Genomic DNA, 57,671 nt, shown 5'->3' on the forward strand with positions numbered 1-57,671 from the left:
ACCATTCTTTGGTTTCGCTAAAGCTGGTGCTTTCTTTGGTTCATACGAAGATAAGTATGATGCAAATATCTATGAGTACAAAGATACTTCATTTATGTGGGGTGTAGGTGCAGGTGTTTTACTAGGTAAAACTTTCGAAATCCGTATGGAATGGGAAGCACTTAACTCAAGTAAGGAAAACAAAATCTCAACTTTATCTCTAGGTACTGCAATTCACTTAGGTGGTGGTAAAAACAAAGAGTCATAGAAATAAGATTTTATATATATATATGAAAAACCGTCTCAATTCATTGGGACGGTTTTTTTTATTTTCTTTAATAGTATAAAGCTATCCTTTAAATAAAAAAATTCAGTTTAAATGTACTATAAACACTTTTTGAATAAATGATTTAATAGTCTGAACAAATAATGTAACATTGCATAAAACGTCATTCTACCTTTGAAACATGTTGATCAACTAGCTATTATAATTTAATTAACGTAACGAAAAATGAAATGAAACTTTTAAAATACTTCAACTGGCTTTTTATTTTTTCATTAGTCACAACTACACTATTACAAGAATCATTTGCAACAACAAATTTTAAAAACAACAAATCTCTATATGATAATACAACTACACTTCTTTCTTTAAATACATCTACTCCAGGATTAATTCAGGTAGAAGATTATACATCTGTAACCGGTGAGGTTCAAGTAGAACCTTCTTCAGATAGTGATGGAACGACTACTGTGGGCTACTTTGATGAAGGTGACATCCTTCATTTTAATACCTCTGTTTCATCTGCATTTGCAGCTAAAATAAGAGTAAGAGTAGCTTCTTTTCCTGGAGGTAATTTAATCTTTACAACAAACAATGGAACGTTAGCAACTGTTCAGATACCTCCAACGGGGGGGTGGACAGAATGGTCAACACAAGAAATTGTCTTGGATTTTCCAGTTAGCAATGAATTAAATTTAACAACTTCTACAGGTGGCGTAAATGTCAATTGGATTGAGATTATTGAAAATGATTGTCCAAATCCAGTCTTGACAGATCTGTCTGTTACAGCTGAAACTTTAACTATACTTCCAGAACAATCATTACAATTGTTCGCAAATGGTACAGATGGCTGTGGTAATACCATGTCTGTAAATCCTACTTGGTCCTCAAATGCTCCGAATGGTTTCTTTGTGGCAGGGTCAGCCGTGGGCACAGCCATAGTATCTGTATCTCAAAATGGTATTACAACAAGTGTAACTATTAATATTGAACGTCCTTCTAAAAAATATAATTTTGTGGTTAATGATATTGGTCGTCTTCAAGTAAGTGGAAATCAAATTGTAGGTGATGATGGGCAAAATGTAAGTCTTGCAGGTAACAGTTTATTTTGGAGTAGTGCTGCACCGTCTTGGTACAGTAAAGAAACAGTAAATTGGTTGGCAGAAGATTGGGAGACCCAAGTGATCAGAGCAGCCATGTCCGTAAATCCTTTGGATGGAGCAGGTCAACCGTGGAATCAAAGTGATTATGTACAAGCGCCAGATTATCAAATGGGATTAATGACTGAAGTGATTAATGCTGCAATTGAAAATGATATCTATGTGATGGTCGATTTCCATGAGCATTATTCTAATAATTACACAGCGGAAGCAGTACAGTTTTTTGGTGATATTGCTAGACAATATAATGGTTACGATAACATCATTTATGAATTATGGAATGAACCTATCAATGATTCATGGTCTACTGTTAAGGCACATGCTGAAGTTGTTATTGCTGAAATTAGAAAGTATGATCCTGATAATTTGATCGTCGTTGGAACGCCTTTTTACTCACAAAGAGTTGACGATGCGGGCAATAATCCAATCAATGATAATAATGTAGCTTATGCTTTACATGGTTATGCAACAGAGCCTGCTCATGGAGCATTGAGGAGAAGATACAATGCACCAACCGTAGGAACAGAATGGGGTATTAGTGTAAATGACAATGGTGGTGGAGAAACGGGTGCATGGGTAGACTATTGGAGAAACCAAGATGGTGGTAGAATTCATGTGATGTGGGCCGTAAATAATAAACAAGTGGATGGAGATGAAAATTGGTCTATTTTAAACTCAAATGTTACCGCAACTTCAGGATGGTCAGACAGTGATTTATCAGCTTCAGGACGTTTCCAGAAGAATGTGATCAAAGGGTGGACAGATCATGTTAGAACACCTATTTGTTTAGATAATTCTTTAGCTTCTATTCAATTGAATGTTTCAGAAACTACAGTACCAATGGGTAGTCAAGTAAATTTAACCGCTTCTGGTGTTAGTGTTTGTGGAGAAAATGTTGCCTTAAATGGGGAATGGTCTTCTAATGCACCAAATGGAATTTTTACTGCCGTAAATGAAGGTATTTCAACAATAAGTTATACAGCCGAAGGAATTACTGAAGAAATACAAATTACGGTATTACCTAATCAAGCACCAATTGTAAATGCAGGACAAGATATTATTTTGGTTCAACCAAACAGTGAAGTTACTTTACAAGGACAAGTATCTGATCCTGAAAATGATAATATAGTCTCGACTTGGAATCAAATCAGTGGCCCATCAACTTCCGTCATTACATCACCAAATAACGCTGAAACTTTAGTACAAAATTTAACCGAGTTAGGAACTTATGTATTTGAATTGACGGCAAGTGATCAGGAAAATTCTACTTCGGATATAGTAAATATTAATGTGGTTGCGAATACTCCTCCAACTGCTTCTGCAGGTGTCGATCAAGTGGTTGGTTTAGGAGTCGCAGTACTGTTAAACGGTACAGGAACTGATAATGAAGGTGATGCTTTAAGTTATTCGTGGTCACAAATACAAGGCCCTTCAGCAGCAATTATTAATGATGTTAATAGTCAAAATATAGCCATCACTGGTTTAGAAATTGGTAGTTATATCTTTGAAGTTGCAGTGCATGATGGAACATCAACGGTGACGGATCAAGTGAATATTGAAGTGATTCCTGAAGTTGAATTATTAACCAATGGAGATTTTAGTCTTGGTGCGGAAGGTTGGACAAGCTTTGTTTATGAGTCTGCAACAGCTAATAATAATATTGTAAATGGACAATTAGAAAGTGTTCAAAGCTATGCTGGATGGGAATCGTGGCATGTACAGTTTTACCAAGGAAATCTTACGATAGAAAATGGTCAAACCTATACTTTGAAATTTCGTGCTAGATCTGATAATTTCAGAAACATAGTAGTTGGTGTAGAGAAAAATGGGGCACCTTATACTGGTTATTTATCAGAAACAGTTGCTTTATCAACGACGATGCAATCTTTTGAATATGAATTTACAATGACCGAAGCAACAGAGAACAATGGTCGTGTAGCATTTAATTTAGGAAATGATTATGGAAATGTATTTATCGATGATGTGAGTTTAGTCAGTACTAACAACGAAGTTACAAATAGCCTTCCAACATCTTTTGCTGGAGAGAATCAAATATTAGTTGCAGGAACGACATCAACTTCTTTAAACGGGTCAGGAACAGATACTGACGGGCCTTCCAACTTATCGTTTAATTGGATACAAACAAATGGACCTTCTGTTACACTTTCTAATGAGACTTCTGAAAATCCTACGATTACAGGTTTGACAGATGGATCTGAATATTCTTTTGAATTGACAACATTTGATGGATTGGATTACAGTAGCCCTTCAAGTGTAACAATTTCAGTTGAAAGTAATCAACCTGAATTTGTATTAAGAATTGAAGCAGAAGATTATTCGGGGATGAGTGGAATTCAGACGGAGAATTCATCAGAAGGGGGATTAAATGTTGGATATATTGATGCAAATGATTGGTTGGCCTACGATAATATTGATATTCCTCAATCAGGTACTTACCGAATTTCTTATCGCGTAGCAAGTGCTTCAGGTGGTGGTAGATTAAAGTTTGAAAAAGCAGGAGGAAGTATAAATTATGGTGAAATAGATATTCCTTCAACAGGAGGTTGGCAAAATTGGATCACTGTTTCTCATGATGTTAATCTAGAAGGAGGAAATCAAAACTTGGCTATTGCAGCTATCAATGGAGGTTTTAATATCAATTGGTTAGAAATAACTTTACTTGAGTCAAGTAATACAAGAAGAAGAGTTGCTTCAATTGGATTAGAAGAAGAATTGACATTATATCCTAATCCTGCAACGAATATAATTTCTATTAAAGGATTGTCTACAACAGTTCAAAAAGTGGATTTATATAATATTCAAGGAAGTTTAATTCTATCAAAAAATATACAGCAAGAAACAAAATTAACAATGAATATTTCAGAATTGAAAACAGGTGTTTATTTAATGTATATAGCTGATGATAAGGGCGTTTCAGTGAAGAGATTCATTAAAAAATAAAAACAGAGTACTTTAAATAAATTGTAAAAGTGAATAAAAAAGGGTGTAGACGCTAAGAGGATAATAACATGTCTACATTAAATTAAGTATTTTATATGAAGTAACTACAGATTGTGGTTACTTCTTTTTTTTTCCCAAAAATAGAACTTTGAATCTTCAATTAATCTTTTAACTTGCTTAATGTTCTTAGTTAACAATGAAAGAAATGGGGAATAAGCAATATACATTAAAACATGATGAACATGGTATTGAAAGAAATATAACCATCAATGAAATGTTGGCAAAATACCCTTCTTTAAATAAGTATAATCTTAGACGTGTTGCTAGAGGTGTCAAAGGTTATAAATCCCATAATGGTTGGGTAAAATGGGAAGAACAAGATCATATTGATTATGAGGAGACAACGAAGGGCCCTGAGATTACTGGCAAGAGTGATAAAATGAAAGAAAAAGAAGATCGCCTCAAACGAAAAAGAAAGGAGATTGAAGCGTTTCTAAATCAAGGAAAAAAACTATAAGCATGCTAAACTTGACATACAATCTCAAACTTTTTTTATCTGTTATTTCAGGTGTTCTTTTTTATTTTTTGCAAAAAATAATTTCTGTAGTACTTGTTTTTATTTTTCATGGATCAGGTACAAAGGCTAGTAACTTTATGATATACTATGAATCAGTTTTCATGATAGTATTACTTACTTTATCCTATTTTCTATGCAAGAAAATCTTTATTCATTATAAAAAGGATTGGGTATTAATAAATTTAATTACACTTTCCATCATTTACTTATTAACCTTCTTTCAAATAGTTCCACCCTTTGGTCTATATTAATACTGATCTCAATCGGATGCATATCAAAAAAGGTAGAAATTATAAACTTCTACCTTTCGTCTGAATTGTGTTATTTTGCTTTCAAACAATAATTATCATCATTAGTGCTCACCGGTAAAAACGAACAGAATGTCTTTCGTATTTAAGTAAGTATGCTAATCATCCTTTTTATTTCTCGCTTATCATTTCTTGAATTGCTTTAAGAGGAGACACCCTAAAGTGCCCCCAATTATTTATTTTAGTTTATGGCTATTGGTATTTGAAATCTATTTTCTTCTGATATTTCAAAGATGAGCTATTACCAATTAGTCTATTTTTACATTTAACTTTCGTTTACTTAAATCCTGTAAACAAATCCTAAGCAAGTTTTGGAGGTCTTTTGTCTAGCCTTTTAAAACTATGACGTATTTCTTCTTTACGAAGAACTCCGTACTTCCTACAAACTTCATCCAACTGCTCTATAGAAATATTTAATGATTTAGCAATGTCTGAGGAAGATAAAATTAGGACGCGATCTTCGTTGATTACATAACGGATATAATCCATCGCTTTTTGTTCGATGTCATTGTTAATTTTAGTCATTTGAAATAGAGTTTAGTATAGAAATAGTGATAAATCAGGACTATTAATTTTTTAGTCTATCATTTTTATATAAATCAAGGATTTCTAAATCAAATGCGGTTTCAACATTATCCGCATACAGTGCAACTGTTACAAATAAAGAAGTAAGTAAAATAAGGATTGATAAAATGAAGTGTTTCATGGTAGAATAGATTTTGTTAGATAAATAAAATTAGAGAATTCAATGTGTTATGATTGATTCCTTTAAAATATGTAATACGTATAAAGTATTCTTTTGTGAGAAAGGTAGTAGCATTTCATATTCGTATAGATTAAAGTAGTAATTCAAAGCATTGATTCATTCTTTTAGATTGAAAGTCAGTGCCTTTATATTTTTTGTACAACTAAGTTTGGTGGTTCCCTACTTACTTCTGAATAATGAAAGTTAATTGTAGGATTTGTAGAAAAAAAAGTGGGGTAAACAATTTCAAGGGTCAATCTGTTTCTAATTTGTACCATTAAAATTATAAGATGATTGTTGAAACTACTTTTGGAACACCAAAAGGCTACAGAAAAAAGAAGAAATCAATAGTAGGGAAACCTCTATCACTGTATGATATTTTAAAATTAAAAGGGGTAACTTCGAACTGTTTTTATATCAACGAATCGAACTTATCTATTAATTTTTTAACGACTGAGAAAACTGTCCTCGACAATGCAAATATTGAAATAAGGAAAGAAGGTATTATCGTTTATATTAATGTAAAGTTGCAAATATATCAATGGCTAATACCTTATTATCAACTTTCTATCTATCAAAATAGTGACACATTTAGTATACATGCACAGGGCAGATATATTCAGTTCTCAAATGAAAATTTCACTAATACTCATTATGAATTTATAAAAAAACTCATTCATCAAAAAGCTAACTACGGAAGTAGTTTCACTTTTATCGACGACTACTATTAGTACCATTCTAACTTAGAATCTTCTCTAATTCTAACATAATTTCACAAAAAAAATAGTAAACTCTGATTTTTGTTATTGTTCTTGAACGTTGTTGATGGTTATATTTGAAAGTTAATTTTTATAACCTAAACGAAAAATTTTAATGAATTTAACTTTAGAGAAAACTGACAAAATTCGTTTAATTCAAGAAGGAAGTAAATTACCCTATGACCTTCTGTTATTGGCCGACGAAACTGTCGAGGCAATAGACAAGTACATTCACGATTCAGAGATTTACATTTACCAAAGAGAAAACGAAACACTGGGTGTATATGCACTACAAATGTTTGATGAAGAATCTATCGAAATTAAAAATATCGCTGTTTCCAAAAAGTGTCAAGGAGAAGGGATAGGACAAAGAATGTTATTAAACGCAATAGATCAGGCCACGAGACGTGGATTTAAATATATTTTGATTGGCACATCTAATGCTGCATTTAGGCAACTTTATATCTATCAGAAAGTTGGCTTTGAAATATTTGAAGTCAAAAGAGATTTTTATACTAAAAACTATAGTGAGAAAATGGTTGAAAATGGTATACCATTAAATCACATGCTAGTACTGAGAAAATTATTAAATAGCTAACTAGAAAAGTAACGCTCAAATTAGGTTTCTGCTTCACAAAAGTAGAAACCTTTTTTTTACAAAAAATTATCTTCTAGTCATATAACATTGAGTATTCTTAAGTCTTAAATTCAAACGTTTTGATACACCTCAGAATATTAAGTATATTGATTAAAAAAATACCCATGAAATACACTATTTATACTCTTCTTTTTATATGCTGTTTGATGGCATGTTCTCCTTCATCAGAAAAAGCAAATACTGAACAATTTCAGGCTATTGAAATTATAAATTCGAATACACATAAAAGAGATACTTTATATGAAATTAAAATTGAGGAGGTAGAGCAAAGAGGCTGGAAATTATTACCAAGAGATAAAGTAATCGTCTTTAAAGTAGATCAAGTACCTTATGAAAAGGCAAAAGAAATCATTCAAAACTTAGAATTGTATGGTGTTACATTTCCCTATCATGATGTTTTCAAAAGAGAAGCTTATTTAAATGCTGTAGGTAAAAAGCACAAAACTAATTTTGAACCTTCTAAAGGAATTAGAGTGGTGAAAATTAATTATTAATAAAAAATAAGAATCAGAAAACCAATAAGATAGAGAGGGAACATTTATAAACCGTCTATAAAAAATGCAATATAATCTACAAAAGGTTTAATTCTTGTATTTTATGTTATATGAAATTACTACCTTTTTTATTATTATTTGCTTCGACTTCATTAGCACAAGTACACATAGGTGATACAGTGCAAGTTTTTAAAACGAAGGGTCAATTTGTGATTCAACATATTGCGATGACCAAAAACAACAAAGAGATTTATCAATTGATGAATCTTAAAAACAACAAAACTATCTGGGCACTTGATGAAAAACTCATTTATCAAAGAGAAATTGAAACTCAGAAAGTCATTAAAAAAGAAGAAGAAGATCCGGAAGCTGAACTTTATAAGTTCATTGAATCGAAGTAAAGAGATTTACTTCTAGATAAAATGATATCACTATTATTCTAAATTTTTCCCCAATTATAAATAGAATAAATAGTGGTATCATTTTTTTAATTTATATAAAACACGTTGATTAGTGTTAACATTAAAAATTAGAAACCTTAATGAGTTTCTACTTTCTTTGAACTTTATTAATCGATTCTATTATCTAATGTTTATTATAATCATTTCTTGTACGTGTACAATACTTTTTTGAATTCTGTGTGATATTATAATAGTAGAATCATTATCGTTAAATCTAAATAAATAAAGCAAATTTACTTACAATGAAAAACTTATTTCTGTTAACCCTAATCTCTTTATTTACTTTGAGTGTAAATGCTCAAGACACTATGACAAAACCAAATAAAAGCAAACTGAGCACGGTAACAGTTGGTTATACTACATTGGGTAATGTATATAATGGTGTTGAATTTACAGTTGGTTTGAAGAACTTCATGATCGATGTAAGTTATGGTGGTCAAAAGTATGATGACTATAATGATAAATGTATTGGATTTCACCTTGGTTATGCTATCATTTTGAATAAGAATAACCCTAATAGTCACTGGTACATTGCTCCAAAAGCGGGTTTTCTAACTGAAGAATTCCATTCAGGTTATTATGATGAAACGTATAGCGATGTATACTTCGATATTGGAGCGGATGTATATTTCACAAAAGGCAACTTTGCTCTTAAAATGGGTTCATCGTATTATAACCTATTTAATATTGGTCTAGGTTTTTCTTTTTAGTGCTTAAAGCAAAAAAAAGAACCAAAATCATAACGACAATCTGAAAAGGTTGTCGTTATTTTTTTTAAATGTAAATTGTCGTTAGCAATAAATTATAAAATACTTTAACAATTTTATAAAATGTATTTCATTTGTTATTCTACTTAAATTAAACTATTAATTTGACAACAATGCTAAAGTTTTTATTCTTAATTCCTTTAATCTATTTTTTGTCTTTCATTTCTGTTCATGCACAAGACACACCTTTTAAAATCGAATTGGGGGGAGGGATTATGATTCCACAAGAGATATCTTTAAAATCAGGGCCAAATATTCGGACTTCCATAGATTTGAGAGTACATAAGGACTTTTATTGTTTTTTTGAAGGTTCATATTGGTTTAGTAACTCTACGCTCTCTAATTTAGGGAATTATGGTGTAAATGATATTGAAGCATACATAAATAATTTTGCGATAGGGACAGGTGTAAAGTATGATAAACCTAACAGTTTTATTTTTCAAGCAGGAATCTTTTATAATAATTCATTATCACCTTAAAGGTGAATAATGATAAAGAGTCAATTTCAGAAGGAAATCTATCATTAATGTATGGAATTGGATATAAGTTTAACCAACGTTTGTCAATAATAGGTAGGTACGAACCACTGTATTATAGTAATGCTGATGGTAGTGATACATTAAATAATTTCTCTATAGGAGCATCTTATAATTTGATGTAAATCATTTTATGAAGAAAGAAAACAATCTTTTATGGTTGTTTTCTTCTTTTGTTTAAGAAGATGAAAACTGACAATAATCCAACACATTAAAAACAAAAAAGGACTCCGTAATATACGTGTCCTTTTCATTCTATAAACTAAACTAACAAACAAACTTCCAACTAAATATCTTGTAATCAACGCTGTGGTTGATGTTTTTTCTTTGTTGATACTCAAATGTGCATGTTCAAAATTTTAGAAACAAAAAATTAAAAGGCAAAATGACACTTTATTAAAATAGTTATATTATAAAGTTCAAATTGTTATAAACGTACAAGAAATAGGTCTTAAAAAATAAAAATTCCCCAATCTGTTAGCAACAGAAAGGGGACTCATTATTAATTGGGGGATACGGTTAATATCCCAAGTAAATTACGATTCTATAGTGCCAACCACATTTTGCTGTGTTTGACTTTTTCTAAAAGTTTCTGACGTTTTCTTCCCTTTGTTAGGTCAAATATTGAAAATGACAACAAAAACTTACATGAGCAATATACTATTTATTCTATGAAAATGAATATAATTATCTGAAAAAGAATAAGCTAAAGAGTTGTGTGTATTACTTCGAAAATTACTTTGATCAAATTAGCTTAAACGAATACATAATGTTATAAGAATATTTATTTTAATCTTATTGATTGATAATGAATTCTTAAGGTTTTCACTTCTTTATCCTTAAGTTTAGTATGTTTGATGTTATAGGATGTGATTTATTCTTCTAAATTTTATTCAAATTTTTAAGTGTATCAAAATATATGATTCAAAAAAAATAGCTAACACTCCAAAAAAAATCTTTCAAAATCGTATTTATTCCCTAATTAAAATTAATTTGCGTAAAAAATACATATAAACACATCTAATACTAAACTATGTCACATAAGTATCACCCCGAGTCATTAATGATGACACATGGATACAAACCGGAACTATCAGAAGGTGCAGTAAAGACACCAATTTTTCAAACGTCTACTTTCGTATTTCAGACTGCAGAAGAAGGAAAGGCATTTTTTGAGGTAGCCTATGGATTAAGAGAAAAAGGACAGGATGAAAACCTTGGGCTTATTTACAGTAGAATTAATAATCCCAATCTAGAAATTTTGGAAGATCGTCTTTGTCTTTGGGATAAAGCGGAAGATTGTGCCGTTTTTGAAAGTGGAATGAGTGCTATAAGTTCCGTTTTATTGGAATTTTTAAAGCCAGGAGATCTTTTGCTATACAGTACGCCAACGTATGGAGGAACAGATCACTTTATTCATGACCTATTGAAAAAAATTGGGGTAGAAAGTATAGCTATTCGACCTGAACATAAGAAAGAGGATCTTATGAAAATGATTGAAGATTCGGGAATGAGTGACCGATTAGCTTTGATCTACTTAGAAACTCCTGCAAACCCTACAAATGATCTTTTTGACATTACATTATGTTCTGAAATAGCTGCTCATTATAATAAAGGAAAAGAGGAACAAAAGGTATTTGTGGCAGTAGACAATACGTATATGGGGCCAATTTGGTCACAACCATTGACGCTTGGTGCTGATATTGTTATGTATTCTGCGACAAAATATATTGGTGGACATAGTGACCTCATTGCAGGTGCAGTTTTAGGAAATCAACAAGTAATGCAACGTGTTAAAACCCTTAGAACATTTTTGGGGAATATGGTATCTCCACATACAGCTTGGCTGATGCTACGTTCTTTGGAAACACTAAAGATCCGTATGGAAGCACAAATGCGTAATGCTATTCAAGTAGCTAACTTTTTAAAAGACCACCCAAAAGTAGCGAAAGTACATTATCTGGGATGCATTCCTGAGGGTACAGATGAATATAATCTCTATAAAAAACAATATAGTTCACCAGGAGCTATGGTCTCGTTTGATATTAAAGGAGGAGAAAAAGAAGCTTTCCGTTTTTTAAATCACCTTAAGTTAATTAAGTTGGCAGTTAGTTTAGGTAGTACAGAAAGCCTTGCACAACATCCAGCTTCTATGACGCATATTGGTATTGATGAACAAGAGAAAGTAGAATTCGGAATCTTAGAAAGCCTTGTGCGATTATCTATAGGTGTAGAAAATCATGATGATATCATTTGGGATATCAAACAAGCTTTAGAAGCTGTATAAACTAAAGTAAAAAACAAAAAAGAGCTTCAACGAATCGTAAATTCATTGAAGCTCTTTTTTTATTCTTCGTCTCTTTTGATTTTTATATCCTGATAATTGGTGGATTTGTTCTCTTTTGAACTTTTAGCCTTTTTCTCTTTCTTCTTTTCCTTGAATAATTCAAGAGGTGTTTTCCCTTGTTGAGATGCAATACTAGCCTGGATATTCAATCCTTGTGCATTAGCAGAAGCGTAAAGAAATACGAAAAATAAAGTGATGAATAATGATTTCATAGGTAAAATTAAGTTTATTAAATTAGTTAGTACAACTAATAGTTAGATATAATACAAATGTAATTAAGAAATATTACGTAATACAAGAATCATACAACTTAAGTTTAATATTTAACATTTCACCTAACACTGATGATACTTAAAAACGAGGGTAAAATAAAAGTTTAGACATGAATTCACCTTCATCGAATTTAACGGTTATCTTATATACTCCTTTCTCCCATTGAGAAAAGTTTATTTTATGATCTCCGATTAAATTTTGATTCAAGACTATTTCACCACAATTTTTTCTAATAATTATTGAATACTCAGAATTTTTAGTAGGTGCATTTATGTTCACACTATCGTAAACTAAAGTAGGATATACCTTCCAATCTTTTTCTGGATTGACATTTTGTTTGATGTAATTTAAAGCTTTGGTAAAGAGCATTGGGTAAAAATTTATAAGATGGATACACCGCAATTAATGATTATCTATCTAAAAATAAAAGTTCTTCAAGTTTTTTTTAAATGAAAATTGAAAAAAAACAAAGAAATACCCAATTCTAGGTATTTACAATTCGTAACAATTTACATTGTTTAAATTGAAACAAAAATAATTTAATAGAGTATAATATGTTAGAAGTTAGATGAATGCGCTTAGTTATTTAAGTGAAAAAAAATTGAGAGAGTTAAGTTCATGAGGCACCTCGTTGATATTATCAGCGAGGTGTTTTTTTGTGTTAATATTAAGTTGTCACGTCTATTTTAGAATAATCTATTGTTCAAAGATGATTTTTGCTTTATTTTAAAAATAATATGAATGAAATCTCATAAAAAGTAGACTAAAATTTTGTTTTGCTAATGCGGAAATTTTGCAGAATGAAATGTTAGCAAAGAAATGGTTTTATAAAATTTTCTTTTACAATTCCTGAGTTGTCTTTATTTGATAAAAAGAATCACTAATTATATTTTATAAATTAATTAATCTTAATGGTTGAGAATCATTTAGTTTATCAGCGGAAAAATGATAATTTTGAAACCGAAATGAAAAGAATATTTTATTTCAATAAAAGCATATAAATACATACTACCATAAATATTTTTAAGATATAAACAATGAAAGCACTTGTAAAGTCTAAAGCTGAAAAAGGCTTATGGATGGAAGATGTTGCCATTCCTGAAGTAGGACCCAATGATGTCCTTATCAAAGTATCAAAATCATCAATCTGTGGTACCGATTTACATATTTACTTATGGGATGCATGGGCCCAACAAACTGTTCGCGTAGGACAAACTATTGGACATGAATATGTAGGTCATGTTGCCGCTTATGGTAGTGAAGTGAAAGCCTTCAAAGAAGGTGATAGAGTAACTGGAGAAGGTCATATCGCTTGTAATCGTTGTCGTAACTGTAGAAGAGGTAGACAACATATTTGTGAAAAAACAATTGGCATCGGAGTGAATACAGATGGTTCTTTTGCCGAATATGTAAAAGTACCAGCATCCAATGTGATGAAAATCAATGAGAAAATTCCTGATGAGATTGTATCTATCATGGATCCTCTAGGTAATGCTACCCATACTGCTTTATCATTTCCATTAATCGCTGAAGATGTATTGATTACAGGTTCAGGACTAATTGGTAGTATGGCAATTCAAGTGGCTAAATTTGCAGGAGCTCGTCATATTGTAGCTACTGAGATGAATGAATATCGTGCAGAATTAGCAAAGAAAATGGGGGCAACAAGAGTTGTGAACCCTGCAAAAGAAGACCTTAAAGAGGTAATGCATGAGTTAGGAATGAGTGGTTTTGATATTGGTTTAGAATGTTCGGGTTCGCCTATCGCATTTAATCAATTGATCGATAATATGTATAATTCTGGTAAAGTTTCTTTACTAGGTATTTTACCACAATCTGCTCAAGTAGACTGGAATAAAATTATCTTCCGAGGACTTACTCTAAAAGGTATTTACGGTCGTGAAATGTATGAAACATGGTACCAAATGGAACAGATGTTACTTTCTGGGTTAGATATCGCACCAATTATCACTCACCGATTTGGAATTGATGATTTCCAAAAAGGTTTTGATATCATGGAAACTGGAAATTGTGGTAAAGTGATATTGAATTGGGACTAATCCCCATAAACGATCTATTAATCTTATAAAAAAGAAATAATGAGCAAAAAAATATATGAAAGTCTGAAAGAAGACTTAAAACAAATTGAAGCAGATGGTCTTTATAAAAACGAAAGAATCATCACTTCTCCTCAAGATGCTGAAATTACATTGAATACAGGACAAACTGTATTGAACTTTTGTGCAAACAACTACTTAGGATTATCAAACCATCCTAGATTGATCAAAGCGGCTAAAGATTCAATGGATTCACATGGTTTTGGAATGTCTTCCGTTCGTTTTATTTGTGGTGCTACTGACTTACACAAAAAATTAGAACAAAAGATTGCAGACTTCTTTGGAACAGAAGATACTATCTTATACGCGGCATGTTTTGATGCTAATGGAGGTGTTTTCGAACCATTATTGACAGCTGAAGATGCTATTATTTCAGATACATTAAACCATGCCTCAATCATCGATGGTGTTCGTTTATGTAAAGCAAAACGTTTCCGTTATGCTACTGCTGATATGGCTGATTTAGAACAACAATTAATTGCAGCGCAAGAGCAACGTTATCGTATTATTGTGACTGACGGTGTATTCTCTATGGATGGTCACGTGGCACCGATGGATAAGATCGTTGAATTAGCAGAAAAGTATGATGCTTTAGTCATGGTAGACGAATGTCACTCAGCAGGTGTTGTAGGTAAGACGGGTCGTGGTGTTACAGAACATTTCGATATCAGAGGTAAAGTTGACATCATTACGGGTACATTGGGTAAAGCCTTTGGTGGTGCTATCGGTGGTTTCACAACGGGTAAAAAAGAAGTTATTGAAATGCTACGTCAACGTTCAAGACCTTATTTATTCTCGAACTCAATTCCTCCATCGATTGCAGCAGCAGGTGTAGAAATGTTTGAGATGATGGATACAACAGATGAATTGTCTGTACGTCTTCACGAAAACACAGCTTACTTCAAAAAAGAAATGTTGGCTGCAGGATTTGATATCAAACCAACAGAATCTGCAATCTGTGCTGTAATGCTTTACAATGCTGAATTATCTCAACGTTTTGCTGAGAAATTATTAGAAAGAGGTATCTATGTAATTGGTTTCTTCTTCCCAGTAGTTCCAAAAGAACAAGCAAGAATTAGAGTTCAACTTTCTGCAGCACATACTCGTGCTCACTTAGAAAAAGCAGTAAAAGCCTTTACTGAAGTAGGAAAAGAACTAGGAGTGATTTAAACACTTTCTTATTCATATAAAAAATCCTCATTACCATTTAGTTGATAATGAGGATTTTTTTATTCTTATTTTAAGGCTATTTTTTCAAACTTCATTCTATTAATAAAGCCAACAGCCATTAACTCATTTCGGAAAGATTTTATTACTTGGTTATTTTCATAAACAAACACCTTCCCATTTTCATGTTTAATTTCTAATGCCGATTGATTTTGTTTTTTTGATTTCATGAATCATTAAAATTAGGTCAAAACTAAAATACAATTGCTCTTCTAAGATGACACTAAATTAGAATGAAAAGTTCCAATATTTAGTTTTTAACTGTTAATGATTCTTGTTTGAAAATGAAATCAAAAACGGAATTTATATGTACGAAATCAATTATTTATTCTTGACTTTCTGAAATTCTTTCTAAATAGATTGTTCCAGCTTCTTCTGTATCTTCTGTACCTTGTTGTAACTGATAAAACGTTTTGTTTGAGTTTTCTTCTAAACGTAAACTGTTAGCAACATCAATATAAATTACATATTTATCTCCTTCTTCAATTTCAGTTTCTGATGTTTCATCAAGAATAAAATCAAATGAAGTCTGTCCTACAAATAATGGTTTTTCTGTCCCATCAGCTTCAATAACTTTATTAGAAGCTGAGTTTTGACTTAAAATAACTTGACCTTCATCTTCTAGATTACCTATAGGTAAGGTTTCGTTAGTCCAAATTAAAGTGTCTTTTGAGGTAAATGATAATAAATCAACTTGACTCCCACTTGTGGCTCTAAAAATGACCTCTTGACCATTTACAGTTAAAATTAATTTGTCAATCCCAACAATTACTTCTTTTACACCGTTATGGAATTTATTTTCAGGGTCTAAGCTGTTTTCTTTTTCCATAGAAATATTGGAAGCCTGAAATAAAATGTCTGTTGATGATTGCTTGGCTAATAACTTGTCTTTCTTATCATTTACTGAAAATGAAGAGAGTAGCACACTTATTATAGCAAATCCTAATATATATTTTTTCATGAGATTAATCTTCAATCTTTTATAGTATTAGGTTTTACGTTTAAGGTGAAGTGCAAAACTTAGAAAGTATGACTTATTACTTATAAAATGTGGTTAAAAAAAAGCCATTCCCTATCAGAGAATGACTTTCTGTATATAAAATTCCTATTGTATAATCGAATTGAAATTAGAATTTGTAATTGATCGAAAGGTTGAATAATCTACCCAATTGGCTAAAGTGATATCCATCATACGTCATTTGTGAATAACGTTGGTTGAAAGTAATCAAGTTAGATTGATGTTGGATAGGAGTTAAACCATTTGTAAGTTCTGTACTATTGATCATTTCTTGACCAGCAGCATTTTCAGCTACAAATTCCCATTCTGGTAGAATGTTGAATAAGTTATTGATATTACCTGCAATCGTCAACTTGTCGTTTACATGATAAGTAATTGCTAAGTCAGTAACGATTTTAGGGATAAACTCAGTTCTTAAATCAGTAGACATACCTTGTTGTTTGAAAGTAGTTTTACCGAAATAAGTATTGTTTAATGCAAAATTGAACTTCTTGATATTATAATCCATGCCTAAGATCCATTTTGTTCTTGGTCTTGAAGTAAAGAATAATGCTTCTTGAGTTGCGTTGACTACTGATTGACCAGCTTCCTCTACTGTTTCTGGATTTTTTACAGCTCCTTCACGTTCGTTTTGGATAGTGTAGTTACCCGATAAATTGAAACCTAAGAAACCGCCACATAGAGCAATGTTTCTATAACTTGCTACGAAATCAATACCCGAAGTTCTTGTGTCAATTGCATTTACAAAGAAAGAAACATCAGACATATTGTTTTCTGTTAAGATCTGATCCAATGGAGTATTTCCTGCTTCAGTTGGTCCAATCTCAGTAGAAAGAACAATTCTATCTTCCACAGCAATGTTATAGTAACCTAAAGTAATGCTAAAGTTTCTGTTTGGTTTAAATCCAAAACCAGCTGTTAAGTTGGTCGATTTTTCAGGAGTTAATTGCGGTACACCTAAGAAACCTGCCTGTGGAGATACATTGTTCACTAAACCACCTACTTGAATACCTGCTCTAGGTACAAATGAATATTGTGCTTTTTGTGTATAAATTTGGTGAAGAGTTGGGGCTCTGAAATCTGTAGAAGCAGAAGCACGAACGGTCATTTTATCGTCTAATAGTTTATATCTAGTACTTGCTTTCCAAACAAAAGCACTACCAAAATCACTATAGTTTTCTGCACGGATTGTACCATTTACTAACCAATCTTTATTGATATCATATGCTAAGTCAAAGTAAGCACCCATATTATAACGGTTGAACGTACCTGAGTTTTCTGGAGTATTACCAGCAAATGAATCAGCACCACCACCATCATAAGAAGCTAAGCTACCTTCGTTGATGATAAATGTTTCACTTCAGAATTCAGCACCAAAACCAACACTTAAATTGTGTCTTACTTGTTTGTTGATATCAATGTTACCTACAATATGGTGGAACTCTGTACCTCCTACATCAAATGTTTTTGGAGGATTCTCTCTATATAATTGAGATCCTTCTGTCATTTCACCTGCATCAACAACACCATTATTGTTAGTATCAATCCATGTAGAAGGACTGTAAACATAATTTCTATTGTGTGAATTATTTACATAGTAACCTTGTGTGTTTCCACATACTGTAGCACTAACATCAGTATTCCATCCATTTTTACTCATTTGGAATCCTAAAGTAGCGTTATAATCATTCATTTCACCTTCAAAAGTTGGCACATAACCATCATAACCACCTGCGTTATTAGGATTTTCGCCAGGGAAGAAGTTTGCTAAATATGGGAAGTCTTCAACTGTTCTCCAGTAAGGTGTTCTATAGTTTGCATATGAGTTTACTTTCTTATAAACATAAGCAGCATTGAAATACATATTTACTTCATCAGATAAATCACGAGAACCATTGATCAAGAATTTTGCAGCAGTAGTTTCTGGGCTACCGTTAATATTTCCAGCATCTGGTCTACGGGATAAAAATTTCTCTACATCTGCGATATCAGCTCTAAAATCTAGAGATTCACCAATTGCATTTACTGTACCAGGACGATTTGCTAATGCCACTAGAGAGAAGTCAATTGTATAATTTAAGAATCCTTTTTTACCTAATGAAAGACCGTTATTTAAAGAGATACCGTACATTTCACCATCACCTTCTGAGGTGATACCAGTTCTCAAAGTAACTGATCCAGAATTTACATCATCTTTTAATACAATATTCATTACACCAGCAATGGCATCAGAACCATATTGTGCAGAAGCACCGTCACGAAGGATCTCAACTCTCTTGATAGCGTCTTGTGGAATGGCTGAGATATCAGAAGCTGTTTCACCACGACCTGGCGAAGTTTGTGTATAAAGTAATGAACTTAAGTTCTTTCTTTTACCGTTAATTAGGATCAAAGTTCTTGAAGAACCCATGTTTCTAATTTCATAGGGATCAAGAAGTGAAGTCGCATCATTTACAGGTGTTTGAACCGTATTGAATGATGGAATTTTATATTGTAATGCTTTATCAAATGATACTTTACCCGTGCTTACAAGATCTTCTGATGACACAATATCAACAGGAACCGGAGTGTCTGCATTACTTCTAGGAGCGCCACGTGTACCCACGATAACTACTTCATCTAATTCTTCTGCTTTTAATGTAAAATTAAATTCAGTTTTGTCACCTACTTGAGTTTCAATAGACTCGAATCCAACGAAACTAATAATAATTGTTGATTGTGTACTTGCATTTAATAGGAAGTAACCGTCCTTGTCTGTTACAACACCATTACTTGTTCCTTTTTCAAATACAACTGCACCTTGAAGGGGTAGACCTTCTTCATCAGCGATTTTTCCGGAAATTTATTTAGTTTGGGCCAAAGTAGTCCCGTAGCATAGCAATACACTAAGCGTAAAAAAAGTTAGAAGTTTTTTCATAATAAAATTTGAAAATTAATGAGCATTTCAGACGAATGCTCTGACTTTGTTTAAAGTTATGTTTAAAATAAATAGATTTCAGAATGAAATATAGAGACTAGTCGTACACTCAGAGAATACGATTAATAGTCAATATAATTTGAATTACATTTTTAATTGTTGTTGAAAGTGATTCTTTTTTTAATAGAAAGTTGAATTAAGAATTATTTATTTTTGAATTGGTAGAACATATATTTAGTTTCAAAGAGCTTGTGAGTTTGTAAATATTGCTTAATTAACAAAAATATTTAGTTGAAAAATAGAAAAATATTTTGATAATTATTGTATTTGCATAATATCCTAAGGTGTTCTTTTGATGTTTAATGTTTTAAGTGTTTTAATTCAACACAAAACTTTCTAAATAAGAATTTGAAATTCATAAAAGGTTTATTAGATTCATGTAATACAATGATAAATACTTCATTGTTATATGCTAAGATACCGACCATTATATACCTCTGACAAATGAAATCACTAATGAATAAACTCTTTGCTATTGGTGTTACCTTTATAATACTATTGCCTTCTTGCCAAGAAAATTTAAAAGAAAATCAACCAGAACATTCAGCAAAAATAATCTTCCATCCATTTACTGTCACAGAAGGACAAACTGCTGATACAAAATTTAAAGATTACGATGTAGATTACCAAGACACTTTAGGAATTGGATACGTTCAGGTTTTCGAAAATAAAGTAGGTATTACACTCAATCTAAATTGTGATAAACCAAGTTCTTCAAGTTCATTACATATTCATGAAGGAACAATGGATCGACCTTTGATGCATTGGAATCAAAAGGATACTTTATTGTTTTGTAGTTATAACAACTTAGGAACCACTTGGGATAAAAAATATGCGGGTGATCTTGGGAACATACATTTTGATGAAAATGGAGACGGTACATTCTATATTGAGTCTGACCTTTGGACTTTAGGAACCGATCAAAATGATGATATTTTAGACAAAGTGATTGTCATCCATTATTTCTATGAAGATTTCGCATTAGCATGTAGAAAAAATACACACAACAATAATCATGTCCACCATAATCCTAAAATAGGAGCAGGTGTTATCCAAAAAATAAACTAAATCCTAAATCTATAATGAAAATTCAATTATTCTTACTTGTCCTACTTTCTTTACTAATTTTTTCATGTTCTGAAGATAACAGATCTAATGAAGAAGAAATATTTGATATAAAACCACAATTTGAAATGGTAAGTCAATTGGATCTACCAGGAAGAGTCAATGATATTTGGGGTTTTGAAAAAAATGGAATCGAATATGTTTTGATATGTAGTTTCAGTTCTTCAACGGAAGCAGGTCAAGTCAATATTATAAACATTAATGATCCATCAAATCCTGAAATTGAATCAACCATAGAAAGTAGAGGTTTTGATATGAAAGTTTGGGGAGATTATCTCTACGTTGTCAATGGATCAAATGCTTATGGACCAAAGGGAAATATTTATAACATCTCAGATCCTAAAAACCCGGTATTTGTTTCTGAAATGAGCGATTATCACAATATTTTTATTGATGATGAAGGCTATCTTTATGTTACAGGATATTTTGATATTAATGTTGAAGGTTCAAACGGTTCGGATGTTAGTATTTTTAATTTAAATGAAAACCCAATCAATCTAAAGGAAATTTCTTCAGTACCCTATTGGGATGAGTTTGAAATCCCTGCACATGATATCTCAGTAATAGATGACCGTTTATATATTTTTAGTATTAGTATGTCCTATTTTAAAATTGTAGATGTTTCTGATAAACTTAATCCTGTGACTTTAGGAATTTATGAATTTGATAATAATGAAAATGTGCATAGCGGATGGGTAACAACAAACCATGATTATGTTTACATATGTCTAGAACAAGCACGAGAAGAGGAGGAAGATATCGTGATTTTAGATATTTCTAATCCAAATAATATAGAAAGAGTTGGTCTCATTCATGATACAGAAGACATTGTTCATAATACTTATATAATTGATGATCTTGCTTACACCTCATTTTATAATGGAGGCTTTAGAATTTATCAATTAGAAGATCCAACTAATCCAGAACTTATTTATGAATATAACACTGATCCAGAAAAAAATGGATATGGTGCATTTGGTGTTTATCCTTTCTTTAAAAGTGGAATAATTGGGGTGAGTGATGGTTATAATGGGTTGTTTTTATTTAGGGAAGTACAACAAGATGAATAAATTATAAAGATCATCAATTAGTCTTTTAACCTTATCAAATAATTATATTAAGAAGTATTTGATAAGGTTTTTTTATCTTCTTTTTGAAATGAAATGAAATAGAGTTCATTATGATGATAAATGATATATAAATAGCACTTTATCATGAATTATCTAAGGGTTTGAACCTTTCAAAAAATAAAATAGTCGAAGGGGTGTATTGAAAATAATAGCCTATTTAGAGCAGGTTATTTTACTACAATTGGTTAATGTGAAAATGTATACTGAATGAGGACTAAGTTCAGTTTGCTAATAATTTATACTTAATGTTACTTCTTTAAGATTAGATGTATACCCAAAATTGATTCTTTACTATGAGAGTAAAAGTGAAAGATTGGGGTTCAGATCAAGAATTAGAGCTTAATTAAGTGATAGTGGAGGTTGCCAATTATGTGACCTCCAATTTTTCTCCATTAATAAATGTTTCTTGAAATTTTAATTTTTGATAAAAATATCCTGAAAATGTTCTTAAATCTTAAGTTAACTTACTGATTATTGAGAAATTAGCAGATATAAATTCTATAATCAGAAATATTTGAAAATTAATGCGTATTTTTGCAGTGAAAATAGACCATGGGATTTTGTCAAAAAGATTAAAAGAAGAATTTTTACTTTATTTTCAACTCAAAATAGAAACAAACTCTTTCAACACCCTTTTTGACGTAATTAACAATTTTTTATGAGCAGATATAGCGAATACCTGAACGAAATAGAAGAAAGAAAAGGTCAAGGACTTCATCCTAAGCCGATTGATGACGCAGAATTATTAGGTGAAGTAATTGCACAAATTAAGGATTCAGGTAATGAACACCGTAACGATTCTCTTAACTTTTTCATTTACAACACTCTTCCTGGTACGACAAGTGCTGCGGGTGTGAAAGCGAAATTTTTAAAAGAGATTATCTTAGGTGAGGAAGTTGTAGAAGAAATTACTCCTTCTTCTGCATTTGAACAATTATCTCACATGAAAGGTGGACCTTCTATCGAGGTTCTTCTTGATTTAGCATTAAATGCACAAGCTGCTATCGCTGAAGAAGCTGCAAAAGTATTGAAAACACAGGTTTTCTTATATGATGCAGATATGGAGCGTTTAGAAGGAGCTTATAAAGCAGGAAATGCTATCGCTAAAGATATCTTAGAAAGCTATGCTCAAGCAGAATTCTTTACAAAACTTCCTGAAGTAGAGGAAGAAATTAAAATCGTTACTTTCATCGCTGGTACAGGTGATATCTCTACGGATTTATTATCTCCAGGTGCTGATGCTCACTCAAGATCAGACCGTGAACTTCATGGACAATGTATCTTTGAGCATAATAAAGAACAACAAGCAGCTCTTACAGCTTTAAAAGAGCAACATCCTGATAAGAAAGTAATGCTTATCGCTGAAAAAGGTACAATGGGTGTAGGTTCATCAAGAATGTCAGGTGTAAACAATGTTGCACTTTGGACAGGTGTTCCTGGTTCACCTTATGTTCCTTTCGTTAACATTGCTCCAATCATTGCAGGTACTAACGGTATCTCACCAATTTTCCTTACAACTGTAGGTGTAACAGGTGGTATTGGTATCGACCTTAAAAACTGGGTGAAGCAAAAAGATGCTGATGGAAACGTAGTTGTAGATGCTGATGGCGAGCCTGTATTAGAGCAAGCTTATTCAGTAGAAACAGGTACTGTTTTAACAATCAATACAAAAGAGAAGAAATTATACAACGGTGATAAAGAATTAATCGATATCTCTGCTTCATTAACTCCACAAAAAGTTGAGTTCATCAAAGCGGGTGGTTCTTATGCAGTTGTATTCGGTAAGAAATTACAATCTTTTGCTGCTAGAGTATTAGACGTAACTGCTCCTGTAGTTTTCGCTCCTTCAAAAGAAATTTCTGTAGAAGGTCAAGGTCTTACAGCAGTTGAGAAAATTTTCAATAAAAATGCAGTAGGTACAGACTTAGAAGGTCGTGTACTTCACGCAGGTTCTGATGTTCGTGTAGAAGTAAACATCGTAGGTTCTCAAGATACTACAGGTTTAATGACTTCTCAAGAGTTAGAATCAATGGCAGCTACGGTAATCTCACCTATCGTGGACGGTGCTTACCAATCAGGTTGTCACACAGCATCAGTTTGGGATAAAAAAGCACAAGCAAACATTCCTAAGTTGATGAAGTTTATGAACGACTTTGGTCTAATCACAGCACGTGATCCTAAAGGCGTTTATCATTCAATGACTGACGTAATTCACAAAGTATTGAATGACATTACTGTGAGTGATTGGGATATCATTATCGGTGGTGACTCACATACAAGAATGTCAAAAGGTGTTGCATTTGGTGCTGATTCAGGTACTGTAGCATTAGCGTTAGCAACTGGTGAAGCTTCTATGCCAATTCCAGAGTCAGTAAAAGTGACTTTCAAAGGAAACATGAAGCCTTACATGGACTTCCGTGATGTGGTTCACGCAACACAACAACAAATGTTGAAGCAATTCAGCGGTGACAACGTATTCCAAGGTAGAGTAATTGAGGTACACATCGGTACTTTAACTGCTGACCAAGCGTTTACATTCACTGACTGGACTGCAGAAATGAAAGCAAAAGCTTCAATCTGTATCTCTGAAGACGAGACATTAATCGAGTCATTAGAGATTGCTAAAGCAAGAATTGAAATCATGATCGAAAAAGGAATGGACAATGAAAAAGCCGTTCTTAAAGGTCTTGTAAATAAAGCGAACAAGCGTATTGAGGAAGTGAAGTCAGGTAGCAAACCTCCATTGACTCCAGATGCTGACGCGAAATACTTTGCAGAGGTAGTAGTTGACCTTGATCAAATCGAGGAGCCAATGATTGCCGATCCAGATGTAAACAATGAAGATGTATCTAAGCGTTATACGCACGATACAATTCGTCCACTTTCATTCTACGGTGGTGACAGACAAGTAGACCTTGGTTTCGTAGGTTCTTGTATGGTTCACAAAGGTGATATGAAAATTTTAGCTCAAATGTTGAAAAACGTTGAAGAGTTACACGGTAAAGTTGAGTTTAAAGCTCCACTAGTAGTAGCTCCTCCAACTTACAACATTGTTGATGAGTTAAAAGCGGAAGGCGATTGGGAAGTATTACAAAAGTACTCAGGATTTGAATTCGACGATAACGATCCAAAAGGAGCGGCACGTACGAAATACCAAAACATGCTTTACTTAGAGCGTCCTGGCTGTAACTTATGTATGGGTAACCAAGAAAAAGCAGAGCCAGGTGATACTGTAATGGCAACATCAACACGTTTATTCCAAGGTAGAGTTGTAAAAGATTCTGCTGAGAAGAAAGGTGAGTCATTATTATCATCTACTCCTGTAGTGGTTCTTTCAACTATCTTAGGTCGTACTCCTACTTTAGAAGAGTACCAAGCAGCAGTGAAAGGAATCCACTTAACGAAGTTCAAACCTTCATCTAAGTTGTTAACTACACAAGCTTAGTCTGATTTTATTTACTCTTAGAGTATTAGACATATTTAGCCTCCTGAGCAATCGGGAGGCTTTTTTTATCATTACTTTTTTGTACTTGACTAGGTTTCTTGTGATACTACTTATGAATTTAATATATTTATTATTCAAAGGAATAAATGAAATAATTCCATTAAAATTAGAACAAGAGGAAGGAGGTGAATATGATTGTTTGATATACAAAGGGAGTTTTCTAGGAAATGCTCAGAATGTCTTATTTTCATCTGTATTCGATGATACAGTAAAAGTGAGTTATACTAACAACATATCAAATCTAAATATTGATGCATTAGTAAAAAATTACAAATATCTAAAGGTGAATGACTCTCTGATGGATCGATTTAAAATAGGTGATACATTAAATATTTACATCTCATATAATAGTTGTTTTAGTTCGGATGTGGAAAAAATAAGATTAGTATATAAATCAAAAAGAGAATTATACCTATCAAAAAAGAATAGTATAGATATACAAGTCTCTACTAATTTAATTAAGAAATTAAAATATATAGAAACTAAAGTAAGTAAAGAAGATTGTGGAAGCACTACAAATGAATTAATTTTTTTAGAATTAAATGGAGAAATAAAACAAATTAATAAAGCGTATTGTAATGATAAATTCGATAAGTATCTAGCTAAAATACTAAATTAAAAAAATATGAAGATCATTAGGCTAGGACCAAATGGAAAATTAAGCCAAAAAGAAGCCTTTATCATTGGTGGGACTTTCAATCTCTTTGAAAGAATAAAATTAGGTGGTAATGGTTCTCCAAAAATGATTTATCTATCGGGTATTAATAGTTTTGATGAAGTAAGTAATCAATCAAATGATATTGACTATATCTCTATCGAACTTCATCGAAATGGTATCGTATTACGTTTTAAAAAGAAAAGCAAATATATGGGAGCTTTAATACATTTTGATGAGATTAAATCAATTAAAATAGAAGTTCAAAAAACAGAATATATTGTAAGAGGTCAGTTGCATTCTTACTTTTCATCGAATGTTATTATGAATTTAAATGATGCATTAATTTACCTAGAGATACAGCCTACTCACCATAAAGCGGGAATTAATTTCTTTTCAAAATCACCTTTTGACAAAGTTTTAGAAATTATTACATTACCTATTATTAAAGCAGAACAACATATCTAGCAAACAGAATGTATCACATCACTCGAAAAACAAGTAAAGAACTAGTCGTAGAATTAGATAAAAAAAGCATAGTATTAAATTTAGTACTGTCATTATTTCTGAGTTTGATCATTGGGTATTTAATGATGTCTGAAAGTTTTTTATCCTCTCCATTTTTAAAATATATAATAGTATTCACACTTGCTTCACTGGTTTATCAGGCTGTGAAATTCATGAAAGGTGACCAATTGTATTTTGATAAATCGTCTAATGTATTGAAAAGAAATGGTAAGGTAATTCAAAAATTAGAGAAATTGTCTCGAGTGAATTTTGAAACAATAAAAAGAGAAGAATCAAAAAGTGATTACAATATCATTATTGAGTATATAGAGGAGGAATGGCTTACCGTAACCATATCTAGTCATATCGAAAGAAATAGAATGTTAGCAAAAGAAATTGCAGCATTTTTGGAAGTCCCTTTTCGTAATGTTGATGAGAAAGAATTTGCAGGTAATGAAAAAGGTGCTGCACAAATAGCAATGTTCTATTCCTTCTTTGCTACCGCAAAAATGCATGACATTGAACCTTATCAATGGTTGAAAAATACGCTTGAGGTTATTGATGATTATCCAATCAATAAACTAGAGGAACTACTGCCTGTTAAATAGTTGGTGTAGACAAGTGCGGGTTGGCCGACTGCTTACTCAACAAGCATAAAATATTACTATCGAAAACATTTAAGGTCAGCAGATTCTGTTGACGTTTTCTTTTTTATACGTTATTGATGATCTAATTCTCTACTCTTTATAATAGTTGAATAGAGTAAAAGTTAGTTACTAAAAATAGATCATAGAGCAGTAGCGTTGGATTGATAATGATAACAGTAAAAAATAATATCAACAGATTTATCATATTGTTAGAGAAAACAATTAGTCAAAATTACAGGGGTGAAAACTCTAGTAATAATGTTGTATTACTTGATTCAAATGTTGTGGATTGAAATTTTACAACATATGTGCTATATAAATGATAATTTTTTACATATGTTAATGTTACACTAATATAGATTTGAATGACCAAAAACAAATTGCCATAACTTCTTGACCCACTTATAGTAAAATACTATGAGATGAGATTATTACTTTAAATTAACCTTACATGAAACGAATTTATCTCTCTTTTCACTACACTTTAATTTTCATGTGTTTATGTTTGATAAACACTCTAGATGCCCAAACGCTTTCTCAAAATGGTATTGGAAGCTTCGAAAATGCCACAGACTTTTCTTCTGATTGGTGGGTTGCTGATGAAGGAATTGCTAATTTTTCAGTAACAAATGTAGGAACTTATTATGGTGACCGTCATTTAAAAGTAGATATTACATCAGGTGTCCCTGAAAATGTAAGAATGCACAACCGTGCTGACAGCTATTTTAATTTAATAGCAGGACAGGAGTATACCGTATCTTTTTATGCAAAAGGGAATATTGGTAATACATTGTCTGTCAATTTCGCCAATCAAAATGCTGCTATTGGTATTGACACTGTTACATTGAGCTTGGATGAATGGTCATTTTATACTGTAAAGTTTACTTCTAATGTAACTTCTAATAACGGAAGAGTCAGACTTAAATTTATGAACCAAGGTATCTATGAAATTGATGAATTGACAGTTAGAGAAGGAGGTTTTTCTTTATGGCATGTTAGCCCTGAGGGAGTAGATTCTCAAAGTGATGAACAAGGATTATCCCCTGAAAAGCCTTTAAAAAGCATTTCTTATGCCATAAATAATGCTTGGCAACCCGGTGATATCATTTACGTGATGGACGGAACTTACCGTAACAACAATTTTGGAACTGGAGAATTAAATAGTGGTTCAGTAGTTTATATTGGAAAAGCAGGAACTCTAAACGGTCCTTTAGTTATAAGAAATTACCCAGGTCATCAACCAAAAATTGAATTTGATGGTGCAGGAGGTTTTATAATAGGTGTTGGGGAGTATCTAGAGATATCAGGCTTTGAAATCCAAGGACCAAATCAGAAAATCACAAAAGAAGAAGCAGAAGAATTTCGATTTGATCAATACAATTATTATCAAGGGAGAGGTATCGCTGTTTGGGCTTCTAATGGAGGAGGTCATCATATTTTATTCCACTCCAACAAAGTCTATGATTGTCCTTCTTCAGGTATTAGAATCAATAACTCTGACTACTGTATACTGACGAATAATGAAGTATTTAATACTACGACTTGGTCTTCAACAGGATCGAGTGCTATTGTTTTAGCACAATCAAAAAGTTATGATCAAGATCAGAAGATCAAAATGAGAATCACTAGAAATAGATCATATAACAACGTCAATAATATCCATTATTATAACCGTAATTATAATTGCCCTGATCCAAAAGCTTATGGTTGCCCAGATTACCCCAAAATTATAGATGGCTCGGGTTGTTATATCACTAGAAATAATGATAGAGGAACAGGAGAGGTGGATGAAAATCCTAATGGTCAATATACAGGCATGTTTTTATTTGCCAATAATGTAGCTTTCGGTAATGGAATTAACGGTGTAGTAGTTCATAAATCTGATAATTCTATTGTAGTCAATAACACAACATACCATAATGGGCAAGTACCATTATCGGAAGGAAGACAAGAAGCGGCAGGAATTACTGTAAACGAAAGTAATAATGTAAGGTTCTACAATAACATTGCTATCACAGAATTTGAAACGGATTATGGTTTTAAAAAATACAATGGAACGAATAACATTTCGGGAGCGAATAATATTCTTATTAATGGCAAATCAGATATTCCAAATATGACAAACTTCTTAGCTGTTGATGATCCACATTTTACAAATATTGAAGATATGGAGTTTGATATCAGGGCTACAAGTGAAGCAATCAATGTGGGCGTTAATACGAACCAAGTAAATCCTATTTCGGGAACAGAAATATCAGAGTATTTCTTATACAATGACAATCAAGGGAATCCAAGAATTTATGGAAATAGTGTAGATATTGGTGCTTATGAATATCAAGGAAGTGGTAGTAGTTCATTACCTTTTGTATCAAGTATTGATAATTTAGATGGAGTACTTTCTGTTAATTCAGGAGAAACAATTACTGTAACGGTTGATTTTGATGCTCCCGCAGCAAGAGATGTTGTCATTTTATTTCAAAGAGATAATAATCCTTTCACCACGTACAAATCATATCGAGAGACTGTAAGTGCAGGAAGCGGAACAGTTACTGCTTCTATTCAATTACCTTCAGATATTCCTATTGCTACTAACGATTATCAATACAAAGCCTTTATTGCTCCTGTAGGTGGGTCGAATAATGATGCTTATGCAAGTATGAGTGTAAAGAACATTAGTGTTGTCAGCCCAAGTAATGCAAGAGTAAATTCTAAGAATGATTATGTAGCTAATGAATTTCAGGTATATCCTAATCCAACGAAAGGAGAGTTTAATTTTATGTGTCATTTAGAAAGTCAAAGTACAGTATCATTAAAAATATATGATCTTACCTCTCAAGTAGTTGCAGAGTATAATGATCTTCAGCGAAATGTGGGAGCACATGAATTACAATTTAATGTAGAACAATCGCTTTCGAATGGATTATATACTTATTTACTAATCATCAATGGAAATGAACGAAAAGTACACTCAGGAAAAGTAATAGTCAACAGATAATTTTGACTAGTCCTAAAATAATATTGACACTCTTTCACTAAGTGTGTAAGTACTACAAGGAAGGATTGGGTTTAAAACCTGATCCTTTCTTTGTATAATACTTGAAATTGATTCAAAATTACTCCCCAGTTTCTGATTGGCATTGTCCATTTTTTTGTTGCTTCTTGTAAGGCTAAGAAAACAGATTTTTTTACTGCATCATCTGTTGGGAAGGATAATTTGTTCTTTGTGTATTTTCGAATTTTACCATTCAGATTTTCTATCAGATTGGTAGTGTATATAATTTTACGAATTTCAAGAGGGAATTCAAAAAATACAGTTAATTCATCCCAGTTATTCCGCCAGCTTTGGATAGCATATCCATACTTTTCACCCCACTTCTTTTCCAGAAAATCAAGAGCCTCTTTAGCTGCATCCATATGTGGAGCTCCGTAGATATCTTTCATATCTTTAGTAAAGGCTTTCTTATCTTTCCAGACTACATATTTGCAGGCATTCCTAATTTGATGGACGATACATATTTGAGTAGAAGCATTAGGAAATACTGCTTTGATTGTTTCTGTAAAACCATTGAGGTTATCAGTGGATGTGATTAAAATATCTTCAACTCCTCGCGACTGAATATCAGTTAGTACAGTCATCCAAAATGCAGAAGATTCATTTTTACCAAGCCACATACCTAATACTTCTTTTTTACCATCAGTACATAAACCAACAGCTAAATAGATGGTTTTATTGATCACTTTGGAGTTTTCTCTCACCTTAAAAACGATCCCATCCATCCAAACGATAAGGTAAACAGGCTCCAAAGGGCGCTTGTGCCAGGCTTCAATATCTTCAACTACTGAAGCTGTAATTCTTGAAATAGTAGCCGTTGAGACATCAAAATCATAAAGTTCTTTGATCTGATTTTCAATGTCCGAAACGCTCATCCCTTTTGCATAAAGTGAGATAACTAAACTCTCGATACCTTGAGCAATATTCTTTCTTTTTGGTACAATTTCAGGTTCAAAAGTCCCTTTACGATCTCTTGGTATTTTGATATCTTGTTCTCCAAATTCATTTTTTATGGTCTTACTGGTATAGCCATTTCGGTAATTGGAATTCTCTGACTTCTCATGTTTTTGATAGCCTAGATGGGCATCAATTTCACCTTCAAGCATTTTCTCTAAAGCTCTTTTTTGGAGTTGCTTCATAAAGGAATTTAAATCTTCTGCTGACTTGAATTGTTTTAAAAAATCGTCGTTTAATAAATCTTCTTTGTTCATCGTGTATCAGTTTTATATTCTAAATAAAATAAACTATACACTTAATTGAAAGAGATAAAGCAGATCTTGAACAGTGACTAAGTCAATATTCTCTTTTAAAGGAGATAATTGACTTACTCACAATTCAAGATTTCAGAGTTTACACAGTTTGTGTTATACTCCCAGGCAGGGAAATCTTACGTTATTTTGGTAAACATCAAAATGGGAGCTTGGAAAGCTCAAGTCGGATTAGAGCCTCAAAATGTGAATAATCCTGATCAAAGCGAAGAACTTCAAAGAGCTATTGAATTGATCAAAAAGAAGGATCCTGTAGTGACACCTCAATCTTTAATTGATAAAACAACAAAAAAATTAAATGACAAAGGCTTTGTTGAAAACATCATACAACGTTATGAAAATGATTGGAAGAACAACAGCAATATTGTCAAAGAAATTACGCCAGATATGTTTGTTCCTGATGAAATGATGAAATAGATTTCTTTAAGAATACACAAAGTTTATGCATGGGTTAGATATTTGGGTTATCTCAATTATCATACCCATGCATTTTTTTTTGGCCTTCAACTAATTGGAAAAATTATCATTCAATTTTGTAAATTAGAGTTCAATCAATTGTACTATGAAATTTTATAATAGTGAAATTAAACGTCTAAAGGATGATATTTACTCCAATCAATGGCAAAAAGATACGGTTATTGGTCTCAAAAACTATATAGATCTACATTTTATGAAAATCTAAACCTCGAGCTATTTTCTAGAATTTGATATGTATCGAAATTTCATTTACTAAGAGTTTTTAAAAAATATTATGGTCTCACACCCAATCAATATTTGATGAATACAAGGATCAAGAAAGCAAAGCAGTTTATTAAAGAAGGGAAATCTATTTCAGAGGCTTGTCATGAGGTGGGTTTCGAAAGTTTGAGTTCGTTTAGCACATTATTTAAGCGAAAAACGGGATCAACCCCTAAAGAATTTCAAAGGAGCAATTTTCGATAAATGATTTTGTTTACCTATTCCAATCTTTGCATTATTAAACTTTAAAAGACAAAAAAAATGAAAATTAAACTTGTAAGTGTTCCTGTAATGGATCAAGAAAATGCACTTGAATTTTATACAAGTAAACTCAACTTTGTAAAGAAAATTGATACACCTGTTGGAGATGGTAACCGTTGGTTGACTTTAGTTGCTCAAGAAGAACAAGATGGTCCTGAATTACTTTTAGAACCTGCTCCAGAAAGCTTTGCACCTGCTAAGCAATATCAAACGGCTTTATTTGAAGCAGGAATTCCTTACACACAGTTTTATGTAACGAGTGTTCAGGAAGAGTATGAAAGGTTAATAAAATTAGATGTTGAGTTTAGTGTAAAACCAACTGAAATGGGAACAGTTAAAATTGCTGTTCTGAATGATACTTGTGGAAATTATATTCAAATAATAGAAATGCTCTAAAAGTATTTTCATAATCAAAACACCCTTATTGAATAAAGACGATAAGGGTGTTTTATTTTATAACTATTTTTTACTTTGAAAGTATGAAAATATCTTTTACGGACTTTAAGCTTTTAAAAATTGAATAATTTCATCAAAAGCTTCCTTAATTTTTTTGTTTTCGAATCCTCCTTCAAATTTATCAAACATATGACTTGATCCATTCATTGGGATGAGTTTGAGTTCCAATTTTTGTTCTTCTAATGCATCTGCAAAGTTCTGTGATTCAGAAAAAGGAACATCGTTATCCATTGTTCCATGAACTAATAGGATTGGAGGATAATTAGGTTGGATATTTTTTAAAGGACTTAATGCTTCGTATTGAGCTTCAGGAGTGTCTAATGCATATCCTGTAATAAATTCTCTCCACCTTCCTGTTTGTCGCGTATATATGTAAAACTCGAATCGATCTTTGAAAGAAACATTGGCCACAATATCTTTTCTTAACTTCTTCATTGCTTCATCCTCAGAGATTCTTTTCATTGCACTATACGTGGAACTTGAGGCGTAAGTCCATTCAGAGGTGATATCAGCATAACCATATATAGAAACTACTTTTTTAATCGGTAAACGTGGATTATTTGCGGCAAAAATAGATAAATAACCCCCTGCGGAATGTCCAACTAGGTTGATATTATTCTTATCAATAGCAATCAAACGATTATTTTCTATCGTCCACGTAATTGCATCTTTTATATCCTTATGAATTTCATCAATCTTAGAAGAAGGAGCCAATTGATAATCAAAACACAGTACCTTGAAACCATTTTCTAGATACAATGCTAATTGTTCTTGCTCAATATCATGACGTCCGCCACTGACTAATCCTCCGCCATGTAACCAAATGATAACAGGCCTAAATTCATTAATATCACCTTTGTAAAATAAATCTACTTCAATAGCAGTCGTAAAAACTGTTTTATATGTGAGTGTCTTTTTGTTCATGTAAATACTTATATTTTTCACAAAATACTATTCCGTACATTAAAATTTCAATAACAATTTATTAAATTTCTAAAGCAGTTTCTATTGCTTTATTTTTTTAAAATAAATGTATTGTAAGCCTCTCTTAATTCTGTGAAGAATTTTTCTTTTACATCATTTTTAGCATAAATATCATGTTTCTCAACAGCATGTTGTAAAGCTCTTGAAAAGCCAGTAAGCCAATCTGGACGTTCACCTAAGTGCCCAGACCAAACTGTGATATTACCAACCACTTCTCGGATTGAATTTAAATCTTCTTCTTCTAAAGCATTTTTAATAACCTCTATTGAACCTTTAAAGCTATTATCTAAAGCATCTTCTGCTAGCTGTTCTTCTTTTGTAAGCATATGGGTGAAGGGTTTATAGTATTTATAGTCTAAAAATTAGCATTTTAAATGAATAATAAAAAAAGAACAGAAGAAAAATTGAAAGTCTACTTTTTGTAGAGGCACGATTTATCATGTCTCCAAACCATAAGCAAATAATGAAAAGTGAATAATGAATAATAAAAAACGTCAGTTTACTTAGTCCCAAACATAAATCCATGGGCAATAGAGTGGCTATCCTACCAAAAACGATCCGAAGAAAAATTGAAAGCTTACTTCTTGTAGAGGCACGATTTATCGTATCTCCAAACCAAGAGTTAATAATGAAAAGTGAATAATGAATAATAAAAAACGTCAGTTTATGTAGTCCCATGCATAAATTCATGGGCATTAGAGTAGCTATCCTACCAAAAACGATTCGAAGAAAAATTGAAAGCCTACCTTATGTAGAGGCACGATTTATCGCGTCTCCAAACCAAGAGTTAATAATGAAAAGTGAATAATGAATAATAAAAAACGTCAGTTTACTTAGTCCCAAACATAAATCCATGGGCAATAGAGTGGCTATCCTTCCGAAAACGATCCGAAGAAAAATTGAAAGCCTACCTCTTGTAGAGGCACGATTTATCGTGTCTCCAAACCACAAGCAAAAACTTTAATTGTCATTATTATCATCTACCAGAAGAAAATTCCATATTGTTGTACAACCCAAAGATTGAACTTATGAAATTGTTTTTAGGAAGTGTGTGTATCGTAATCTCACCATCTTCAAGCCTAGGTAGATGAATAGAATGGTTATGCACCACATTCAGTACTGATGATGATGACATCTAATGAATATTATAAATTACAAAATGTAGCTTAAAAGCAGTCTAGTTTTAGACCAGATGAAGCAGATAAATATGATAATCTTTGTGAACTACTTTAAAATATGTATTACAAAAATTTGTTTTCAAGTTTTAAACTTAATGAAATTGGTCCTTCTATATGGGACTATTACTTAACACATGGAAAATTTTGGACAAAAAATAAGCCAACCTAGTTTTTGTAGGTTGGCTTATTATTTACAAAATATCGTAAGTATCTATGATTACTATAGAGCCACAATGCATTGTGGCTCTACAATTTATTTAGAAGTCTTTCTTGAATGATTTCGTTTTTTGAAAGAAGTATTTTTTCTAGACTTTTTGGGAGCATTTGATCGATTACTCTCTTTTTTTACACCCTCTCTATTTGTTTTCTTCTTTTTCTTATTCGCAAAAAACTCCCTTTTTCTATTCTGTTTCTCTTTTTCTAAAGATTTTTTCTGAGCCGCAGTGAGTGGTTTATCTGTTTGAGGATTTGGGTGTTCTTCAACTACCACTAACTCTTTTTTAGTCAGCTTCTCAATATCTCTTATGTATTTGTTTTCTTCCGTTTCACTAATAGAAATTGAGACCCCTTTTTCACCTGCACGTCCGCATCTACCAATTCGGTGTACATAGGTTTCTGGTTCATTCGGAATATCATAATTAAATACATATTGTAGTTTATCTATATCTATACCACGTGCCGCAATATCAGTGGCAATTAAGAGACGAAGACTATTTTCTTTGAAGGCTGAAAGTGCTTTTTGCCTTTGATTTTGAGATTTATTCCCATGAATAGCAGCACACTTTATTCCCTTTTTAGTCAGCTTTTTTACAATATTATCAGCACCATGTTTTGTTCTAGTAAATACCAATGCATGGTTTATATTTTTATTCTCTAAGATATATTGAAGAAGGTCTATTTTCTCCTTCTTATTGGTATAATAAACATACTGTTGTATCGTCTCTGCCGTAGATGATACGGGTGCAACAGTGACGCTCTTAGGATTGTTTAAAATCTGTTGTGAAAGCGTAATGATATTTTTAGGTAACGTGGCAGAGAAAAAGAGCGATTGTCTTTTCTTAGGTAAAAGTTTTAAAACCTTCTTGATATCATGGATAAATCCCATATCAAGCATACGGTCTGCTTCATCCAATACAAAGTACTTGATATCGGATAAAGAGATAAAACCTTGATTTATTAGATCTAATAATCTACCCGGAGTGGCAATTAGTAAGTCAACTCCTTTTTTTAGAACACGTACCTGAGACTCTTGCTTAACCCCACCAAAAATTACGGTATTTTCTACATCAGTATACTTTCCATACTTCTTGCAGTTTTCTTCAATTTGAATGGCAAGTTCTCTGGTAGGTGTAAGAATCAGTGCCTGTATCTTTTTTCTACTTCCTTTTTCCTTTTTCTCTTCCTGCATCAATTGGATAATAGGAATGGCAAAAGCAGCAGTTTTTCCTGTACCTGTTTGTGCACATCCTAATACATCTTCCCTTTTTAAGATTAAAGGTATTGACTGTGCTTGTATAGGAGTAGGTTTATGGTAATTTTCTTCCTTAAGTACTTTAAGTATTAAGTCGCTAATTTTAAGCTCTTTAAATGTCATGTTATATGCTTTATATGTAAGCACAACCATTTTAAATTGGAGAGCTCATAATAAATTTCATCAAAGATAAGTGATCATTCTTGTGAAAAAGTAATTTTACCAAACTCATTTAATGAAGATTGGAATTATTATATTTTACTTACAAATAAAGCTATACAGAGACCAAAGTGTGTAATTATTTATTTCAATTGTATAAGTCTTTATATAGCTTCTTATTTTACAATCCAATACACTATTACCATAGTTTTACTTTTTCATTATTCCACTACTACCCAACTTTCATCCAGCATCCATTCATAAAACCTTTCAATCCAACGATCAGAAGCCAAGCCTTTCTTACGCATTCCAAAACCATGACCGCCCTTGCTATACATATGCATTGCTGCTTGATGACCATTATTGACCCATGAGTTATACAAATTGACAGAACCTGGGGCAAGATGCAAAGGGTCATTTTCAGCACAAACAACTAACATAGGAGGTGCATCTTTTCTTGGAAAACGAATAGGCATTACTTCCGTCCATGGATAAACATTGACGACAAAGTCTGGTCTGTTGTTTTGTTCTTTGACATAATAATAGCTGGTACCCATGGAGATGGCTCCACCTGCAGAGAAGCCTACGATCCCTAATTTGTCAGTGAAAATATGATATTTTTCTGCATTTTTTCTAACATATTTGAGTGCCTCAAATGCATCTCGAATAGCATACGGCAATACTTCATTGAGCATTTGAGAAAAAAGAACAGGGTCTTTATGTCGGTATTGATTGACCTCTTCTACGCCTTCTTTGGTTGTTGGTACTAATCGATATTTTAATACAAATGCTGTAATTCCTTTTTTCGTAAGCCAATCCGCCACTTCTCTTCCTTCAGAAGTAATACTGTTTGCCATTAGTCCACCTCCGGGAACAACAATGACCGCCGTACCATTTGGTTTTTCGGGTTGATATACTTCCAATGTTGGTACTGAGATATTGGTAATCACATCTGTACCCCATGCTTTGTAATAAAAGGCTCTTTCTTTCCCTTTCCAATCGATATGTTTGGGGTTTTCATAAGGTAAATGTATTAGTTCTTGTGCTAAAGTTGTTGAAGTAGTCCAGACTGTGATCAACAGGGTGAAAAGGAGTTTTATGATATTTGATTTCATTTTGAATATCTTAAAAAAGTGAATGTTTGCGGTGGTAAAAATAAATGTTTTTTGGAGGAAATGGGTGAGGAGGACGTAAATTTTGTATTCTTTTATTTTTATAGTGTATTAAGAGCCATGATTTTGTTTATGTGTTTCGTGAGACGCGATAAATCGAGTCTCTACAAGGGAAATCCTTTCAATTTTTCTTCTGCCTTTTTTGAGAGGATAGCCAACCTTAAGACCATGAATTTATGCATGGGATTACGGGTATTGGCGTTTTTAATTATTCATTATGCACTTTTCATTATTTGCTTGTGGTTTGGAGACGCGATAAATCGAGTCTCTACAAGGGAAATCCTTTCAATTGTTCTTCTGTTCTTATTGGAAGGATAACCACTTTCAAGCCCAAGATTTCATTTATGAGGATACGTGTAATGATATTTTTCACTTTTCATTCAAAAAAAAATACCCCCAAACAATTTTCATGTTTGAGGGCGGTAGGACACTTTACTTTCACTAAATAAGTCTTTAAGCTACGACACTTTTGACTCTATTACTATCATCACTTTTATTTAAAGTCAATCTTACAATACTGTCTTGATCTGCTTTTAGGTCGTGGTAAATGTTGGCATCAAGAGCAATAATGCTTCCGGCAGTCATTTCTACTACTTCCTCATTGACACCAAACTGAATTTTTCCTTTTACAATCTCTACCACGATAGGTAAGGGAGCTTTATGCTCTTTCATTACTGTACCTTCCTGCATTACAATTCTGATTTCTTTTGTAAATTCTGTTTCAAAAAGAACAGTAATTATAGGTCTTTCAGCATTGTAAACGACATCGTTGTTGATATTTGTAAGCTTCATTTCTTTATTGTTTTGGTGATCAATATTTTGATGATACAAAAGTACTAGGGCATCGTCCTTTATTTTCTGATAAATATCAATTTATAAGCTGAGTTTTTTATTTCTTGATGATAAAAAAATCCCAGCTTCAGTAGTTTTTGCTACTGTATGCTGGGATACAATTTGATCTATTTGAAAAGGATGGTTTAATGCATTTGAACTTCTTTGGAAGCACCTTTAGGGTAGCGAATACTTTCTACCATTTCTACTACTTCATCAGGTGTTTTTGGTGTAAACTGAACGACAATCAAAGCGGTAACGACATTGATCAACATCGCTATTGTTCCGAAGCCTTCAGGGGAAATACCAAACCACCAATCTGCGGAAGTAGTGGTGCCAAATAAATGGAATTTATATGTTAAAATATAAAGAATCATACTGCCAAGACCTGTGATCATACCTGCGATTGCTCCTTCTTTATTCATTTTTTTGTAGAAGATCCCAAGAATAATGGCTGGGAAGAAGGAAGCTGCTGCTAAACCAAATGCTAATGCGACGACTGCAGCAACAAATCCTGGAGGGTTGATACCGAAGTATCCTGCGACAATTACAGCAAAAGCAGAGGCAATACGAGCAGCCATTAATTCACCTTTTTCACTAATATTTGGCATCCATTGCTTTTTCAGTAAGTCATGCGATACAGAAGCAGAGATTACTAATAATAGGCCCGCTGCTGTTGAAAGAGCGGCAGCCAAAGCACCAGCAGCGACTAGTGCAATAACCCAATTGGGTAACTGGGCTATTTCTGGATTGGCAAGTACAATAATGTCTCTATCTATATGTAGTTCGTTGGCATTAGCATCTGCTAAATACTGAATTTTTCCATCTTGGTTTTTATCATCAAAAGCAATTAACCCTGTCGTTTCCCATTTTTGAAACCACTCGGGCATACTTGAGTATTCTTGATTACTTACAGTTTCTATCAAGTTGACACGAGCAAAAGCTGATATTGCAGGAGCAGTTGTATAAAGTATAGCGATAAAAGCTAAAGCATATCCAGCAGAAGACCTTGCGTCTTTTACTCTTGGTACTGTAAAGAATCGGACGATGACATGGGGCAAGCCAGCAGTTCCTAACATTAGTGCTGCTGTAATACAAAATACATCAATCATTGACTTTTGACCTTCCGTATATTGATTAAATCCCAGTTCCATAGACAATTGATCAAGCTTGTCTAATAGGTAAGTATCGCTTCCAGTCAAAGTATCTCCAAAACCTAACTGAGGAATTGGGTTATTCGTCAATTGGATTGAAATAAAGATTGCAGGAACCATAAAGGCAAAAATCAAAATACAGTATTGTGCAACTTGTGTGTAAGTAATACCTTTCATTCCACCCATTACAGCATAGATAAATACCAATGCCATACCGATGATGACGCCAGTGTTGATGTCTACTTCTAAAAATCTAGAAAATACAACTCCAACACCTCTCATTTGTCCAGCGACATAGGTAAAAGAAACAATCAAAGCCGCAAATACAGCAATTGTTCTTGCTTTTTGAGAATAATAGCGATCACCTATGAAATCAGGAACGGTAAATTTTCCAAATTTTCTAAGGTAAGGCGCGAGTAATAAAGCCAGTAAAACATAGCCTCCTGTCCATCCCATGAGATAAACACCTCCGTCATAGCCCATAAATGAAATAAGACCTGCCATGGAAATAAAAGAAGCGGCAGACATCCAATCGGCCGCCGTAGCCATTCCATTGGCCAAAGGAGAAACGCCTCCACCTGCGACATAAAATTCTTTTGTCGAACCGGCTCTCGACCAAACGGCGATACCGATATATATTAAAAAAGTGAAGCCTACGATGATGTAGGTCCAAGTTTGTACGTTCATTATTGTAGTAGTTAGATAGATTAAAAAATGAGATTAGTCTTCAAGATCATGTTTCTTATCCAAGCGATTCATCAGTAGGATATAAGCAACAATCAGTAAGCAAAACATGAAAATACTTCCTTGTTGTGCAAACCAAAAACCTACTTTAAAACCACCAACAGTGACTTCATTCAATACATCTTTAAATAAAATTCCTGCCCCAAAAGAGCATAAAAACCAAATGCTAAGAAGAATACCAAGGTACTTTATGTTTGTTTTCCAATATTGTTTCTTGTCTTCAGAGGCATCTTTTGTCTCCGGGGTTGATGGAGCGACTTGCTCAAGTTGTTCCGACATAGTAATAGTTGTAAAAAAGTTTGAGATTAAAAAGATGTTATAAGATAAGATATTTAAATAAAAAAATGAAGAGTAAACAGCATGCTCTTATATCAAAATAACAAGTAAACAGTGTTAAAAGAATTGAAATATATTCTATGAAAATTGAAATATTTTATGTTAAAAATGTGAATATTTCAATTTCTTATAGTATTATTGTAAACAAGATTTAATTAACTTCCCAAGTAACTACTGAATTAACTCTTTAAACGTTTAACTTTTTTATAATATGATACACAACTTAATAAGAGACAAACTTTTACTTTTTGTAAGAAGAAATTAGCAATATATAGACTTTATTTATTCGTTTTTTATCTGACTACATATACTTTTTAGCCTTATTGGTTACAACCTAAATGTGTTAATCCACAATGATTCAATCGATGTAACTAATGGTAACTGTCTATAAATATGATTACTAAGATTAACAAATGCATTTTTATTACCATCACAGTAATAATTTCCTACATTGTAGGGAGTAGTACGTATGCTGCTGATCCGTTACAGATGTCTTTTGATTTTTATAATCTCAAAAACGCTGATGGTTTGTCACATAGTTCAGTAACCTGTATTACGCAAGATCAACATAAATTACTTTGGATAGGAACTGAAAAAGGACTGAACAGATATGACGGAAACAAGATTGAAAGTTATTACAGTGATAACACTCCTTTGTCTCTTCCGCACAATAAAATCAACAGCTTACTTTACTCAGAAAAAAACAAATTATTTATAGGAACAGAAGAAGGTTTATGTGTATATCAAGATAGCCTTCTCAACTTTTTACCCTTAAACTTTCAAGGAAAATCCCTAGCCAAAATACATTCGATTACACCTTTCAATGATCATCAAATCATTGTTGCTAGTAATAAAGGTGTTTTCAAAATATCAGATACTAAAAAGGAATATAAGGTAGAAAAAATCTCTTCAAAAACAGAAGTAAGAGGGGTCTTGGTGGATGCTTTTTATCACATTTGGTTTTTTACAAAAGAGCAAGTTTTTTATACTTCTCCTGAAATGTCAGTGATAGATTCTTATGAAATTCAACAACCAGGAACAAAAGAATTAGCGAGTATTACTGCGGGGTTTATTGATACAAAAGGTGATATTTGGATTGGTACTGAATACAATGGCTTATTTAAATTTGACCGTAAACGTCAAAAATTTGATTTGAGTTGTAAAGGAGATATTTCTAAAGGGACACATCTCAAATATATTCGTTGTATCAATGAAGATCAGTATAACCGTTTATGGATTGGAACGGAGAATGGCCTATTCATCTATAATGGGGATAAAGAAAATATCGCCCACTTTACACAGTCTTTTGATATCACAGAAAACTCTATCAATGACAATGCGATCTATGATATTTATAATGGTGAAGAAGGTATTATTTGGTTAGGAACCTACTTTGGCGGTGTGAATTATACTTCACTTTTTAGTACAGGTTTTTACAACATGATTCCCGATGGAGGTAAAGTTTCTCTAAAAGGAAAAGCTGTCAGTAGTATTTTAGAAGACCGTCAACATCAACTTTGGATTGGTACAGAGGATAAAGGAATTTCTGTTTTCAATCATGAGAAGAAGACATTTAAATATTTATCGCACTCAACAAGTAACAAAAATAGTATCAGTGGAAACAATGTGCATGCATTGATTGAAGATCCTGAAGGCTATATTTGGGCAGGGACGTATTTGGATGGCCTCAATAGAATTCATCCCAAGAATTTCTCTATCCAAGTATTCAAACAAGATGACAATAAGAATTCAATCTCTGATAATAGCATTTATGCCTTACATATCGATCAAAAGAAAGAAATGTATATCGGTGGGTTAGATGGGGTTGATATTTATAATTTCAAGACAAAAAAATTCAGACGCTTTAAAGAAGAACAGCTTGGAGGAAAACATATTGATGATATTGTCGAAGATAGAAAAGGAAATATCTGGTTTTCATCTTATGTTTCAGGATTGTACCGATACAATAAAGAAGAGGATCGATTGTATCAATATACATCTTCTAAGGTCAAACTTTCGTCAAACTCCTTCATTAGTTCATTAATTGATTCAAAAAATAGGTTGTGGTTTGGAACAAGAAACGGAGGATTAGTACAGTACGATTATAAGAAAGACGTTTTTAAAATTTATGATGCGATAGACGGTAATGTGGATATCGATGTCTATGGTATTTTGGAAGATGCTGACCGATTCTTATGGTTAAGTACCAATAAAGGAATTTATAAATTTAATCCATTGACCGAAAAGGTGGTCACAAATTATACAACGACACATGGGTTAATTGCCAATCAATTTAACTTCAAGTCGTATTATAATAATCATAATGGAACCTTATATTTTGGAGCTGTTAATGGCCTGACTTATTTTAATCCCAAAGAAATATTTAGTGAGGCATTTATGACTGCTCCTGTTTTTACGGATATAAAGTCTTCAAATGAAAGAATTCAAACAGATTCGACCTTACAATTACCTCCCAATATCAATTATGCGGAGTTGATTACTTTGGAAAGTGATAAAAACGAAATATCATTTGGCTTTACACTTCCTACTTTCCATCCGATTGTACATTCACAATACCAATATAAGTTGGACGGGTTTGATGAGGAATGGAGAAAGTTGGAGAACAAATTCAATCAGATTTCTTATACCAACTTGGATCCAGGAAAATATACTTTCCGTGTGCGCTTCTCTTATGATGGTAATGCCATTAATAATGTAGAAAAGAATATCGAAATCGAAATTTTACCACATCCACTCAATACACCTCTCGCTTATTTGATTTATGGATTACTGATCATAGGAATTGGTTATGTAGTTTATAAACTTTTAGCGGAAAGAAGAAGAAAGAAAACACAGTCAAAAATAGAGCAGATCGAAGAGACAAAGAAAATCGAATTAGATGAGCATAAGATGAATTTCTTCACGAATATCTCTCATGAATTTAAAACGCCACTGACGATTATTTTGGCCTTAATTGAGGACATTACAGAAGATCTGAACCCAATGCCTGAAGGTGCTTCTCATTCTTTTAAAACAATGGAAAAGAATGCTTTGCGATTGAAATTCTTGATTTCTCAATTGATGGAATTCAGACAAATCGAAACGGACCATGCCCCAATGCACTTATCAAAATTTGATGTGTTGGCCCAAATCCAGACGATTTACAATTCTTTCTCTGTGCTTTATGATAAAAAAGAAATCACCGGCGATTTTGTCACTTCTATTGAAGCGATGAATATGGTCAGTGATGAAGATAAAATTGAAAAGATTTTCAGTAACATTCTAAGTAATGCTTATAAATATGCCAATCGTGGAGGTAAAATCTGTGTAAATATTCAGATGGAACAAAAGGATTTGGTTGTGAAAATTTCGAATACAGGTCGACTTCTTTCGAAAGAAGATCAGCAGAGAATATTTGATCCCTTCTTTAGAAAAGGACAAAGTATTCATAATACAGGTATTGGAATGGCCATTGTGAAAAAATTGACGACATTACTATCGGGTGAAGTTGGAGTTGAAACAGACGATGTTTTAGGGAATTCAATTCTAGTAAGAATTCCAACGGAGTATTTCTCTGAAAAGGACATTAATACAGCAAGAACGAAGACAGAAAGTAACTTTACAAAAGAGTTAATTGTCAGTATTGCAGATGATGATCAAAGGGAAGAAAAACCTGTCGAAAAGCAAAATTATAGTATTCTAATTGCAGAAGATAATCCTGATTTATCAAGACATATTAAAGCACATTTAGGGAAATACTATAATGTGCGATTGGCCCATAATGGTGTGGAAGCCTTAGAATTAATGGAGAAAGAAAAACCTGATTTGGTAATTAGCGATGTTTTAATGCCTAAAATGAAAGGAACAGAACTTTGCGAGAAAATCAAAGAATCTCCAGATTACAGTCATATTCCAGTTATTCTATTGACAGCTTTGTCTTCTGAATTGGATAAGATTGAAGGTTTAAAACACGGTGCGGATTCTTATATGTCAAAACCTTTTAGCTTTGAGGAGTTGAAAGTGAAGATCAATAACTTATTGGAATCGAAGAATCGTTTGAAGAATCATTTCAAAGAAACAGGTTTGATGACGGAGACGCAGAAGCCTACAACGAATAAAGATGAGGAACTCATCAAGTCGATTCATATTCTGATTAAGGAAAATATAGAAAACGAAAACTTTGGTGTAGAACAATTGGCCGATCAGCTTAATTTGAGCCGATCAGTACTTTATGTAAAAATCAAAGAAATTACTGGGATGAGTACTGTCGATTTTCTAAATACCATTAAGTTGAAAATGGCGATCGATTTATTATTGACTACAAATATGTCGATAGGAGAGATTGCATTCAAAACAGGATATCGCGAGGCCAACTATTTTAGTAGAGTCTTTAAGAAATTCCATAAAATGTCACCTTCGCAATTTAGAAAGGCGAAAAAGAAAGAAGCCGAAGAACAAGAGTCTGAGACGGTTTAGCTTTTAGCGTATAAATGATATCGTTTTATGTATTCGTGAAAGTTGCTCTAAATTTTGAAAGGAGAAAGAAGATTACTTATTAATATATAACTGAAGAAGGAATAAAGCTGTTTGATATCTCGTAAAAAGATCAATTTCAGTAAAGGCTTTCCGAAGTGTAAAAGATTTTTTTGAAAGTGTAGCGTTTCCGACGCTTATTCAATTTTTTTTAAACTTTAATCAATCACTTATTCACTCTATTATCATAAAAACCATGATTAGCACAAATTCTATTCAATCTAGCACAAATGTATTTTTTAGTACAAAACCTTTGTTTAGCTACAAATTATCCAAGTAATATTAAAAATAGTCCTAACGAAACGGTGCTGTCCAACTCATATTTGTTAAAACTTTTTTAAGAAAACTTTTTTGGAAGGGTTGTACTTAAAGTATGCATTTGACTAATAATTAAGTATGAAAGAAATGAAAACTATACATCTTATTTTACCAACACATTTCAAATGGAAGTTGCTATTGTTGATGTTGCTTACTCAGGTAGGATTCAGTTTTGCACAAAACCGAACGGTTTCGGGTTTGGTCATGGGATCCAATGGTAAAGCACTCAAAGGAGTAGTGGTTTCTGTTGAAGGGTCAGACTACGGTTCTGTAACTGATCTGCAAGGAAAATATTCTACATTGGTAGCGAGTACAAAAGATGCTCGTCTTAATTTTTCTTCTTTTGGCTGGAAAACAAAATCAGTTGAAGTACGCGGCTCTCAAGTTGTGGATATTGTAATGGAAGAAGATCATGGCACTTTAGATCTTGATATCGAAAGGACGATACAAGGAAAAGTGACAGGGGAAAATGGAGAAGCATTAGTTGGTGTAAGAGTTCAGATACAGAATTCTGATTATTCGTCTTTGACTGATTTCAATGGAAATTATTCAATTTTAGTAGATGATGAAACTCATAAAAAGCTAGTATTTACATTAAATGAATGGGATACTAAAGTAGAAAGTATTGAAGGGAAGACGAGATTAGATGTAACGCTAACTCCTGAGGTAGTGGATCCTTCTCAAGAAATAACAGTAACAGGTACGGTGAGTGATCCTGATGGTGTAACGCTTCCAGGTGTAGTTGTAAAAGTAGCAGGTTCAGATTATGGATCGATTACAGATTTTAACGGTAAATACACCACATTAATCAAAAACGCAAGTACTGCTTATTTACAATTTTCATCTTTAGGTTATGAACCACAGATGATTAAGGTAAACAACAGAGCGGTCATTGATGTAATACTAAAACCAAGTGTCAAAGAATTAGAAGAAGTATTAGTTGTAGGTTATGCTACACAAAAGAAAACAGATCTAACGGGTGCTGTTTCTACAGTAGATACAGAGATTTTACATAACGAATTAGCAACGACAATTGATCAAGCTTTAAAAGGTAAAATTGCAGGTGTTCAGATCGTTAATACGGATGGAGCAGCTGGTGCAGGTATGCAAATTAAAGTCAGAGGTACAAACTCATTGACAGCAGGTAGTTCACCTTTGTATGTCATCGATGGTTTTCCTTATCCAATCTCTGATGACCCAACACAAAATCCATTAGTGGGTCTTTCTCCAGAAATGATCGAAGAAATCGTGGTATTAAAAGATGCTTCATCTACCGCAATTTATGGTTCTCAAGGAGCGAATGGTGTGGTATTAATTACGACAAAATCAGCCAAAGAAGGGCAAAAGGAAGTTACTTTCAAAGTGACATCAGGTATTAGTAAAATGACGAATAATTTGGATATGCTTTCTCCAGAGGAATATCTAAATAACTTGATGTATGCCAATTTAGGAAAACAAGAATTAGACTTTGAAGAAGAGTTTTTAACAGAAGCATGGAACGATCCTTCAAAAGTAACGAATTGGGTTGATGAAATCTTTAGAGTTGCGAAGAGATATGGTGCGGACTTTTCATTTAGAACTTCAACGAAAAAGATGCAGAATTCAATGTTCTTGTCTCTATCGAATGATGAGGGTATCTTGATGAATAACGATTACAAAAGAGCTAACTTAAGATATAATACAGGAATTGAGATTAATGATAAGTTGAGATTGAATGCAAACTTGACTTTTGATATCAATCAAAGAACTGGTGCTAACTGGTTTGTTGGAGGTATCTTTAATAATGCGAATACATTTAGCCCATTTATTCCAAAAGAATTTACACACGTGAATATGGGTGAGTATCTACCAAACTTTAATGGTAATGATAATCCTTATAGACAAGTAAATGATCCTGAGTTTACACGTGTAGATATGCGTCCTTCAGTAGATTTTAACCTTTCATACAATATTGGTAAAGGACTTTCTTTTGTCAATAGTATTGGTGGTAGTTACATGAGTATCGAAGAGAAAAGTTACTTGCCTCCAACATTGAAAGCAGCATATGAAACAAATGGTCGAGCTTCTTATCAGAATTACGATATGTCGACTTGGCGTTACTTAGGCCAACTGAATTACAGTGCTACTTTTATGCCGAAAGGACATACTTTAAGAACGGTAGCTGCTTTTGAAGCAAGAGGAAATGTAATCAATTCATATGCAGCAAATCACACGAATTTTGCAACAGACGCAGGGTGGCATGGTATCAATGATTTGGTAATTGGTGATCACATTGAATCGCCAGATCTAATTTACAGATCGCACTCGTTGGCCTCATTAATCGGTCGTATGGATTATTCATTCAAAGATAGATATTTAGTGACTGCCACAGTCAGAACGGATGGTTCATCTAGATTTGGTGACAATAGAAAATGGGGTGTTTTCCCTTCAGCCGCTTTTGCGTGGAGACTTTCAGAAGAACCATTCTTCCAGAAGAGTGATTTCTTATCGAATACATTTAGCCAAGCGAAATTCAGAGTTAGTTATGGTGTTGTAGGAAATGACCAAATTAACGATTACCAATATGCGAATTTCTTAGCCACTTTAGATCGCTATGCAATTTTTGGAGGTGATGGCAATGAATCTTCTGTAATTCCTTACAATCAAACGGACCTTGGTAATCCAAATGTGACTTGGGAAACATCAAAAGAATTAAACATCGGTTATGACTTTGGTTTATTCAAAGACCGCATCACATTCTCTGGTGAAATGTACCATAAGGTGACTACAGACATGTTATTGAATCAAAGATTACCTATGTTGAGTGGTTTTGAAGATGTGACATTGAATACTGGATCAGTACAAAATAGAGGTGTTGAATTTACGATCAACGCACATGTTGTCAACAAAAAAGACTTCGGTTTTGATATGGGATTCAATATTAGTGCAAACCGTTCGGAAGTACTATCATTAGGACAAAGAGATCAGTTATTACTAAACAGAAACGTTGGACATGCCAACTCTGAAAATATCCTATTGAAAGAAGGATATCCAATTGGTTTGTACTTCGGTTATGTTTTAAATGGAATTATGAACGACGAATACAGTCATCATAATGCACCTACCAGTGATGTGAATCCAGTCGCTCCAGAAGGACAAGATGTATTGGATCCAACAAAGAGTTATCCTAATGGTAATTTCATGTTTATGGATATTGATGGTGATGGTCGTATTACCGATTTTGATAGAATGCCATTAGCACACGTAGAACCTGATTTCATCGGTGGTTTAAACTTCTACTTTAGATATAAAATCGTCGATTTAGGGTTTAGTTTTAGCTACTCTTATGGTAACGATATTCTGAATGGTAATATCGTAAGTCTAATCTCTACCGGTCAAGGAATCAACAATGAATTGTCACTTATTGCAGATAACAAATGGAATGGTAGAAATAGAGATGGTACGTATACAGAAGATGGTTTATACCGCCGTTATTCTAACTCAGAAGTTGTAGAGGATGGTTCATTCTTACGATTAAACAATATTTCATTAGGTATTAGAATGCCTGAAAAATACCTAAGTGCATTAAATTTAAATAGCTGTAGACTACTTTACTCAGCAAGAAATGTATTCACATGGACACGTTACTCAGGGTATGATCCAGAAGTAAATACATCAGTAGGTGGTTTAGCGAATAACCTTCAAACAAGATTCCTGAATGGTGTAGATGTTTCATCTTATCCAACAGCAACAACACATTCTATCGCATTAAACTTTACTTTTTAAGACATGAATTTATTTAAGAAATATAGTATCGCTTTGTTATGTGGAGTAATGGCAGCTTCAAGCTGTACCAATTTTCTACATGAAGAACCTAAAGTAGGGGTAAACGCAGAAACGTATGTTGATTCTTATGATAAAGCCTTGTCTTTGGTAGCCGCTTCTTATGCAAAGTTGGGTGATCAAGAAGATGGTTTAATGGGGTCTGAACGTTTTATGATGCCGACTGATTTACAGGAAGGTAGATTAGATGCAGGGGATATGGTATTGACACCTTCTTCAGAGCAAGTATCTGAATTATGGAGAAAGTTTTATGCATTTATATCGACAGCAAATAATGCAATTGGTCATATTCAAGCCAATGCTGAAGTGATTGATAGCTCATTTGAAGACAGTAGAATAGAATCAAATTCGTTTACATCAACTTATGGTGTTAGAGAGGATTTTTCTCCCGCGAGAATGTTGATGGGTGAAGCTCGATTCATGAGAGCGTACGCTTATTTTACGCTTTATAGATATTTTGGTGGAGTTCCATTAGTAAAAGAATTATCTTCTACTACTCCTGAATTCGTACCAAGAGCCACTAGAGATGAGCTATTTGCTTTTATTGAAGAGGATTTGAATTATGCTAAAAAATACTGTGCTCCCAACAAAGCTGAAGGGTTATCAACATTAGCCTATGGAAGAATTACTTCAGGTGCAGCAGCAGGTTTATTAGCCAAAGCTTATGTCTTTCAAGCATCATACATTCGTAGAGCAGAAATGTATGGTGAGAAGTTGGATGAAAATCCAGGAAGTGTCTCAAAAGAGGAACTTTATGATAAAGCAATTGCCCTTTGTGATAGCTTGATTTTCCAACAAATTGGTCAACATCATCTAGAAAATTACTATCCTTCTGTATTTACGAATGAAAATTCAGAAGTACTTTTTAGTGTCGTAGCTGAAGCAGGTTCTGTAGGAGGAACAGGTATTGGTAACCAAAATTGGGGGACAGAAGGTAGTTTATTAAATGGTGCTCAAGGGGGTAGAGGTTCTACAAAATGGCATGCATTACAATACGACCTACCTACTTGGGGTAGTACAAATGATTACGTAAATGTTCCTTCTGTATTACCTGTACAAGATTACGGAAGTACATATAAAGGTCTTGCTCAGGCTTGGGGTTCAAATGAAGGGGAAATCTATTCTGGATTTGACCGTTTATTACCTGAAACAATGGAGTTAAATAATACACTGACATTCACAGGAGATAGCACAAGAAGACTATGGAATGTAGTGAAAATGATTGTGACAGGATCAGACCCAGATCAAAGATTCCATACCAATTTAATGGAAGGGTTATGGATTTTTGAGCCATTTGGAAAATATACTGAAGAAGATGGTAGACCATTAAGTTCTAGTGGGAAAGATTATTTCATCGAACCTTTAAAAGGAGATGATTACTCAAATGTAGAGTCGAATATCTTAACGGAATATGCTCACAATAACATCAACTCTATTGGTTTTTGGAAAGATACTTATGATAGAGATGGTGAAAAGAGAAGTGATTTTGACAGTGATTTATTCAGAATGCCAAGACAATTTAGATTCTCAAAATTCAGAAGACCTCATCCCTCTAACTTACCGGAAGGTTTCCAAACAGATCAATCAGGAGTGGATTATCCCATCTTACGTTTAGCAGAAGTTTATCTATTGAAAGCAGAGGCCCTATATTTTAAAGGAAATACAGCCTTAGCCATCGAAGAGGTGAATAAAGTAAGAGATAGAGCTAGACATCATGCAGTTAATTTTGCAGATCTATTTGACATGGCTGGTGATGCGCAATATAGATATGAAAGTAACCGTCCAGTTGATATCCCAACTTCATTGTCAGGTGAACAAGCATTAAGAGAAATCTTATTGGAACGCTCTAGAGAACTTTGCGGAGAAGATGATTTACGTTGGTTTGATATTTCAAGATACCCTGATTTATACCTTGATTTAGGACGTGGTAATCATATTTATTACAACTTAAGTGCTTATAGAGATCCATATACAGCAGGTGTTGCTTTTTATAATAAAAGCATGGAAGACAGAATTAATACAGGAGAAAGATTATATAAAATTTTACTACCAATTCCATTATTTGAATTCCAGTATTTCCCTGATATGAAACAAAATCCAGGGTATTAATCCTTTAAATAAGACAATAAAAATATAGATTACAAACGATAGACGATCATGAAAAAGACAGTTTATTCTATAGGTTTTTTTATACTTTTACTTTCTTTATTTTCTTGTCAAGAAGATTTATTTGAAGAAGTAAAAACACCCAATGTAAGTGTAACGTATTCTCCAACAAATCCAGCAGTGGGTGATACGGTGACATTTACAGTGGAAGGAGATGCAGATTTCTTATCCATTTTCACTGGAGATTCTACACATGAATACCAGTATTCTAGAGTTAGAGCAGAGATGGAGTATGGTGTAGGTGCATTTGAAGATACAATATTCAGAAGAAGAATAAGTGATGATGATGTAGTTTACAAGTCATTTATGAAAGATTACAATTCATTAGAGGAAGTACTAGAGGACTTTTCTTTCTTTGGTGCTATTGAGAATATAGAATTAGCAGAATTTGATGCACCAGAAGGTTCTGTGGTAGAAAGTTCACACCGTAAGCAGTTGAAATTTACAATTAAGGATCGACGAATTCCTTCAGGTTTTACTTTTAAACCTAACATTAAATTATTCAATCGTTTGATGTATTTGGAAATGAGATTAGTTCCTGATGAAGAAGATCATTTTGTTCGTTTTGCAGAAGGAAGAAATAATACAAGAGTTACTTCAGCATTTAGATTTCATATTTTTGATGTAGAGGATAAAGTAACTTATGCACCAGGCATTAATCCTTTGTCTTTTAATAATTATCAAAATCAAGGTTTCTATCCTGGATTTGAATCATTACCAGATGCGGATTATACGTTTAATCCCAATGGTTTTCAAAATGATTACTCATTCAATTGCTCTCGTTCAAATGATCCGATGTTACCACCAAATGGCGCATTACAAGGGGCAAGAAGAGAATTTATTAATGTATCAAATACAACATTACACAAACTACATCCACTTACTCCTGATGGTTTAGGAAACTTAGATGATTCACCATACAGTTATAAATTTCACCCTGAAAGAGGAATTGTACGTGAGGTTGATGTATTAATTGGTGGTTCTACGTATGATTTATGGTTAGATCCAGAAGATAATTTCTCAGGATATGATCCTGATACTGGATTTCCTGCAAGTGAATCTGATTATGAAAGAACAAGAAATTTCCAAGGAGATGTGTATTTAACTTCAATCGAATGGGGTGATCATGTCTACCTACCCTATGATGAAGGAGAAAGTATGGGATCTGAGTTCGTAAGAGGAAAAAGAACATTCAAATATGTATATACTGAAGGTGGCGAATACAAAGTAAGTGTGGTCGCTACCAATACAGGAGGAAAAATACACAGTGGGAACGGCTATAATGAGGATAGAGATTATTCTCAACAAGAATACGCTTACAGACGTAGTGTAGCCGAAATTAACATTAATATACAGTAATCCAATAAATAAACTATTACCATAATAAAAGCTGATAAATCAATTCAATTAAAATTGTCGGTAAAACATTGATTGAAAAGTTAATTTAAATTCATAGATGGAATGGGGTGTAGCAGTGCTGCATTCCATTTTTTTATATCACAATCATAGAAAAAGATCAGATTTCGAATCGATAAAAAAAGAGGAAGTGAAGTTATAAAAAGAGCGTAAAGAATCTATACTAGCTCTTTAAGTTTTATAGTCTCAAATGAAATGAAGTTTAAAGAGATTCATCTTTCTTTTTTGAATTGAAAAGTGGTGCGAGTAGTACAAATCAGCTGTATTCTTTTGAAATAGCATTGATGTCAATAAGATTTTATAGGATAAAGTGTTTAATACCAAAATTAGCATTAATGTTTGTCTTTGAAATTTCATTTTTTAAATTAATAAAATGATCTATTTCTATTGGAAATGAAGCTTTTTGACCTAAAAATAATGATTTCCTCTTCTTTCATTTGTGCTAATTAGCACAGATCGATTCCTAATTAGCACAATTGATTTTTAAGAGTATAAATGTCCATTTTACCCTTGAATAATACGATTAATAGCAGAAATAATCCTAATAATACCTCAAATCATAATAGATATTTGTAATGTGACGGAACAAAACCAGCACACTAAAAAATGAAATGAAAGTGGTTTCCCACTAAAATGATTTTAAGATTTTAATTAACTTTTTTAGAGAAATGAAAACAAATACAAATTTTTTAAGAACTGTAGTAGGAGGAACATTAATCTCATTCCTAACTGTATGTGGAGCAAATGCTTCGAACAACCCAACAAATAATGACCCAATCACGAAAACAGAAAAGACGACTGAAGTGAAAGCGGAGGCTGAAGGCTTTTCAAAGTATATGAGTGATTACAACAGTGTTGAAGAAGTATTACAAGATTTCTCTTTTTGGGGAGCAATTGATGTAGAGAGTATCGAATTAAAAGAATTCGATGCACCGGGTGGATCATCTGCACCAGCATCTAGAAAGAAGCAATTAAAATTTACAATCAAGGATAGACGTATTCCGTCAGGATTCACTTTCAAACCAAACAAAGCATTAGTAGGCAAAGAAATGCGTATCGAGATGCGTTTAGTTCCCTCTGAAGCAGATCATGAAGTACGTTTCGGTGAAGGTAGAAATAACCGCGACGTAACTGCAGGTTGGAGAATGATTTTCGAAGATACACAAGAGGGTAGAGAGTACAATGCGAAAGATTTTAGTGATTATCAAATGCAAGGTTTGTACCCTGGTTTTAGTACGCTTGCTGGAGCAGATATCACATTTGAACCTAAAGGTTTTGTCAATGATTGGTATTTCTATTGTACTAGAGATAATGACTTAATGAAGCCAAATTACCCAGTACCAGGTGGCAAGCGTCCAATGAGAGATGTGATTAGCCGTCATGCTAAAAAGATCAATCCTAACTGTGATTACTCAGAAAACCCAGAAAGAGCAATTGTCAAGCAAGTTGACGTATTGATCGGTGGTTCTACTTATAAATTATGGGAAGACGCCAACAAGTTCTCTGGTTACGACCGTGAAACTGGTTTCCCTAATGACAAAGCTGATTATGATAAAGTAATGAACTTCCAAGGTGATATCTATATCACGTATATCGAGTGGGGTGACAAAGAAGTAAACTAATCAGACAACAACGAATTAAGTTAATCTACAAATAATCATGAAAACTAAAGTAACGAAAGGATTAGCTGCTGTACTCTTTTCAGTTTCGATGATTGCAGGTTGTAAAGCAACTTTCAATGAGACTGCCTCTACAAAGAGTGACTATCCAGTGGTTCCCGTTCCATTTAATAAAGTCAAAATGACAGATGAGTTTTGGCAACCAAGACTGATCACAGAAAGAGATGTTACTGTTCCTTTTTCTCTAAAAAATGGAAAAGAAGCAATAGATAGATTAAGAATGGCAGGTGATTACCGTTTAGGTAAGAGTGAAGACAAACCTTCACCACATCGTTTCATTAGCTCAGATTTATTCAAAGTAATGGAAGGTGCTGCTTATTCTTTAATGACATATCCTAATGAAGAGTTAGAAGCTGAATTAGACTCAATCGTTACGTACATTGGTGACGCTATGCAAGATGATGGCTATTTATATATCTCTCATACTTGTAAGAACCCTAATTTAGATGAAATGGGTGCTAAACCTTACGAATGGTTAGTACATAGTCATGAGCTTTACAATGTAGGCCATATGTACGAAGGTGCTGTAGCTTATTATGAAGCAACAGGTAAAGATGAGTGGTTAAAATTAGCAGAAAGAAGTGCACAACACGTAAATAAAGTGTTCTTCGTAGGTGGTGATATTAACTACAACGGTGGTAAGCCTATCAACCAAGCGCCAGGTCACCAAGAAATTGAGTTAGCACTTTGTAAATTATACAGAGCTACTAACAACGAGTTGTACTTAGATATGGCGAAGAAATTCTTAGATATCAGAGGTGTAACTTATAAGGTAAATGGTAAAGGTGTAATGTCACCAACTTATGCTCAACAACATGCACCTGTAGCGGAGCAATTTACGCCAGCAGGTCACGCAGTAAGAGCAGCTTACCAATACTGTGCAATGGCAGACGTTGATGCCTTAACGGGTAGAAGCGACTACAAACAAGCGTTAGATTCAATTTGGGATAACCTTGTAAATACAAGAATGCACATTACAGGTGGTTTAGGTGCAGTACATGGAATCGAAGGATTTGGTGCAGAATATGAATTACCAAACAAAGATGCTTACAACGAAACTTGTGCAGCGGTATCAAATGTATTCTTTAACCATAGAATGTTCTTGTTGACAAAAGATGCTAAGTATTTAGATATTGCTGAATTATCATTATTCAACAACGCATTAGCAGGTATCAACTTAGACGGTAACGCATTCTTCTATGTAAATCCATTAGAAGCTGACGGTATCGGTACTTTCAATCACGGTGTTGCAGATAGAGCAAAATGGTTCGGTTGTGCATGTTGCCCTCCAAACATTTCTCGTTTGATTCTTCAAGCGCCAGGTTATATGTATGCACACACGGATAAAGATATTTACTTATCATTATACGCGGGTTCAGAAGCTGAAATTCCATTAGCTGAGGGTAATGTAAATCTTGTTCAAGATACTAAATATCCTTTCTCAGGTAATGTGAAAGTGGAAGTTTCTCCTGAAAATGGGGCACAAGAATTTGCATTCAAATTAAGAATTCCAACATGGGCTACAGGTAAAAACTATGTACCTGGTAAATTATATCCTTTCATCACAGAGAGTAAAGGTATGGTAACTATCAAGGTAAATGGTGAAGATGTAAGCTATGATGTAGATAAAGGTTTTGCTGTAATTGACAGAGAGTGGAAAAAAGGTGATGTTTTAGAATTAGCTTTACCAATGGAAACAAGATATGTTGATTCTTACGAAAAAATTGAAGCAAACAAAGATAGAGTAGCTGTAGTAAAAGGACCAATCGTTTACTGTGCTGAAGAGCCAGACAACGAGGTGAAAATCCAGAAGTTATTCGTTCCTTCTACAGCTTTAGCAACAATCGGCGGTACAAAATCAATCGACCAAGGTGTTCTAAAAGGTATTCCTTCAATCAACATCAAAGGTAAGCAAGTACTAGACGAAACAAACTCAAAAGATAAAGGTATCAACCTTATTCCTTACTATGCTTGGTCAAACAGAGGTGCACACAAAACAATGTCTGTGTGGTTACCAGAAAATCAAGCTTTAGCAGTTGATAACTTACCTTCTATCAAGTATTTATTTGCTATCAAAAATATCGAAGCTTCATTTGTAGAAGGTGCTCCTGATGCATCAATTGAAGCATTATGTGACGGTGCTATCCCTGGTAGCTCTGCAGATAGAGGTAGTATCCCAAGATGGTCAACTTTCCCACAAGTAAGTAAAGATCAGTGGGCTGTGATCAACTTCAAAGAAACAAAGGAAATCAGAGACATCTCAGTATACTGGGCTGACAGAAGTGAGCACAATGGTAAAGTGAAAAAGCCTAAATCTTGGAACGTAGAGTACAAGAAAGACGGTAAGTGGTACCCATTCGAAGTATATATTACAGATGGTTACAGAACAGCATTAAACCAATTCAACGTGATTCACCCTGCAAAAGAATTGAAGTGTGACGCGATCAAATTTAATGTGACTCCTTATCCAGATTACGCTGTAGGTATTTTGGAAACTCAAATTACTTTCGGTTCAGATGAGCCAAAATTAGGAAAGTAATCAACTAACAAAAACATACTGGGGGATGGTGAAACAGCATCCTTCAGTATGTTCTTAAAAAGATAGAATTTATGATGATTAACAAAAATAGTGACTACTCTTTCTTCAGAAGATATTTTAATTCTATACTTACATTAACGATCTGTTTATGTCTATCTGCTTGTACTTCAAAAAGAGAA

45 protein-coding genes and 2 pseudogenes (2 of these 47 cut by a window edge) are annotated in these 57,671 nt (G+C 33.2%); 30 read left to right on the top strand and 17 right to left on the bottom strand.

Translation table 11 applies throughout. The features are described from left to right. From ACXAHM_RS12480 to ACXAHM_RS12490, 3 genes are all read left to right on the top strand, one after another. Window positions 1–247: the 3' end of an outer membrane beta-barrel protein gene (locus ACXAHM_RS12480; RefSeq protein ID WP_474960776.1), read on the top strand. It extends 317 nt beyond the left edge of the window; the window shows 247 of its 564 coding nt (coding positions 318–564); its start codon lies off the left edge, out of view; it ends in the stop codon at window positions 245–247. A gap of 248 nt (window positions 248–495) precedes the next feature. Beyond that, window positions 496–4,383, top strand: a complete 3,888-nt coding sequence (locus tag ACXAHM_RS12485) for a PKD domain-containing protein (RefSeq protein ID WP_474960777.1) — start codon at window positions 496–498, stop codon at window positions 4,381–4,383. 205 nt (window positions 4,384–4,588) lie between these two features. Continuing rightward, the gene (locus ACXAHM_RS12490; protein WP_474960778.1) at window positions 4,589–4,900 is read left to right on the top strand and encodes a hypothetical protein; all 312 of its coding nucleotides are present in this window, start codon (window positions 4,589–4,591) and stop codon (window positions 4,898–4,900) included. A 668-nt stretch (window positions 4,901–5,568) separates the two neighbouring features. Here the strand turns inward: ACXAHM_RS12490 and ACXAHM_RS12495 are convergent. Beyond that, window positions 5,569–5,793, bottom strand: coding sequence for a hypothetical protein (locus ACXAHM_RS12495; protein WP_474960779.1), 225 nt, complete (start codon window positions 5,791–5,793; stop codon window positions 5,569–5,571). A gap of 43 nt (window positions 5,794–5,836) precedes the next feature. After that, a complete protein-coding gene (locus tag ACXAHM_RS12500) occupies window positions 5,837–5,974 on the bottom strand; it encodes a hypothetical protein (protein ID WP_474960780.1) in 138 nt (45 codons plus the stop codon). Window positions 5,975–6,303: 329 nt separating this feature from the next. Here ACXAHM_RS12500 and ACXAHM_RS12505 point away from each other — a divergent pair, with 329 nt between their 5' ends. The 8 genes from ACXAHM_RS12505 (at window position 6,304) to ACXAHM_RS12540 (ending at window position 11,974) form a co-directional block, all read left to right on the top strand. Further along, the gene (locus tag ACXAHM_RS12505) at window positions 6,304–6,744 is read left to right on the top strand and encodes a hypothetical protein (protein ID WP_474960781.1); all 441 of its coding nucleotides are present in this window, start codon (window positions 6,304–6,306) and stop codon (window positions 6,742–6,744) included. A gap of 142 nt (window positions 6,745–6,886) precedes the next feature. Next, on the top strand, window positions 6,887–7,369 hold the full coding sequence (locus tag ACXAHM_RS12510; protein WP_474960782.1) for a GNAT family N-acetyltransferase: 483 nt from the start codon (window positions 6,887–6,889) through the stop codon (window positions 7,367–7,369). 164 nt (window positions 7,370–7,533) lie between these two features. Continuing rightward, on the top strand, window positions 7,534–7,923 hold the full coding sequence (locus tag ACXAHM_RS12515; RefSeq protein WP_474960783.1) for a hypothetical protein: 390 nt from the start codon (window positions 7,534–7,536) through the stop codon (window positions 7,921–7,923). Between the two features lie 110 nt (window positions 7,924–8,033). Continuing rightward, a complete protein-coding gene (locus tag ACXAHM_RS12520) occupies window positions 8,034–8,324 on the top strand; it encodes a hypothetical protein (RefSeq protein ID WP_474960784.1) in 291 nt (96 codons plus the stop codon). A 302-nt stretch (window positions 8,325–8,626) separates the two neighbouring features. Continuing rightward, window positions 8,627–9,094 carry a hypothetical protein gene (locus ACXAHM_RS12525; RefSeq protein WP_474960785.1) on the top strand — a complete coding sequence of 156 codons (468 nt, stop codon included), beginning with the start codon at window positions 8,627–8,629 and terminating at the stop codon, window positions 9,092–9,094. Between the two features lie 170 nt (window positions 9,095–9,264). Then, window positions 9,265–9,630, top strand: coding sequence for a hypothetical protein (locus ACXAHM_RS12530; RefSeq protein WP_474960786.1), 366 nt, complete (start codon window positions 9,265–9,267; stop codon window positions 9,628–9,630). Between the two features lie 2 nt (window positions 9,631–9,632). Then, window positions 9,633–9,812 (top strand): hypothetical protein, encoded by a 180-nt coding sequence (locus ACXAHM_RS12535; protein WP_474960787.1) that lies wholly within the window; start codon window positions 9,633–9,635, stop codon window positions 9,810–9,812. Between the two features lie 908 nt (window positions 9,813–10,720). After that, window positions 10,721–11,974 (top strand): cystathionine gamma-synthase family protein, encoded by a 1,254-nt coding sequence (locus ACXAHM_RS12540; RefSeq protein WP_474960788.1) that lies wholly within the window; start codon window positions 10,721–10,723, stop codon window positions 11,972–11,974. 59 nt (window positions 11,975–12,033) lie between these two features. Here ACXAHM_RS12540 and ACXAHM_RS12545 read toward each other — a convergent pair whose 3' ends face one another. Both ACXAHM_RS12545 and ACXAHM_RS12550 read right to left on the bottom strand, forming a co-directional pair. Next, window positions 12,034–12,246, bottom strand: coding sequence for a hypothetical protein (locus ACXAHM_RS12545; protein ID WP_474960789.1), 213 nt, complete (start codon window positions 12,244–12,246; stop codon window positions 12,034–12,036). A 139-nt stretch (window positions 12,247–12,385) separates the two neighbouring features. Continuing rightward, the gene (locus ACXAHM_RS12550; protein ID WP_474960790.1) at window positions 12,386–12,676 is read right to left on the bottom strand and encodes a T9SS type A sorting domain-containing protein; all 291 of its coding nucleotides are present in this window, start codon (window positions 12,674–12,676) and stop codon (window positions 12,386–12,388) included. 668 nt (window positions 12,677–13,344) lie between these two features. Here ACXAHM_RS12550 and tdh point away from each other — a divergent pair. Both tdh and kbl read left to right on the top strand, forming a co-directional pair. After that, window positions 13,345–14,367, top strand: coding sequence for an L-threonine 3-dehydrogenase (tdh, locus tag ACXAHM_RS12555; RefSeq protein ID WP_474960791.1), 1,023 nt, complete (start codon window positions 13,345–13,347; stop codon window positions 14,365–14,367). A 39-nt stretch (window positions 14,368–14,406) separates the two neighbouring features. After that, on the top strand, window positions 14,407–15,594 hold the full coding sequence (kbl, locus tag ACXAHM_RS12560) for a glycine C-acetyltransferase (protein ID WP_474960792.1): 1,188 nt from the start codon (window positions 14,407–14,409) through the stop codon (window positions 15,592–15,594). Between the two features lie 65 nt (window positions 15,595–15,659). Here the strand turns inward: kbl and ACXAHM_RS12565 are convergent, their stop codons facing one another. The 5 genes and pseudogenes from ACXAHM_RS12565 to ACXAHM_RS12585 form a co-directional block, all read right to left on the bottom strand. Continuing rightward, entirely contained in the window at window positions 15,660–15,821 is a 162-nt protein-coding gene (locus ACXAHM_RS12565; RefSeq protein ID WP_474960793.1) for a hypothetical protein, read from the bottom strand. A 155-nt stretch (window positions 15,822–15,976) separates the two neighbouring features. Further along, window positions 15,977–16,612, bottom strand: a complete 636-nt coding sequence (locus ACXAHM_RS12570) for a hypothetical protein (protein WP_474960794.1) — start codon at window positions 16,610–16,612, stop codon at window positions 15,977–15,979. A gap of 166 nt (window positions 16,613–16,778) precedes the next feature. Then, window positions 16,779–18,017, bottom strand: coding sequence for a TonB-dependent receptor plug domain-containing protein (locus tag ACXAHM_RS12575; protein WP_474960826.1), 1,239 nt, complete (start codon window positions 18,015–18,017; stop codon window positions 16,779–16,781). Window positions 18,018–18,029: 12 nt separating this feature from the next. Continuing rightward, window positions 18,030–19,274 carry a TonB-dependent receptor plug domain-containing protein gene (locus ACXAHM_RS12580; protein ID WP_474960795.1) on the bottom strand — a complete coding sequence of 415 codons (1,245 nt, stop codon included), beginning with the start codon at window positions 19,272–19,274 and terminating at the stop codon, window positions 18,030–18,032. A gap of 12 nt (window positions 19,275–19,286) precedes the next feature. Beyond that, window positions 19,287–19,511 (bottom strand): annotated as a pseudogene (locus ACXAHM_RS12585) (carboxypeptidase-like regulatory domain-containing protein); the annotation flags it as partial. 591 nt (window positions 19,512–20,102) lie between these two features. Here ACXAHM_RS12585 and ACXAHM_RS12590 point away from each other — a divergent pair. The 7 genes from ACXAHM_RS12590 (at window position 20,103) to ACXAHM_RS12620 (ending at window position 30,210) form a co-directional block, all read left to right on the top strand. Beyond that, window positions 20,103–20,714 (top strand): superoxide dismutase family protein, encoded by a 612-nt coding sequence (locus ACXAHM_RS12590; protein WP_474960796.1) that lies wholly within the window; start codon window positions 20,103–20,105, stop codon window positions 20,712–20,714. 14 nt (window positions 20,715–20,728) lie between these two features. Beyond that, window positions 20,729–21,841, top strand: coding sequence for an LVIVD repeat-containing protein (locus ACXAHM_RS12595; RefSeq protein ID WP_474960797.1), 1,113 nt, complete (start codon window positions 20,729–20,731; stop codon window positions 21,839–21,841). A 718-nt stretch (window positions 21,842–22,559) separates the two neighbouring features. Continuing rightward, the gene (locus tag ACXAHM_RS12600) at window positions 22,560–25,346 is read left to right on the top strand and encodes a bifunctional aconitate hydratase 2/2-methylisocitrate dehydratase (RefSeq protein ID WP_474960798.1); all 2,787 of its coding nucleotides are present in this window, start codon (window positions 22,560–22,562) and stop codon (window positions 25,344–25,346) included. 112 nt (window positions 25,347–25,458) lie between these two features. After that, window positions 25,459–26,025: a hypothetical protein gene (locus ACXAHM_RS12605; protein WP_474960799.1), complete on the top strand. Its 567-nt coding sequence runs from the start codon at window positions 25,459–25,461 to the stop codon at window positions 26,023–26,025. A gap of 6 nt (window positions 26,026–26,031) precedes the next feature. Beyond that, window positions 26,032–26,529 carry a hypothetical protein gene (locus tag ACXAHM_RS12610; RefSeq protein WP_474960800.1) on the top strand — a complete coding sequence of 166 codons (498 nt, stop codon included), beginning with the start codon at window positions 26,032–26,034 and terminating at the stop codon, window positions 26,527–26,529. Window positions 26,530–26,537: 8 nt separating this feature from the next. Then, a complete protein-coding gene (locus ACXAHM_RS12615; RefSeq protein ID WP_474960801.1) occupies window positions 26,538–27,176 on the top strand; it encodes a transposase domain-containing protein in 639 nt (212 codons plus the stop codon). 544 nt (window positions 27,177–27,720) lie between these two features. Continuing rightward, window positions 27,721–30,210, top strand: a complete 2,490-nt coding sequence (locus tag ACXAHM_RS12620) for a T9SS type A sorting domain-containing protein (protein ID WP_474960802.1) — start codon at window positions 27,721–27,723, stop codon at window positions 30,208–30,210. Between the two features lie 71 nt (window positions 30,211–30,281). On the opposite strand, the gene ACXAHM_RS12625 is transcribed toward ACXAHM_RS12620, so the two are convergent. Then, window positions 30,282–31,478, bottom strand: a complete 1,197-nt coding sequence (locus ACXAHM_RS12625; protein WP_474960803.1) for an IS256 family transposase — start codon at window positions 31,476–31,478, stop codon at window positions 30,282–30,284. 201 nt (window positions 31,479–31,679) lie between these two features. On the opposite strand from ACXAHM_RS12625, the gene ACXAHM_RS12630 reads away from it, so the two are divergent. From ACXAHM_RS12630 to ACXAHM_RS12640, 3 genes and pseudogenes are all read left to right on the top strand, one after another. Continuing rightward, window positions 31,680–31,952: a hypothetical protein gene (locus ACXAHM_RS12630; RefSeq protein WP_474960804.1), complete on the top strand. Its 273-nt coding sequence runs from the start codon at window positions 31,680–31,682 to the stop codon at window positions 31,950–31,952. Window positions 31,953–32,258: 306 nt separating this feature from the next. After that, window positions 32,259–32,477: pseudogene (locus ACXAHM_RS12635) on the top strand (helix-turn-helix domain-containing protein); the annotation flags it as partial. A gap of 57 nt (window positions 32,478–32,534) precedes the next feature. Beyond that, a complete protein-coding gene (locus ACXAHM_RS12640; RefSeq protein ID WP_474960805.1) occupies window positions 32,535–32,930 on the top strand; it encodes a VOC family protein in 396 nt (131 codons plus the stop codon). A 105-nt stretch (window positions 32,931–33,035) separates the two neighbouring features. Here ACXAHM_RS12640 and ACXAHM_RS12645 read toward each other — a convergent pair whose 3' ends face one another. From ACXAHM_RS12645 to ACXAHM_RS12675, 7 genes are all read right to left on the bottom strand, one after another. Beyond that, on the bottom strand, window positions 33,036–33,914 hold the full coding sequence (locus ACXAHM_RS12645) for an alpha/beta hydrolase (protein ID WP_474960806.1): 879 nt from the start codon (window positions 33,912–33,914) through the stop codon (window positions 33,036–33,038). Between the two features lie 89 nt (window positions 33,915–34,003). Beyond that, entirely contained in the window at window positions 34,004–34,300 is a 297-nt protein-coding gene (locus ACXAHM_RS12650) for a hypothetical protein (RefSeq protein WP_474960807.1), read from the bottom strand. A 1,105-nt stretch (window positions 34,301–35,405) separates the two neighbouring features. Next, window positions 35,406–36,746: a DEAD/DEAH box helicase gene (locus ACXAHM_RS12655; protein WP_474960808.1), complete on the bottom strand. Its 1,341-nt coding sequence runs from the start codon at window positions 36,744–36,746 to the stop codon at window positions 35,406–35,408. A gap of 257 nt (window positions 36,747–37,003) precedes the next feature. Further along, a complete protein-coding gene (locus ACXAHM_RS12660; RefSeq protein WP_474960809.1) occupies window positions 37,004–37,897 on the bottom strand; it encodes an alpha/beta hydrolase in 894 nt (297 codons plus the stop codon). A gap of 510 nt (window positions 37,898–38,407) precedes the next feature. After that, complete coding sequence (locus ACXAHM_RS12665) at window positions 38,408–38,746, bottom strand: cupin domain-containing protein (RefSeq protein WP_474960810.1); 339 nt, start codon at window positions 38,744–38,746, stop codon at window positions 38,408–38,410. Between the two features lie 185 nt (window positions 38,747–38,931). Next, window positions 38,932–40,626, bottom strand: a complete 1,695-nt coding sequence (locus tag ACXAHM_RS12670; protein WP_474960811.1) for a sodium:solute symporter family protein — start codon at window positions 40,624–40,626, stop codon at window positions 38,932–38,934. 33 nt (window positions 40,627–40,659) lie between these two features. Next, window positions 40,660–40,962: a DUF4212 domain-containing protein gene (locus ACXAHM_RS12675; RefSeq protein ID WP_474960812.1), complete on the bottom strand. Its 303-nt coding sequence runs from the start codon at window positions 40,960–40,962 to the stop codon at window positions 40,660–40,662. A 450-nt stretch (window positions 40,963–41,412) separates the two neighbouring features. Between ACXAHM_RS12675 and ACXAHM_RS12680 the strand changes: the two genes are divergently transcribed. The 7 genes from ACXAHM_RS12680 to ACXAHM_RS12710 all read left to right on the top strand — a co-directional run. Continuing rightward, window positions 41,413–45,495, top strand: coding sequence for a hybrid sensor histidine kinase/response regulator transcription factor (locus ACXAHM_RS12680; protein ID WP_474960813.1), 4,083 nt, complete (start codon window positions 41,413–41,415; stop codon window positions 45,493–45,495). Between the two features lie 462 nt (window positions 45,496–45,957). Beyond that, a complete protein-coding gene (locus tag ACXAHM_RS12685; RefSeq protein ID WP_474960814.1) occupies window positions 45,958–49,635 on the top strand; it encodes a SusC/RagA family TonB-linked outer membrane protein in 3,678 nt (1,225 codons plus the stop codon). A 3-nt stretch (window positions 49,636–49,638) separates the two neighbouring features. Continuing rightward, entirely contained in the window at window positions 49,639–51,801 is a 2,163-nt protein-coding gene (locus ACXAHM_RS12690; protein WP_474960815.1) for a RagB/SusD family nutrient uptake outer membrane protein, read from the top strand. A 48-nt stretch (window positions 51,802–51,849) separates the two neighbouring features. Beyond that, a complete protein-coding gene (locus ACXAHM_RS12695) occupies window positions 51,850–53,217 on the top strand; it encodes a DUF5017 domain-containing protein (protein ID WP_474960816.1) in 1,368 nt (455 codons plus the stop codon). A 725-nt stretch (window positions 53,218–53,942) separates the two neighbouring features. Next, on the top strand, window positions 53,943–54,896 hold the full coding sequence (locus tag ACXAHM_RS12700; protein WP_474960817.1) for a hypothetical protein: 954 nt from the start codon (window positions 53,943–53,945) through the stop codon (window positions 54,894–54,896). Window positions 54,897–54,933: 37 nt separating this feature from the next. Then, window positions 54,934–57,492 (top strand): glycoside hydrolase family 127 protein, encoded by a 2,559-nt coding sequence (locus ACXAHM_RS12705; RefSeq protein ID WP_474960818.1) that lies wholly within the window; start codon window positions 54,934–54,936, stop codon window positions 57,490–57,492. A 71-nt stretch (window positions 57,493–57,563) separates the two neighbouring features. Further along, a protein-coding gene (locus ACXAHM_RS12710; protein WP_474960819.1) for a sulfatase crosses the window boundary here: on the top strand, window positions 57,564–57,671 show its beginning. The gene runs 1,389 nt beyond the window's last position; the window shows 108 of its 1,497 coding nt (coding positions 1–108); it begins with the start codon at window positions 57,564–57,566; the stop codon falls past the right edge of the window.

Source organism: Flammeovirga sp. AWQ4_249, assembly GCF_056161045.1.

Excerpts from the sequence above, each read along its gene's own strand:
- ACXAHM_RS12655 (WP_474960808.1), bottom strand. The coding sequence starts at position 36,746 with ATGACATTTAAAGAGCTTAAAATTAGCGACTTAATACTTAAAGTACTT.
- ACXAHM_RS12490 (WP_474960778.1), top strand. The coding sequence starts at position 4,589 with ATGGGGAATAAGCAATATACATTAAAACATGATGAACATGGTATTGAA.
- ACXAHM_RS12680 (WP_474960813.1), top strand. The coding sequence starts at position 41,413 with ATGATTACTAAGATTAACAAATGCATTTTTATTACCATCACAGTAATA.
- ACXAHM_RS12670 (WP_474960811.1), bottom strand. The coding sequence starts at position 40,626 with ATGAACGTACAAACTTGGACCTACATCATCGTAGGCTTCACTTTTTTA.
- ACXAHM_RS12495 (WP_474960779.1), bottom strand. The coding sequence starts at position 5,793 with ATGACTAAAATTAACAATGACATCGAACAAAAAGCGATGGATTATATC.
- ACXAHM_RS12565 (WP_474960793.1), bottom strand. The coding sequence starts at position 15,821 with ATGAAATCAAAAAAACAAAATCAATCGGCATTAGAAATTAAACATGAA.
- ACXAHM_RS12640 (WP_474960805.1), top strand. The coding sequence starts at position 32,535 with ATGAAAATTAAACTTGTAAGTGTTCCTGTAATGGATCAAGAAAATGCA.
- ACXAHM_RS12685 (WP_474960814.1), top strand. The coding sequence starts at position 45,958 with ATGAAAACTATACATCTTATTTTACCAACACATTTCAAATGGAAGTTG.
- ACXAHM_RS12530 (WP_474960786.1), top strand. The coding sequence starts at position 9,265 with ATGCTAAAGTTTTTATTCTTAATTCCTTTAATCTATTTTTTGTCTTTC.
- ACXAHM_RS12600 (WP_474960798.1), top strand. The coding sequence starts at position 22,560 with ATGAGCAGATATAGCGAATACCTGAACGAAATAGAAGAAAGAAAAGGT.
- ACXAHM_RS12605 (WP_474960799.1), top strand. The coding sequence starts at position 25,459 with ATGAATTTAATATATTTATTATTCAAAGGAATAAATGAAATAATTCCA.
- ACXAHM_RS12690 (WP_474960815.1), top strand. The coding sequence starts at position 49,639 with ATGAATTTATTTAAGAAATATAGTATCGCTTTGTTATGTGGAGTAATG.
- ACXAHM_RS12515 (WP_474960783.1), top strand. The coding sequence starts at position 7,534 with ATGAAATACACTATTTATACTCTTCTTTTTATATGCTGTTTGATGGCA.
- ACXAHM_RS12545 (WP_474960789.1), bottom strand. The coding sequence starts at position 12,246 with ATGAAATCATTATTCATCACTTTATTTTTCGTATTTCTTTACGCTTCT.
- tdh (WP_474960791.1), top strand. The coding sequence starts at position 13,345 with ATGAAAGCACTTGTAAAGTCTAAAGCTGAAAAAGGCTTATGGATGGAA.
- ACXAHM_RS12700 (WP_474960817.1), top strand. The coding sequence starts at position 53,943 with ATGAAAACAAATACAAATTTTTTAAGAACTGTAGTAGGAGGAACATTA.
- ACXAHM_RS12595 (WP_474960797.1), top strand. The coding sequence starts at position 20,729 with ATGAAAATTCAATTATTCTTACTTGTCCTACTTTCTTTACTAATTTTT.
- ACXAHM_RS12550 (WP_474960790.1), bottom strand. The coding sequence starts at position 12,676 with ATGCTCTTTACCAAAGCTTTAAATTACATCAAACAAAATGTCAATCCA.
- ACXAHM_RS12615 (WP_474960801.1), top strand. The coding sequence starts at position 26,538 with ATGTATCACATCACTCGAAAAACAAGTAAAGAACTAGTCGTAGAATTA.
- ACXAHM_RS12610 (WP_474960800.1), top strand. The coding sequence starts at position 26,032 with ATGAAGATCATTAGGCTAGGACCAAATGGAAAATTAAGCCAAAAAGAA.
- ACXAHM_RS12625 (WP_474960803.1), bottom strand. The coding sequence starts at position 31,478 with ATGAACAAAGAAGATTTATTAAACGACGATTTTTTAAAACAATTCAAG.
- ACXAHM_RS12505 (WP_474960781.1), top strand. The coding sequence starts at position 6,304 with ATGATTGTTGAAACTACTTTTGGAACACCAAAAGGCTACAGAAAAAAG.
- ACXAHM_RS12695 (WP_474960816.1), top strand. The coding sequence starts at position 51,850 with ATGAAAAAGACAGTTTATTCTATAGGTTTTTTTATACTTTTACTTTCT.
- ACXAHM_RS12675 (WP_474960812.1), bottom strand. The coding sequence starts at position 40,962 with ATGTCGGAACAACTTGAGCAAGTCGCTCCATCAACCCCGGAGACAAAA.
- ACXAHM_RS12510 (WP_474960782.1), top strand. The coding sequence starts at position 6,887 with ATGAATTTAACTTTAGAGAAAACTGACAAAATTCGTTTAATTCAAGAA.
- ACXAHM_RS12485 (WP_474960777.1), top strand. The coding sequence starts at position 496 with ATGAAACTTTTAAAATACTTCAACTGGCTTTTTATTTTTTCATTAGTC.
- ACXAHM_RS12630 (WP_474960804.1), top strand. The coding sequence starts at position 31,680 with ATGGGAGCTTGGAAAGCTCAAGTCGGATTAGAGCCTCAAAATGTGAAT.
- kbl (WP_474960792.1), top strand. The coding sequence starts at position 14,407 with ATGAGCAAAAAAATATATGAAAGTCTGAAAGAAGACTTAAAACAAATT.
- ACXAHM_RS12660 (WP_474960809.1), bottom strand. The coding sequence starts at position 37,897 with ATGAAATCAAATATCATAAAACTCCTTTTCACCCTGTTGATCACAGTC.
- ACXAHM_RS12590 (WP_474960796.1), top strand. The coding sequence starts at position 20,103 with ATGAATAAACTCTTTGCTATTGGTGTTACCTTTATAATACTATTGCCT.
- ACXAHM_RS12570 (WP_474960794.1), bottom strand. The coding sequence starts at position 16,612 with ATGAAAAAATATATATTAGGATTTGCTATAATAAGTGTGCTACTCTCT.
- ACXAHM_RS12705 (WP_474960818.1), top strand. The coding sequence starts at position 54,934 with ATGAAAACTAAAGTAACGAAAGGATTAGCTGCTGTACTCTTTTCAGTT.
- ACXAHM_RS12525 (WP_474960785.1), top strand. The coding sequence starts at position 8,627 with ATGAAAAACTTATTTCTGTTAACCCTAATCTCTTTATTTACTTTGAGT.
- ACXAHM_RS12540 (WP_474960788.1), top strand. The coding sequence starts at position 10,721 with ATGTCACATAAGTATCACCCCGAGTCATTAATGATGACACATGGATAC.
- ACXAHM_RS12650 (WP_474960807.1), bottom strand. The coding sequence starts at position 34,300 with ATGCTTACAAAAGAAGAACAGCTAGCAGAAGATGCTTTAGATAATAGC.
- ACXAHM_RS12500 (WP_474960780.1), bottom strand. The coding sequence starts at position 5,974 with ATGAAACACTTCATTTTATCAATCCTTATTTTACTTACTTCTTTATTT.
- ACXAHM_RS12520 (WP_474960784.1), top strand. The coding sequence starts at position 8,034 with ATGAAATTACTACCTTTTTTATTATTATTTGCTTCGACTTCATTAGCA.
- ACXAHM_RS12665 (WP_474960810.1), bottom strand. The coding sequence starts at position 38,746 with ATGAAGCTTACAAATATCAACAACGATGTCGTTTACAATGCTGAAAGA.
- ACXAHM_RS12645 (WP_474960806.1), bottom strand. The coding sequence starts at position 33,914 with ATGAACAAAAAGACACTCACATATAAAACAGTTTTTACGACTGCTATT.